Annotated in this window: 45 protein-coding genes and 1 tRNA gene (2 of these 46 running past the window's edge); 37 read left to right on the forward strand and 9 right to left on the reverse strand. The window is 46.5% G+C overall.

What is annotated here, in order from left to right:
- The 11 genes from FO446_RS07200 to FO446_RS07250 form a co-directional block, all read left to right on the forward strand.
- Positions 1-2,245, forward strand: partial view of a DNA polymerase III subunit alpha gene (locus FO446_RS07200; RefSeq protein ID WP_221867557.1) — the 3' portion only. 1,184 nt of this gene lie to the left of the window's left edge; only the last 2,245 of its 3,429 coding nucleotides appear in the window; its start codon lies off the left edge, out of view; it ends in the stop codon at positions 2,243-2,245.
- Between the two features lie 168 nt (positions 2,246-2,413).
- Complete coding sequence (locus FO446_RS07205; RefSeq protein WP_017250746.1) at positions 2,414-3,658, forward strand: NADP-dependent malic enzyme; 1,245 nt, start codon at positions 2,414-2,416, stop codon at positions 3,656-3,658.
- Positions 3,659-3,763: 105 nt separating this feature from the next.
- The gene (locus tag FO446_RS07210) at positions 3,764-4,435 is read left to right on the forward strand and encodes a FadR/GntR family transcriptional regulator (protein ID WP_047070614.1); all 672 of its coding nucleotides are present in this window, start codon (positions 3,764-3,766) and stop codon (positions 4,433-4,435) included.
- A gap of 81 nt (positions 4,436-4,516) precedes the next feature.
- Positions 4,517-4,699 (forward strand): glutamate decarboxylase, encoded by a 183-nt coding sequence (locus tag FO446_RS07215; RefSeq protein ID WP_173608876.1) that lies wholly within the window; start codon positions 4,517-4,519, stop codon positions 4,697-4,699.
- 20 nt (positions 4,700-4,719) lie between these two features.
- Complete coding sequence (gene accD / locus FO446_RS07220; RefSeq protein WP_173608875.1) at positions 4,720-5,664, forward strand: acetyl-CoA carboxylase, carboxyltransferase subunit beta; 945 nt, start codon at positions 4,720-4,722, stop codon at positions 5,662-5,664.
- Positions 5,631-6,587, forward strand: a complete 957-nt coding sequence (gene accA, locus FO446_RS07225; protein WP_173608874.1) for an acetyl-CoA carboxylase carboxyl transferase subunit alpha — start codon at positions 5,631-5,633, stop codon at positions 6,585-6,587. Before accD ends, accA begins: the two co-directional genes overlap by 34 nt.
- Before the next feature lie 221 nt (positions 6,588-6,808).
- The gene (pfkA, locus tag FO446_RS07230; protein ID WP_173608873.1) at positions 6,809-7,768 is read left to right on the forward strand and encodes a 6-phosphofructokinase; all 960 of its coding nucleotides are present in this window, start codon (positions 6,809-6,811) and stop codon (positions 7,766-7,768) included.
- Between the two features lie 39 nt (positions 7,769-7,807).
- The gene (gene pyk / locus FO446_RS07235; protein WP_173608872.1) at positions 7,808-9,562 is read left to right on the forward strand and encodes a pyruvate kinase; all 1,755 of its coding nucleotides are present in this window, start codon (positions 7,808-7,810) and stop codon (positions 9,560-9,562) included.
- Between the two features lie 441 nt (positions 9,563-10,003).
- Positions 10,004-12,265 (forward strand): ribonucleoside-triphosphate reductase, adenosylcobalamin-dependent, encoded by a 2,262-nt coding sequence (nrdJ, locus tag FO446_RS07240; RefSeq protein ID WP_173608871.1) that lies wholly within the window; start codon positions 10,004-10,006, stop codon positions 12,263-12,265.
- 610 nt (positions 12,266-12,875) lie between these two features.
- Complete coding sequence (locus tag FO446_RS07245) at positions 12,876-13,307, forward strand: acyl-CoA thioesterase (protein WP_221867560.1); 432 nt, start codon at positions 12,876-12,878, stop codon at positions 13,305-13,307.
- Between the two features lie 2 nt (positions 13,308-13,309).
- Positions 13,310-13,705, forward strand: coding sequence for an FxsA family protein (locus tag FO446_RS07250; RefSeq protein WP_173608869.1), 396 nt, complete (start codon positions 13,310-13,312; stop codon positions 13,703-13,705).
- Between the two features lie 76 nt (positions 13,706-13,781).
- On the opposite strand, the gene ytvI is transcribed toward FO446_RS07250, so the two are convergent.
- Positions 13,782-14,912 carry a sporulation integral membrane protein YtvI gene (gene ytvI / locus FO446_RS07255; RefSeq protein ID WP_221867561.1) on the reverse strand — a complete coding sequence of 377 codons (1,131 nt, stop codon included), beginning with the start codon at positions 14,910-14,912 and terminating at the stop codon, positions 13,782-13,784.
- Positions 14,913-15,337: 425 nt separating this feature from the next.
- Between ytvI and citZ the strand changes: the two genes are divergently transcribed.
- The 12 genes from citZ (at position 15,338) to FO446_RS07315 (ending at position 29,768) form a co-directional block, all read left to right on the forward strand.
- Positions 15,338-16,450, forward strand: a complete 1,113-nt coding sequence (gene citZ / locus FO446_RS07260) for a citrate synthase (RefSeq protein WP_048031704.1) — start codon at positions 15,338-15,340, stop codon at positions 16,448-16,450.
- Positions 16,451-16,603: 153 nt separating this feature from the next.
- Entirely contained in the window at positions 16,604-17,887 is a 1,284-nt protein-coding gene (gene icd, locus FO446_RS07265; protein WP_173608867.1) for an NADP-dependent isocitrate dehydrogenase, read from the forward strand.
- Positions 17,888-17,939: 52 nt separating this feature from the next.
- Positions 17,940-18,878 carry a malate dehydrogenase gene (gene mdh, locus FO446_RS07270; RefSeq protein ID WP_173608866.1) on the forward strand — a complete coding sequence of 313 codons (939 nt, stop codon included), beginning with the start codon at positions 17,940-17,942 and terminating at the stop codon, positions 18,876-18,878.
- Positions 18,879-19,562: 684 nt separating this feature from the next.
- A complete protein-coding gene (locus FO446_RS07275; protein ID WP_173608865.1) occupies positions 19,563-20,258 on the forward strand; it encodes a response regulator transcription factor in 696 nt (231 codons plus the stop codon).
- 13 nt (positions 20,259-20,271) lie between these two features.
- On the forward strand, positions 20,272-22,035 hold the full coding sequence (gene pnpS / locus FO446_RS07280) for a two-component system histidine kinase PnpS (RefSeq protein WP_173608864.1): 1,764 nt from the start codon (positions 20,272-20,274) through the stop codon (positions 22,033-22,035).
- 109 nt (positions 22,036-22,144) lie between these two features.
- On the forward strand, positions 22,145-22,801 hold the full coding sequence (gene phoU, locus FO446_RS07285) for a phosphate signaling complex protein PhoU (protein ID WP_016738714.1): 657 nt from the start codon (positions 22,145-22,147) through the stop codon (positions 22,799-22,801).
- 255 nt (positions 22,802-23,056) lie between these two features.
- On the forward strand, positions 23,057-24,145 hold the full coding sequence (locus FO446_RS07290; protein WP_173608863.1) for a PRK06851 family protein: 1,089 nt from the start codon (positions 23,057-23,059) through the stop codon (positions 24,143-24,145).
- 92 nt (positions 24,146-24,237) lie between these two features.
- A complete protein-coding gene (locus FO446_RS07295; RefSeq protein WP_237900239.1) occupies positions 24,238-25,182 on the forward strand; it encodes a VanW family protein in 945 nt (314 codons plus the stop codon).
- A 659-nt stretch (positions 25,183-25,841) separates the two neighbouring features.
- On the forward strand, positions 25,842-26,270 hold the full coding sequence (locus tag FO446_RS07300) for a MarR family winged helix-turn-helix transcriptional regulator (RefSeq protein ID WP_012685124.1): 429 nt from the start codon (positions 25,842-25,844) through the stop codon (positions 26,268-26,270).
- A gap of 9 nt (positions 26,271-26,279) precedes the next feature.
- Entirely contained in the window at positions 26,280-26,939 is a 660-nt protein-coding gene (locus FO446_RS07305) for an HlyD family secretion protein (RefSeq protein WP_173608861.1), read from the forward strand.
- A 6-nt stretch (positions 26,940-26,945) separates the two neighbouring features.
- On the forward strand, positions 26,946-28,175 hold the full coding sequence (locus FO446_RS07310) for an efflux RND transporter periplasmic adaptor subunit (protein WP_173608860.1): 1,230 nt from the start codon (positions 26,946-26,948) through the stop codon (positions 28,173-28,175).
- A 15-nt stretch (positions 28,176-28,190) separates the two neighbouring features.
- Entirely contained in the window at positions 28,191-29,768 is a 1,578-nt protein-coding gene (locus FO446_RS07315) for a DHA2 family efflux MFS transporter permease subunit (protein WP_173608859.1), read from the forward strand.
- A gap of 61 nt (positions 29,769-29,829) precedes the next feature.
- On the opposite strand, the gene FO446_RS07320 is transcribed toward FO446_RS07315, so the two are convergent.
- Together FO446_RS07320 and FO446_RS07325 are read right to left on the reverse strand one after the other, a co-directional pair.
- Entirely contained in the window at positions 29,830-29,970 is a 141-nt protein-coding gene (locus FO446_RS07320; protein WP_157696726.1) for a hypothetical protein, read from the reverse strand.
- On the reverse strand, positions 29,933-30,877 hold the full coding sequence (locus FO446_RS07325) for a DMT family transporter (RefSeq protein ID WP_173608858.1): 945 nt from the start codon (positions 30,875-30,877) through the stop codon (positions 29,933-29,935). Before FO446_RS07325 ends, FO446_RS07320 begins: the two co-directional genes overlap by 38 nt.
- Positions 30,878-31,007: 130 nt before the next feature.
- On the opposite strand from FO446_RS07325, the gene FO446_RS07330 reads away from it, so the two are divergent.
- Complete coding sequence (locus tag FO446_RS07330) at positions 31,008-31,751, forward strand: N-acetylmuramoyl-L-alanine amidase family protein (RefSeq protein ID WP_173608857.1); 744 nt, start codon at positions 31,008-31,010, stop codon at positions 31,749-31,751.
- Here the strand turns inward: FO446_RS07330 and FO446_RS07335 are convergent.
- Positions 31,722-32,504 (reverse strand): divergent polysaccharide deacetylase family protein, encoded by a 783-nt coding sequence (locus FO446_RS07335; protein ID WP_229087980.1) that lies wholly within the window; start codon positions 32,502-32,504, stop codon positions 31,722-31,724. The two genes, FO446_RS07330 and FO446_RS07335, sit on opposite strands and share 30 nt — an antisense overlap.
- Before the next feature lie 141 nt (positions 32,505-32,645).
- Between FO446_RS07335 and polA the strand changes: the two genes are divergently transcribed.
- The 5 genes from polA (at position 32,646) to FO446_RS07360 (ending at position 38,582) form a co-directional block, all read left to right on the forward strand.
- Complete coding sequence (gene polA / locus FO446_RS07340) at positions 32,646-35,294, forward strand: DNA polymerase I (protein WP_173608856.1); 2,649 nt, start codon at positions 32,646-32,648, stop codon at positions 35,292-35,294.
- A gap of 48 nt (positions 35,295-35,342) precedes the next feature.
- Positions 35,343-36,170, forward strand: a complete 828-nt coding sequence (gene mutM / locus FO446_RS07345; protein WP_173608855.1) for a DNA-formamidopyrimidine glycosylase — start codon at positions 35,343-35,345, stop codon at positions 36,168-36,170.
- Between the two features lie 21 nt (positions 36,171-36,191).
- Positions 36,192-36,800 carry a dephospho-CoA kinase gene (coaE, locus tag FO446_RS07350; protein ID WP_012685133.1) on the forward strand — a complete coding sequence of 203 codons (609 nt, stop codon included), beginning with the start codon at positions 36,192-36,194 and terminating at the stop codon, positions 36,798-36,800.
- On the forward strand, positions 36,797-37,360 hold the full coding sequence (locus tag FO446_RS07355) for a lytic transglycosylase domain-containing protein (RefSeq protein ID WP_173608854.1): 564 nt from the start codon (positions 36,797-36,799) through the stop codon (positions 37,358-37,360). The genes coaE and FO446_RS07355 overlap by 4 nt, the downstream gene beginning before the upstream one ends.
- Positions 37,361-37,535: 175 nt before the next feature.
- Positions 37,536-38,582, forward strand: a complete 1,047-nt coding sequence (locus FO446_RS07360; RefSeq protein ID WP_221867567.1) for a glyceraldehyde-3-phosphate dehydrogenase — start codon at positions 37,536-37,538, stop codon at positions 38,580-38,582.
- Between the two features lie 61 nt (positions 38,583-38,643).
- Here FO446_RS07360 and FO446_RS07365 read toward each other — a convergent pair whose 3' ends face one another.
- Positions 38,644-39,777 carry an HD-GYP domain-containing protein gene (locus FO446_RS07365; RefSeq protein WP_173608853.1) on the reverse strand — a complete coding sequence of 378 codons (1,134 nt, stop codon included), beginning with the start codon at positions 39,775-39,777 and terminating at the stop codon, positions 38,644-38,646.
- Positions 39,778-39,914: 137 nt separating this feature from the next.
- Between FO446_RS07365 and nrdR the strand changes: the two genes are divergently transcribed.
- The 3 genes from nrdR to dnaI all read left to right on the forward strand — a co-directional run bounded on the left by nrdR (position 39,915) and on the right by dnaI (position 42,933).
- On the forward strand, positions 39,915-40,394 hold the full coding sequence (gene nrdR / locus FO446_RS07370; RefSeq protein ID WP_012685137.1) for a transcriptional regulator NrdR: 480 nt from the start codon (positions 39,915-39,917) through the stop codon (positions 40,392-40,394).
- A gap of 151 nt (positions 40,395-40,545) precedes the next feature.
- Entirely contained in the window at positions 40,546-41,985 is a 1,440-nt protein-coding gene (locus FO446_RS07375) for a replication initiation and membrane attachment family protein (protein ID WP_237900241.1), read from the forward strand.
- A 15-nt stretch (positions 41,986-42,000) separates the two neighbouring features.
- The gene (dnaI, locus tag FO446_RS07380) at positions 42,001-42,933 is read left to right on the forward strand and encodes a primosomal protein DnaI (protein WP_173608851.1); all 933 of its coding nucleotides are present in this window, start codon (positions 42,001-42,003) and stop codon (positions 42,931-42,933) included.
- On the opposite strand, the gene FO446_RS07385 is transcribed toward dnaI, so the two are convergent.
- Entirely contained in the window at positions 42,910-43,551 is a 642-nt protein-coding gene (locus FO446_RS07385; RefSeq protein ID WP_237900243.1) for a YdcF family protein, read from the reverse strand. The genes dnaI and FO446_RS07385 overlap by 24 nt on opposite strands.
- Before the next feature lie 180 nt (positions 43,552-43,731).
- Here FO446_RS07385 and FO446_RS07390 point away from each other — a divergent pair, with 180 nt between their 5' ends.
- Positions 43,732-46,323, forward strand: a complete 2,592-nt coding sequence (locus tag FO446_RS07390; RefSeq protein WP_237900245.1) for an Ig-like domain-containing protein — start codon at positions 43,732-43,734, stop codon at positions 46,321-46,323.
- 124 nt (positions 46,324-46,447) lie between these two features.
- Here the strand turns inward: FO446_RS07390 and FO446_RS07395 are convergent.
- Positions 46,448-46,523: transfer RNA gene (locus FO446_RS07395), tRNA-Ala, on the reverse strand.
- A 470-nt stretch (positions 46,524-46,993) separates the two neighbouring features.
- Here FO446_RS07395 and FO446_RS07400 point away from each other — a divergent pair.
- The 3 genes from FO446_RS07400 (at position 46,994) to FO446_RS07410 (ending at position 54,458) form a co-directional block, all read left to right on the forward strand.
- On the forward strand, positions 46,994-49,696 hold the full coding sequence (locus FO446_RS07400; RefSeq protein WP_237900248.1) for an ATP-dependent DNA helicase: 2,703 nt from the start codon (positions 46,994-46,996) through the stop codon (positions 49,694-49,696).
- Between the two features lie 1,411 nt (positions 49,697-51,107).
- Entirely contained in the window at positions 51,108-53,207 is a 2,100-nt protein-coding gene (locus FO446_RS07405) for an ATP-binding protein (RefSeq protein ID WP_237900250.1), read from the forward strand.
- Positions 53,208-53,234: 27 nt separating this feature from the next.
- Complete coding sequence (locus tag FO446_RS07410; protein ID WP_237900251.1) at positions 53,235-54,458, forward strand: modification methylase; 1,224 nt, start codon at positions 53,235-53,237, stop codon at positions 54,456-54,458.
- A gap of 343 nt (positions 54,459-54,801) precedes the next feature.
- On the opposite strand, the gene FO446_RS07415 is transcribed toward FO446_RS07410, so the two are convergent.
- Positions 54,802-55,545, reverse strand: a complete 744-nt coding sequence (locus tag FO446_RS07415; RefSeq protein WP_237900253.1) for a LytR/AlgR family response regulator transcription factor — start codon at positions 55,543-55,545, stop codon at positions 54,802-54,804.
- Positions 55,517-57,232 (reverse strand): LytS/YhcK type 5TM receptor domain-containing protein, encoded by a 1,716-nt coding sequence (locus tag FO446_RS07420; RefSeq protein WP_237900255.1) that lies wholly within the window; start codon positions 57,230-57,232, stop codon positions 55,517-55,519. The genes FO446_RS07415 and FO446_RS07420 overlap by 29 nt, the downstream gene beginning before the upstream one ends.
- A gap of 270 nt (positions 57,233-57,502) precedes the next feature.
- Between FO446_RS07420 and FO446_RS07425 the strand changes: the two genes are divergently transcribed.
- On the forward strand, positions 57,503-57,671 hold the start of the coding sequence (locus FO446_RS07425) for an MFS transporter (protein WP_237900258.1). Its footprint extends 1,145 nt past the window's final position; only the first 169 of its 1,314 coding nucleotides appear in the window; the start codon lies at positions 57,503-57,505; the stop codon falls past the right edge of the window.

Below are 57,671 nucleotides of genomic sequence, written 5' to 3' on the forward strand. Positions count from 1 at the left end.
CGATATTGATATCGATTTTTCCGTAGAGCGTCGTGACGAAGTCATTCACTATGTAGCGAGCAAATACGGTCATGATCGCGTCGCCCAGATCATTACCTTTGGTACGATGGCGGCTCGTGCAGCTGTGCGCGATGTTGGACGGGCGCTAGGCTTGTCTTTGGGCATCGTGGATCGTGTTGCCAAAATGATTCCGCAATCGCCAGGCATGACGATTGAACGGGCGATGCAGATCAACCCGGATATCGGCAAGCTGTGCGCAGAAAACAAACAGGCAGCACAACTGATCGAAACGGCAAGGGGCGTAGAAGGTTTACCGCGTCACGCCTCTACGCATGCGGCGGGTGTCGTCATTTCGCGTGAACCGCTGAAGAATTACGTTCCATTACAGACGGGCAACGAAGGCTTGGCCCTTACTCAGTATCCGATGGAGATTCTCGAAGAAGTCGGTTTGTTGAAGATGGACTTCCTCGGCTTGCGCAATTTGACAATCATACAGGAGACGTTGCGTCATTTGCAGGAGCAGGGAATATCGCTTGATCTGGATAAGCTGCCGACAGACGACGAGAAAACGTTTCGCATGCTCTCCCGTGGGGAGACAACCGGCATTTTCCAATTGGAATCTTCGGGGATGCGCAATGTGCTGCGAGATTTGAAGCCGAGCAGCCTTGATGACATCATTGCGGTTCTGGCATTGTATCGCCCGGGGCCGATGGAGATTATCCCGCAGTATATCGCCGCCAAACACGGGCAGAGCAAAGTGCAGTACGCTCATCCGGTACTCGAGCCGATTTTGCGGGAGACGCACGGTTTTATGATTTATCAGGAGCAAATCATGCAGATTTCCTCAACACTGGCAGGCTTCAGCCTTGGTGAGGCAGATATTTTGCGCCGAGCGGTCGGGAAAAAGAAACGGGAGCTATTGGCGGAGCAGCGGGAGAAGTTCGTGGCCGGTTGTGTCCGGCAAGGGTACGGAGAAGAGCTGGGCAATCAAGTCTACGATTTGATTGTGCGCTTTGCCGATTATGGCTTCAACAAAGCCCACTCGGTTGCTTATGCGGTTATCGCCTACCAGATGGCTTATTTGAAAGCAACGTATCCCCTTGCGTTCATGGCAGCGCTATTATCCTTGTCCATTGGAAGTCAAACGAGGATTGCCGAATACACGGAGGAAGCGCGGCGACTGCAGCTTACCGTACTCGGGCCTGACGTAAATAAGAGCTTGGCCTACTTTACAGTGGAGCAGGATGCGATTCGCTTTGGTTTGGCCGCAGTGAAAAACGTCGGCTACGGTGCCATTGAATCGATCGTGAAAGAGCGCAAAGGCAGACCGTATCGCGATGTCTTTGATTTTTGTGCGCGCGTGGATGCGCGGTTAGTCAATCGCAGAGTAGTAGAGTCGCTCACTTTATGCGGCGCGTTGGACTCGTTGCCAGGCCATCGCAGTCAGCTTTTGCTATTGCTGGATGAAGCGGTAGGGAAGGCAAACAGCAAGAGAATTGAGCGAGACGCCAACCAACTCAATCTATTTGCGGGAGAAGAAGATACGACACCTTTGCGCGAGCCAGCAGAATATCCCGAGGTACCGCCGCTCTCACATACACAGCAATTAAAAGAGGAGCGGGATTTGATCGGGGTATACATCTCCGGTCATCCACTTGATCAGTTTGCTCATGTCGCGAACCGCCCGGAAGTATCGGTTATCTCTTCGTTGGGGGATGTGCCACGCGACAAGACGGTAAAAGTCTTTGGAATGATTACGGAAGCCAGACGCATCCAAACGAAAAAAGGGGACCCGATGGCATTTATTACGCTAGAGGACAAAACCGCACCAGTAGAGCTGGTCGTTTTCCCGCAGGTGTATGCGAAGTACGGGCCACTGCTCGAGCGCGAACAAATCGTCGTGGCAGAAGCCCGAGTCGATCACCAGGAAGACATGGTCAAGCTCTTGGCTTCCCGCTTCTGGGATGCACAAACGCTGCCGCAGCCGAAGTCTGAGACTGTATTATTTGTCAAAATATCTGCAGAGCAAGAGCACGATTCGACGCTGCAAAAACTTTCACGCTTGTTTGTCGAAAAAAAAGGAACGATTCCTGTTATCCTCTTCTACGAGGGAAAAAGACAGACAATTCGCCTGCCAGAAGCAAATTGGGTAGACGTAGATGAGTCATTTTTGGAGCAAGCGCGAGAAATTGTGGGGCCTGACAGCGTAATTCGGAAAGAAATGCCTATAAATTGGGGAGGATGAGGAATGTCCTCCCTTTTTCGCCGTTTTCGGCAGGTTTACAGGAGAACAGTTTTTTATTATATTGAGAGCATAACTCAATGAGTGGTCAGACCACTTGGAATACCCCAGGCGTTTTTACTGCCTACAAGCAATCATAGAAACTATTATCGTGAAATGGAGTGGGATCTCATGTCCAACCTGAGAGAGGAAGCACTGGAGCTTCACAGAAAACATCAAGGAAAATTGGAGGCAGTGACCAAGGTACCCGTTCGCAATGCTTACGATCTGAGTCTAGCCTATTCTCCTGGGGTTGCTGAACCTTGCAAAGATATTTTCGATGACAAGTCCAAAGTGTACGATTACACGATGAAAGGCAATCTGGTTGCAGTAGTCAGCGACGGTACTGCCGTACTGGGTCTCGGAAACATCGGACCAGAAGCAGCAATGCCGGTTATGGAAGGGAAAGCGGTTTTGTTCAAATCCTTCGCAGGCGTAGATGCATTCCCGATCTGCTTGAATACGACAGATGTAGATAAAATTGTAGAGACAGTAAAACTGCTCGAGCCTACTTTTGGTGGCGTGAACTTGGAAGATATCGCAGCTCCTGCATGCTTCGAAATCGAAGAGCGTCTGAAGCGCGAAACAAACATCCCGATTTTCCACGATGACCAACACGGTACAGCAATCGTTACAGCGGCAGGTCTGATCAATGCGCTGCGCGTGGTGGACAAAAAGCTGGAAGATATCCGCGTAGTAGCGAACGGTGCAGGTGCAGCTGGTATCGCAATCATGAAGCTTTTGATTTCCATGGGCGTGAAAGAAGTCATCATGGTTGATACAAAAGGAATCGTGTACGAAGGCCGTCCATTCGGTATGAACCCGGTGAAGGAACAAATGGCGAAAATTACGAACCGCAGCATGCTGCAAGGTGACCTGGCTGATGCAATGAAGGGCGCTGACGTATTCGTCGGTGTATCCGTAGCTGGCGCTGTTACACAAGACATGGTTCGTTCGATGAACCGCGATCCGATCATTTTCGCTATGGCAAACCCAGTACCAGAAATCATGCCGCAAGAAGCAAAAGAAGCAGGTGCGGCAGTAATCGGTACAGGCCGTTCCGACTTCCCGAACCAAGTAAACAACGTACTGGCATTCCCGGGAATCTTCCGTGGCGCGTTGGATGTACGTGCAACGGAGATCAACGAAGAAATGAAGCTGGCTGCTGTATATGCAATCGCAGACCTGATCACGCCAGAAGAGCTTACTGCGGATAAAGTAATCCCTTCCGCATTCGATCCACGTGTTGCGCCAAACGTAGCTGCGGCAGTAGCAAAAGCAGCGATGGAAACAGGTGTTGCTCGCATCACAGTTGATCCGGAAGAAGTAAAACAAAAGACAACGAAATTGACAGCTATCTCTTACCAAGAAGCGTAAAATACTCTTTATCGAGGCACCGACGACACCCTCCGCGAAAAAACGTAGGCTTCTTACAAACGTGGAGGGTGCTCCTCGTTGAAGGTACGAGTAAGGGGGATAATCGTGCTCGACTCTTCTCAAGATCGAAAGGTTTACGAAGGAATTCTCCTGCAACTTCATGAAATCATTCAGGAGCAAAACTTGCGGCCCGGGGACAAGCTGCCGTCTGAGCGAGAGCTGTCCGAACAACTGGGAGCAGGGCGTTCCTCTGTACGCGAGGCTCTTCGGGCTCTCGAGCTGCTCGGACTCATTGAGACACGTCGCGGAGAAGGCACCTTCCTCAAGCATTACCGGCACAATCGACTGATCGATATTCTTGGCTTTTTTATCCTACGGGATACCAAAACCAAGAAGGACTTGATCGAAATGCGGCGAATGCTAGAGCTGGATGCTGTCCGCCTAGCCTGTAGACGGGCGACGGACAAGCATTTTGATGAAATGGAACGCATCCTGGCCATTGCAGAGGAAAGAGTAGCAAGGGGCGAGGTACCTGCGGAGGAAGATTATCAGTTTCATCGTGTCATATGTCGCTCCAGCCGTAACTCGATTTTGCATCGCATCTGGACGCCTTTGGTTGAGTACAGCAACAGTATTCGCATTGAATCACTGTCGCGCGAAGGCAGAGCAAGTGCAGCACTCGTAGAGCATCGACAGATTATGGAAGCCATTCGCGAAGGCGATGTGAACGTCGCATTAGAGAGAATGAAACAGCATTTGGAGAACAGCAAGCTTTAGTTTTCCCTCAATTTGCGAGGGGCGCTGGCGCTGTGATATGATGATGCAGACCTGTATTGGACGATTGAGGAGGAAGCCAGCATGTGGACGGTCATCTACATCGCTCCTAGCGCTAGAATTGCAGAACGGATACAGCAACGTTTGACAGATGAAGGGTTTTTGGTAAAGGTTCGCGAAGGCAGGGTCTCCAAGCAATACGAGATTCTCGTGCCCGAGAGCGAACTAAACGAAGTCCGGGATGTTCTCGGCACGATCCTTCACTGAAGAGAAAGGTGGGTGTACCTGTGCTTAAAGATCTGTTTGGGAAAAAGCGCAAATTCGCTACAGTTCCTTCAGAGACACTAGCACGTGTCCCTGCTTCCACCGACATGAGCAAGGAAGCGGGTACGAAAGAAAAGGAAGTCCCTGAGGGATTGATGAATAAATGCCCACATTGTGGGACGATTCACTACTCGAAGGATTTGGAGAAGAACTTGCGCGTCTGCAAAGGCTGCCAGTTCCACTACTCCATGTCCGCTCCAGAGCGTCTGCAAGCGCTTCTGGATGATGGGGTTCTGACAGAAGAATTTGATGCCAATTTGATAACAGCCAATCCACTCGGTTTTCCTGGCTATTTGGAAAAACTGGAGCAAGATATGGCCAACACCAATTTGAACGAGGCGATCATTACAGGTGAAGGTCTCCTGAGTGGGAACCGCATCGTGATTGGGGTCATGGATTCTCGTTTCCGTATGGCGAGTATGGGATCGGTCGTCGGGGAAAAAATCACGCGCGCAATTGAGCAAGCGATCGAACGGCGTTTGCCTTTCATTTTGTTCAGTGCATCTGGTGGAGCACGCATGCAAGAAGGTGTGTTGAGCCTGATGCAAATGGCGAAAACCAGCGCAGCGTTGTCTCGATTGGATCGCGAACGCTTGCTGTTTGTCTCGGTCATGACAAATCCTACATATGGTGGGGTATCAGCGAGCTTTTCTTCGTTGGGAGATTACAATATCGCAGAACCAGGAGCTATGATCGGTTTTGCTGGGCGTCGAGTCATTGAGCAAACGATCCGTCAGGAGTTGCCAAAAGACTTCCAAACAGCGGAATTCTTGTTAAAAAACGGGCAACTCGATATGGTGGTACACCGTAAGGATATGCGAAATACGCTGTCCAAACTGGTAGAGATGCACACGTCTCGGGAAGGAGTAGAAACATGGCAGGCGAGCTCTCCTTTGAAAAGCCATTAGTAGAATTACAGGATAAGATTAAGGAATTGCGCCGTTTTACTGAGGAAAAGGGAATTGACTTCTCTGACGAAGTACAGCGTCTCGAACAAAAATCAAAAGAGCTTGCTGTGCAAATTTACGGCAATTTGACTCCATGGCAACGCGTACAGCTGGCTCGTCATCCGGAACGGCCAACGACTTTGGACTATATACAACTACTTTTTACTGATTTTATCGAGGTTCATGGAGACCGTTTGTTCGGAGACGACCATTCGATTGTGGGTGGAATTGCCAAGCTGGATGGACGTCCGGTTACGGTTATCGGTCACCAAAAAGGGAAAGACACGAAAGACAACATCAAGCGTAATTTCGGGATGGCTCATCCAGAAGGCTACCGGAAGGCATTGCGCATTATGCAGCAGGCGGATAAATTCGGTCGCCCGATCATCTGCTTTATCAATACATCAGGGGCATATCCTGGAAAAGCGGCAGAAGAGCGCGGTCAGAGCGAAGCGATTGCTCGCAATCTGCGTGAAATGGCGACATTTGGCGTGCCGATTATTTGTATCGTCATCGGGGAAGGCGGAAGCGGCGGAGCCTTGGCGATTAGCGTAGGTAACCGCATCTATATGTTGGAGAATTCCTATTACTCCGTGATTGCACCGGAGAGTGCCGCCGCGATTCTCTGGAGAGATTCCAGCTTGGGTATGCGGGCAGCGGAGACGATGAAAATTACGGCACCTGATTTGTTGGAATTAGGAGTCATTGATGGAATTATTGATGAACCATTCGGAGGAGCCCATCGTGATTTGATCGCGCAGGCAGGCATGGTCAAGGCGGTCATCACGGAACAACTAGAACAGCTAGGGCGTTTAACTCCAGATGAATTGATACAGGACCGTTACGAGAAGTTTAAGCAGATCGGAGAATTCGCCTCCCTGTAAGAAACAGGGGGCGTTTTTTTCTTTTTTCTCCGAGGAAAATCTGCTACAATCGAAGTCGGATGAAAGAGTTATCAGAGCTTTCAAAAAGTATGGCACATATCTTTTGATTGTATAACAGATATGAGGATTTGAGTGATACAGCATGTTTCATACAAAGTATGGTACATACTGTTTCCGTTAAATGACATGCTAAAGACGATACGATTGGAGAGGTGGATTCCATGCGGAAACTTGCAGTTCTCACTAGCGGTGGAGATTCTCCTGGAATGAATGCCGCAGTCCGGGCGGCTGTACGTCGTGCTCATTTTCACGAGGTACAAATGTTTGGGGTTTACCACGGATACGAAGGGCTGATGAGGGGAGATATCACGGAGATGTCTCTAGGCTCTGTTGGGGATATTATCCAACGGGGAGGAACCATTCTCTACTCCGCTCGCAGTGAAGCGTTCAAGACGGAAGCCGGACAGCAAAGAGCGGTGGAGCAATTACGTACTCATGGAATTGAGGGTCTGATTGTCATTGGGGGAGATGGGTCGTTTCGCGGTGCGCAGAAGCTAACCGAAAAAGGCTTCCCGACTATTGGCGTACCGGGTACGATTGATAATGATATTCCATGCACCGATTTCACGATCGGGTTTGATACGGCATTGAATACCGTTGTGGAAGCAATCGATAAAATCCGCGATACGGCCACTTCGCATGAACGCACGTACATTATTGAAGTAATGGGGCGAGATGCTGGCGACCTGGCATTGTGGGCAGGGCTTGCGGCTGGTGCCGAGTCCATTATGATCCCGGAAGCGTCGCAGGAGATGGACGACATTATTGAGCGACTGCATGCTGGACAACGCCGTGGCAAAAAGCATTCCATCATCATTGTGGCGGAAGGGGTAGGAAGTGCCGCTTCGTACGCCGAAGCGATCACGAAAGAGACAGGCTGGGAGACTCGTGTGACGGTACTCGGTCATATTCAGCGTGGTGGTTCCCCTACTGCGATGGACCGAATGCTGGCAAGCCGAATGGGTGCCGCAGCTGTCGATTTGTTGCTGGAAGGCAAGCAGGACCGAATGGTTGGGATTCAGAACAACCAGATCGTGGATGTTGATTTTCAAGAAGCATTGGCGAAAAAGCATCAATTGGATTTATCTATTTATCAATTGGCGCGCACGCTATCTATATAATACTGACAGTTTTCGGAGTGTCGAGGAGGCTTACATCCTATGTTAAGGAAAGCAAAAATTGTGTGTACCATCGGACCAGCGAGTGAATCGGTTGAAACGCTGAAAAAACTCATCGAAGCAGGAATGAACGTAGCGCGTTTGAATTTCTCGCACGGTTCCCATGAGGAGCATGCGGCCCGAATTGTAAACATTCGCCAGGCATCAAAAGAAACCGGGAAACCCGTTGCAATCCTTTTGGATACAAAAGGTCCTGAAATTCGCACGGGTACGCTTGCAGTAGATGCAGTCGAGCTCGTAGAAGGAAATACGCTGATCCTCACCACTGAGGAAGTAGCGGGTACCGCAGAGCGCGTCTCCATTACGTATCCGGAATTGCCTGGTGATGTAAAAATCGGCGATACGATCTTGATCGACGACGGCTTGATCGGGTTGACTGTACAAGAAGTGAGTGACACCGAAATCATCTGCTTGATCAAAAACGGCGGAACACTGAAGAGCAAAAAAGGCGTCAATGTTCCTGGTGTCAAAATCAACTTGCCAGGTATCACAGAAAAGGATGCGCAGGATATCGAATTCGGTATTGAACAAGGAGTCGATTTCATTGCGGCTTCCTTCGTCCGAAAAGCTTCGGATATCTTGGAGATTCGCCAAATCCTGGAGCGCCATAACGTGCGTATCGATATTATCGCGAAAATCGAAAACCAGGAAGGCGTCGATAATGTAGACGAAATTTTGGTAGTAACAGATGGAATCATGGTTGCGCGTGGTGATTTGGGCGTAGAGATTCCGGCAGAAGAAGTACCACTTGTTCAGAAGAAGCTGATCAAAAAATGTAACGAACTCGCGAAGCCAGTTATTACGGCGACACAAATGCTTGATTCCATGCAGCGCAACCCACGTCCAACACGTGCGGAAGCGAGTGACGTTGCGAATGCCATTTTCGATGGGACAGACGCAATCATGCTCTCTGGAGAGACGGCTGCCGGTAAATACCCGGTTGAGTCTGTCGAAACCATGGTGCGCATTGCTGTACGTGCAGAGCAAGAGCTGAATTATCGTGAGATCTTGTACGCACAAGCACAGCTCAAACAAGTGACGATTACCGATGCCATCAGCCAAGCTGTATCCAATGCAGCACTGGATCTGGACGCAGCGGCAATCATTACTGCGACTGAAAGCGGACACACAGCTCGCATGGTATCCAAGTTCCGTCCAAAAGCACCAATCGTGGCTGTAACGCCGCACGAAGCGATTATTCGCCGTCTTGCACTCGTAAATGGCGTGTATCCGGTGAAGGGCGAAATGGCGAATAGCACCGATGAAATGCTGGAGATGTCTGTTCAAGAGGCGCTTGATACAGGCTTCGTTCGTCATGGCGATCTCGTTGTGATCACAGCAGGCGTGCCTGTGCGTGAGGTTGGGACAACGAATCTGATGAAAATCCACGTCATTGGGGATGTGGTAGCAAAAGGACAAGGAATCGGCCGAAAAGTTGTCACCAACAAGGTAGTGATTGCCAGATCCGCTGAAGAGGCGCTGGCAAAGGTAGAAGAAGGTGCAATCCTGGTTACCATCGGTACCGACTCCGATATGATTGAAGCGTTTGGCAAGGCTGGAGCGGTGATTTGCGAAGAGGGAGGACTTACTTCTCACGCAGCCATTGTAGGCCTGAATCTCGGCATTCCAGTCATCGTAGGTGTGCAATTTGCTACGGATGTATTGAAGGACGGGCAAATCGTAACGGTGGATTCTGAACGTGGGCATATTTATTCAGGACATGCCCGGATTCTGTAGGTAATACTATTCAACTTTAATGAAGAATGCCTCTGAAGGGTGACCAAGTGTCACCCTTTTTGGCTTGGTGGAAAAAGGATTAGCCGACGAACTGCTTGATAAGTTTTACCAGATAACGGCGATTATTAGGTGATGCAAAGCGAGTGGGAATCTGTTAAAATCGGTCGGTGGCTTTGTGCCAGAACGGATGAAATCCATACGTTCGGGGTTTCCAAATCATGACAGAATGGGTGTTGTAGGGCTCGTTCTCAGGAAAAGGCTGAACGTAAAATGGTCCTTTTGTACGTCCAATGTTCGGGATTTTGTGTCAAGTGTTTTTTTAGGGTGAACACAACATCTAGTATTGTCGAAAATTATTTTGCACAATATATAGGTGAAACTATTGAGTTTTACAGATAAAGATAGTTAAACTAGAGAGGAAAGATTCGAAGGAGGAACGATATGCTGGCGACCGAAACCGTATCCCGAACTCAATTTTTGCGGGATGAATTCTTAAATCAATATCCTGATTTTCCGAACCATATGAGTCCTCTTGGACAATTTGTTTACTACCGTACTTATTCTCGCTTTGTACCGGAAAAAGGAAGACGGGAAACGTGGAAAGAAACTTGCCGCCGCTCGGTGGATTACAATATTAAGCTGGCTTATCAGCATTTGAACAAAATCGGAATGTATGCCGATTCCCGCGCAATGGAAAAAGAGGCAGAAGGATTGTTTGACAACATGTTCAACCTTCGCCAGTTTTTGTCCGGCCGTACCTTGTGGGTTGGCGGTGCAGACAACGGCGTAGCGGATTTGTATCCGTTGGCGAACTTCAACTGCTCCTTCCTGAACATCAAGTCTTGGGATGACTTGGGCGATTTGTTCTACCTTCTCTTGGTAGGAACTGGCGTAGGCTTCAAATGCACGAAGGAAATGGCTGCTGGACTGGGCCCGATTCGCACGAATGTCTCGCTGCTTTCTTCTGAATACAGACCGCTGCCAAAGCATCAACGCCTGGAGCGCTCTGAGCTGAATGTACTGGATAACGGCTTTGCCAAAATTTATGTGGGAGACAGTAAAGAAGGCTGGGTAGAATCCCTCCGTCTCTACCTGCAAATTTTGACAGATTCCACTTACGAGCACATTCACACCGTGAAAATCTCTTATAACAGCGTGCGTCCGAAAGGCGAGCGACTGAAGCGTTTTGGCGGTACAGCTAGTGGTCATGAGCCGCTTCGCGAAATGTTTGAAGGAATCGATAAAGTGTTGAAAAACCAAATCGACCAGCATTTGGCACCAATCGAGAGTGATGAAATAGGATACGGTAAAATCCGTCCGATACATATTCTCGACATTGGAAACCTCATCGGAGCAAACGTTGTGGTAGGTGGCGTACGCCGTACAGCGGAAATTTTCCTGTTTGATCACGATGACTATGAGTGCATGCTGGCGAAATACGGCATCAATGGTTTCTGGACGGAGGATCAGCTGAACCATCACCGTCGTGTAGGCGAGCTGTTGGGAGAGCACAAGCCTGTATGGTTTGACAGCATCCAAAACGTAGGAGACGGACGCTTTGGTCTGGATCACCGCCGTATGTCGAACAACTCCATCGCCTTTACCAAACAACCAACTAAGCCATTCTTGAACCTCGTGTTCACTTTGATGCAATTGGAAGGCGAACCAGGCTTCATCAACCTGGAAGAAGCAAACCGTCGCCGCCCAAATGCAGAGGGCTTGAACCCTTGTGCAGAAATCCTGCTCGATTCTTATGGCGTCTGCAACCTGACGACAGTCAATCTGGTTGAATTCGTGAAGGATCGCGGGGATGGCTCCAAGTATCTGGATCTCGATGGCTTGCTGGAAGCACAGCGCAAATCTGCTCGTGCCGGTCTGCGCATGACGCTGGTTACGTTGGAGCTGCCGCATTGGGATACCGTTCAACAGCGTGACCGCTTGCTCGGAACTTCTCTTACTGGAGTGAAGGATGCGTTGGCATCCCTTGGCTATACAGAAGAGCAAGAGCTCGAACTGCTGCGCCAGCTGGGCGATGCTGCTCGTGACGAGGCGAACCGTTATGCGTATGAGCTGCGTGTGAACTCTCCACTCTTGGTAACGACTGTGAAGCCGGAAGGTACGCTGTCTCAGGTAGCTGGTGGTGTCTCCAGCGGTCTGCACTGGTCCCATTCGCCGTACTACATCCGCCGCATTCGCATCAATGCTGAGGATCCATTGGCAAAAGCTGTACAAACTCTCGGCTGGACAGTCAACCCAGAGGTAGGAACACCAGGCGAAACGTATGAAGAGCGCATGGCAAATGCACGTACACTCGTCATCGATTTCCCTGTAGCATCAGGGGCAGAAGAAACGAAGAACGAAGTAAGTGCAAAACGCCAATTCGATACGTACTTCCGTTTCCAGAAGGAATATACGGAGCACAACTCTTCGAACACCATTACTGTACGTAAGGAAGAATGGGCAGAAGTAGAAGACATCGTATACGATAACTGGGATAATTTCGTAGGTGTATCCTTCTTGCAATTGGATGGCGGAAACTACCAATTGGCTCCTTACGAAGAGTGCACCAAAGAACAGTACGAGGCATTAAAGCAGTCCATGAAGCCGTTTGATCCTGCGATTTTGCAGCAGTATGAAACTGGCGGCGAGGCTGATCTGTCCACGGCTGAATCTTGCGAAGGCGGAGCTTGCCCGATTCGTTAAGCGATCCGAATAATAAGAGCAGGGGGAGACTGGTAGAAACAGTCTGCCCCTGTTTTTTTATGTGGCTGCGGTGGAGAGAAGAATATTTCCAGTCTAGGCTCCAGGCTCCGTCCCGCTGGGGGCTGGGGCTGTCCGCTCCGAAGGGATTCGCGGGGAAACGCAAAAGTGGTAGCCGCTACGTAGCGTGAGCACGGTTGCGTTTCTTTTTCCCGCGAATCCCTTCTCCGCTCGGCTGGACTCCACAAGTCGCTACGTCTGGAAATATTCTTCTCTAGCGTTACAGATAAGATTCTTCAATCTTTTAATGCCTTTAAGACTCGTTTAAGGACGAAAAGCTCGTAGAGGAAACAGGAGAAAAAAGCGAAGATCTTAGGGACACCGACCGAGACGGAATGCAAAAAGCGAAACATGATTTTAAGCGTCCACCTCTGAGACAGCAACTTGAATGGACCACTTTGGACGCGGTTTCGCTTTTTGCATGGAGTCGGGCAGTTAATCCCACAGCGGGTGGCCCTAGAATCTGAGCGTTTTCTCCTGTTTCCTCCCCACCACTACAGCCACATAGGGGTACTATGGTACAATCATCCTATAGAGAAAGGAGCGATCTAAAATGACTCCCATTATTCATTCCCATCGATTGCGTGTCCGCTATGGAGAAACCGATCAGATGGGTGTGGTCTACCATACGAATTACTTGAACTGGTTTGAAGTAGGAAGAACAGAACTGATTCGCCATGCGGGGATTACCTATCGTGAACTCGAGGAAAAAGGCGTACTTCTGCCTGTCACAGATGCGAACATCTCTTACAAACAGCCTGCTCGTTATGACGATGAGGTAGAAATACGGACACGTGTAAAAGAGATCAGTCCTGTCCGTCTCACTTTTGCTTACGTGATTGTTAGATTGCCTGACCAACAGCTGTTGGTGTCAGGAGAGACAATGCATGTATTTACCAATACAGTTTTGAGGCCGATTCGCTTGTCCCGAGCGGTGCCTGACATCTATGATTGGTTGGACTCCCAGCATAAAGGAGGGGAATAGGCATGTTCCGCTTTTTTGCCATTCTATTTGTCGTCGCGTTTGGTTTAGAGCTTTGGGGGCTTATTACTATTGGTTCGTGGATTGGCGGCTGGAATACAGTCATGCTGGTCATTCTCACAGGGATCTTGGGAGCTTGGCTTGCGAAGCAGCAGGGGATGCAAGTATTCCGCATGGTCCAACACCAGTTGTCGCGAGGGCAAATGCCTACCGATTCGCTCATTGACGGTGTCTTGATCTTGATCGGTGGTATTTTGCTCTTGTTGCCTGGATTCGTCACAGATGTAATTGGACTGGTCTTTCTTATTCCGTACACACGGATGATCATTCGTCATCTGTTGAAGCGCTGGCTGTGGAACCTCATCTCGTCTGGTCGTGTTCAATTGTTTTTCCGCCGCTAATACTAAAATTCCCTATAAAAAAGAACCGCTCCGAGCTGTGTACAAGCTGCTCGCAAGCGGTTCTTTTTACATGAGGTCAGGTTTTCTTCCCTCGGATGTAGCCCCATACATCGACGAAGACGTTGGCTTTTACCAGAGCATTGATCATGACAAGTGAAACAGGTCCAATGATCAAGCCCAGGAATCCGAACAGCTGGAGGCCAACAAACAGCGCGACCAATGTGAGGAGAGGGTCGAGACCGACGTTTTCCGCAACGACTTTTGGTTCGATAATTTGACGGAAAATCAAGACGACCCCGTACAAAATGGACAAGCCGATGACCATCGTGTAATTGCCTTTGAAAAACATGTAGATGATCCAAGGAACAAAGACGGTCCCTGTCCCAAGATAAGGCAAGAGATCGACCAAGCCCGTGATCAAGCCAATCGTAATCGCGTACTCGACACGCATGACCAACAGGCCAATGATGACGATGGCAGCGGTTAAGGAGATGAGGGTCAACTGCGCCTTGACGAACCCGAACAAGGCATTGCGCAAATCGATGAAAATTTGATCGAGACGGCTGTTTACTCCTGTTGGCAAAAGACGGCGACCCCGCGCTTCCCAAAGGGCAAAATCTTTGGAGATAAAGAAGGCACCCATGATGGAAATAACGGAAACTGTTGCCATATTCGGGAGTGAGACAAGCAGGTTTTTCAATCCATCCAGGAATTTGACGATCAAGTCCTGCCCAACATTTGTGATGGTCGAGATCGCACTACCTACCGTACTGGTAAGTTTATCCTTATAACTTGGGTCGAGTTGCTCGTAAAACCACTGAAGCTGATTGTAAATGCCCATCAAGAAGTCCTGAGAAATCGTATTTTGCAAATAATGGGCCAGCTCCTGTGCAACGACTGGCAAACGCTTGGCCAGCTCCCCGATTTCCACGACTGTTTCCGTGATGATCAGTGTGAGCACTCCGCCAGCGAGCAGCATCAAAACCAAGAGCGCGATAATGACGGAAAGCCAGCGGGGAATCCTGAACTTTCTGGTCATAAACGTAACGGGCTTGTTGATGATGAGCGCAATGACTAAAGCGATTATAAATGGGTACAGTAAAGGTGTTGCATGTTGGAATACCCAAATCCCTACATAGACAAGCAGGCAAACCCATAACAATCGAATGATTTGAAAGAGGCGCTCTACCCAGTTTTCCTGATTCAAACGGTTTCTCCTTTCCGCCGCGAAGGTGCGAACAAAATACTGATGTTTCTATTATGCAGCATGCCTGATAGGTGGAGCAAGAATCGCGAAAAAACAAAACTCCGTTTCACCCTTCGAAACATTTTTTCGCCAACCTTATTCACAAAATCGCAATAATCTTTTATAATTGGGTCGTCTTAGTGGATTCTTTTCTCTCGCCTCTCCCCTTGCACGAGCGACATTTGCATGTACGACCTTGTGAGGATTTGCGTGGATACATTCCCTGTCAAGAGTGGTGGATGAAAGAAACCGCTGCTTACAATTTCATAGATAGGATGTTCAAAAAGTCGTCTATTTTGAACTTGATCAGGCCGTTTATCAGTCATGGCGGACAAGCGAAGACTAGATAAGCACTACTACTTGAGTGGAAAAGGAGAGGGAGTTCTATGACAACTACTCGTGGACTTGAAGGCGTTGTTGCCGCTCAATCATCCATCTGTTCGATCGTCGATGGGGTTCTTTGCTATGGCGGGATCAACATCGATGAGCTGGCAGAACATGCAACTTTTGAAGAGGTTGTATATTTGCTCTGGCATGGAGCGTTACCGAAGCGTGATCAGCTGGACGCTTTGAAAAAACAATTGGGTGAAAATGCAGCAGTGGCCCAAGAAGTGCTGGAAAGCATTCGCCACTATCCAAAAGGCGTACACCCAATGGCGGCGTTGCGCACAGCTGTCTCTTCGTTAGCGCTCTACGACACAGAAGCGCAAGATATGTCTCCTGAAGCCAACTATCGGAAATCTATCCGCCTGATGGCACAAACTCCTACCTTGATCGCTGCTTACGAGCGTATGCGTAAAGGTTTGGAGCCAGTAGCTCCACGTGCAGATTTCACGATTGCACAAAACTTCCTCTACATGCTGACAGGCCAGGAGCCAACAGAAACAGCAGTAAAAGCGTTTGACGTTGCTCTGATCCTGCATGCTGACCATGAGTTCAATGCATCTACATTCTCTGCTCGCGTAACTGTTGCGACTCTGACTGACATTTATTCCGGTATCGTGTCTGCAATTGGTACACTCAAAGGCCCTCTGCATGGTGGCGCTAATGAAGCAGTAGCGAAGATGCTGAACGAAATCGGCGGCATGGCTAACGTAGAATCCTACATCCGCACCAAGCTGGATAACAAGGAAAAAATCATGGGCTTCGGACACCGTGTATACAAAGATGGTGACCCACGTGCGAAATGGCTGAAAGAAATGTCCAAAGCACTGACCGCGCAAATCGGTCGCCCTGAGCTGTTTGAGATGTCTGTGAAGATCGATGAAATGATTTCCGGTGAAAAAGGACTGAAGCCAAACGTTGACTTCTACTCCGCATCTGTGTACATTTCTCTCGGCCTCGAAACGGACCTGTTCACACCGATTTTTGCTATCAGCCGTATGTCCGGTTGGACAGCACACATCATGGAACAGTATGAAAATAATCGCCTGATCCGTCCTCGCGCGGATTACACCGGTCCGGTCAACCAACACTACGTTCCAATTGACCGCCGCTAAGAACTCGCTATTTTCGAGCGTGGAGGGTAGGGGGTCAGCCAAGCTGATCGCTCCTGAGCGCAAGCTTGAGAACTACCACAAGTGAGTGGTAGTTCTCCTACGTCTGGAAATATTCATAATCACCAAATATATATAACACTGGAGGGATTTTTTGTGTTTAAAAACCTGACGCAACCAACTGCAGGCGAAAAAATTACTGTGGATAACGGTAAATTGGTAGTTCCAAACAATCCGATCATTCCTTTCATCGAGGGTGACGGTACTGGCCCTGACATTTGGAAAGCTTCCGTTCGTGTTCTGGATGCTGCTGTAGAAAAAGCATACAAAGGCGAGAAGAAAATCGCTTGGTTCGAAGTATTCGCGGGCGAAAAATCCTTCAACCAATACAGCGAGTGGCTGCCAGAAGATACGCTGACTGCTGTTCGTGAATACCTGATTGCAATCAAAGGTCCTCTGACTACACCAGTAGGCGGCGGTATCCGTTCGATCAACGTAGCACTGCGTCAAGAGCTGGATCTGTATGCTTGCGTACGTCCTGTTCAATACTTCGATGGTGTTCCATCCCCAGTTAAACATCCTGAATTGACAGACATGGTAATCTTCCGCGAGAACACTGAAGACATCTACGCTGGTGTGGAGTGGGCTGAAGGTACTCCAGAAGTGAAAAAAGTAATCGACTTCCTGCAAAACGAAATGGGCGTGAAGAAAATTCGCTTCCCAGAAACTTCTGGTATCGGTATCAAGCCTGTTTCCAAAGATGGTACAGAGCGTCTGGTTCGTGCAGCAATTGACTATGCAATTGACAACAAGCGCAAATCCGTTACCCTCGTACACAAAGGTAACATCATGAAGTTCACGGAAGGTGCGTTCAAAAGCTGGGGTTATGCACTGGCTGAAGCAGAATACGGCGACAAAGTGTTCACTTGGGCACAATACGATCGTATCAAAGCTGAAGGCGGCGACGCTGACAAAGCACAAAAAGAAGCAGAAGCAGCTGGCAAAATCATCGTTAAAGATGTTATCGCTGACGCGTTCCTGCAACAAATCCTGACTCGTCCAGCTGAGTACGATGTAGTAGCAACACTCAACCTGAACGGTGACTATGTATCCGACGCTTTGGCTGCACAAGTAGGCGGTATCGGTATCGCTCCAGGTGCAAACATCAACTACCTGACTGGTCATGCGATCTTCGAAGCAACTCATGGTACAGCTCCGAAATACGCTGGTCTGGACAAAGTAAACCCATCCTCCGTGATCCTGTCCGGAGAAATGATGCTGCGCCACCTGGGCTGGAACGAAGCAGCTGATCTGATCATCAACTCCATGGAAAAAACCATCTCCGCGAAAACAGTAACATACGATTTCGCTCGTCTGATGGAAGGCGCACAAGAACTGAAATGCTCCGAGTTTGCTGACGCTCTGATTCAAAACATGTAAGATAGATTGGGGCACAAATTTTTACACTTACATTTTTGGAGGGGAATAGTTCATGGCATTCAACCGTAAAAAAATCGCTGTTATCGGTAGTGGCTTCACTGGTGCAACAACTGCATTCATTTTGGGGCAAAAAGAACTGGGCGACATCGTATTGGTTGACATTCCGCAACTGGAGAACCCAACAAAAGGTAAAGCTCTCGACATGATGGAATCCTCGCCAGTATTAGGCTTTGATGCAAACATCACAGGTACTGCGAACTATGAAGACATCAAAGATGCTGATCTCGTCATTATCACAGCTGGTATTGCCCGCAAGCCTGGCATGTCCCGCGATGATCTGGTTAACACCAATGCTGGCATTATGAAATCTGTTGCAGAGCAAGTAAAAACATATGCACCAAACTCTATCGTGCTCGTACTGTCCAACCCAGTTGACGCGATGACGTACACCTTCTTCAAAACGTCCGGCTTTCCAAAAGAGCGCGTAATCGGTCAATCCGGCGTTCTGGATACTGCTCGCTTCCGTACCTTCGTGGCGATGGAGCTGAACGTATCTGTAGAAGACGTAACGGGCTTCGTTCTGGGTGGTCACGGAGATGACATGGTTCCATTGGTTCGCTACTCGTATGCTGGTGGTATCCCATTGGAAAAATTAATCCCGCAAGACCGTCTGGATGCGATCGTAGAGCGTACCCGCAAGGGCGGGGGCGAGATTGTAAACCTTCTGGGGAACGGTTCCGCTTACTATGCACCTGCGGCTTCCTTGGTACAAATGGCTGAAGCCATCATCAAGGACAAAAAACGCATTCTGCCATCCATCGCTCTTCTGCAAGGAGAGTACGGCTACAACGATCTCTACCTGGGTGTACCGACTCTGCTCGGCGCAAACGGGATCGAAAAAGTGATCGAATTGGATCTGACTGCCGAAGAGAAAGCAGCTCTTGATAAATCTGCTGACTCTGTACGCAGTGTAATGGCTGTTTTGAAATAAGATTAGTACATGTAAGACGCCTTTCTTTGGGAAGGCGTCTTTTGCTATTAAAGTTGCTGTGGTGGTGGAAGAAACGAATTTCCAGTCTACGCTTCGGCCTACGCCCCGCTGTGGGTATGACTGTTCGCTCCAGAATAAATGGCGGGAGCGCTTCAAACGTAGAAGTTTCGAGGAGGTAGTCCATAAGTGAAGCTGAAATTCCCCGCCATTTATTCCTACGCTGGGCTGGGCTCCAGAGGCGCTTGGACTGGAAATTCGCTTCTTCCACGTAGCTTTTAGTTTTTTTTAAAAGGCTCAAGGAAAACTTCTTTGAGCCCACTTGTAAAACGTTGTAAAAGCAAGACATACATCCACAGCTGTACCGAAGCACTGTCACATGTTTGGAAGGAGACCGCCCGAACGTAGAGAGGATACAGGCAACTGGAAAGCATGTGGCAGGGCTTCTCCCGACCTCTACCGCTGGAAGACAGCTAGGATTTTTTAAGGAGATACCTTTACCTAAAAGAGGAATACTACTGTCAAGCAACTAAGTTCTATGTGTTCAACAGCATGTCTTTACAAAAAAATTACTTGTTTTCCGCAATGAGCATTGGCAGACTGAGTATTGTAGAGAGAAGTATTTTTCAGGGGACGTAGGTTAGAAAATCGAGCGCAAGCATTGCAACGCTAGGGGGAAACAGACAGATGATCAAAGTATTGGTAGTGGATGACGAAGCTTCTATTGTAAAGCTATTGCAATTTAATCTTGAAAAATCAGGATTTCAGGTCGTAACTGCTTTTGACGGTAAACAGGCCTTGGAAGTGGTTAAGAGCGAGCAGCCTGATTTTATCATTCTTGATTTGATGCTTCCCAAGATGGATGGAATGGACGTATGCAAAACCTTGCGCCAGGAACGCAATAATACGCCGATCTTGATGCTTACAGCGAAAGATGATGAGCTCGACAAGATTTTGGGGCTTGAGCTTGGTGCCGATGATTATTTGACAAAGCCTTTTAGCCCGAGAGAAGTAATTGCCCGCGTGAAAGCCATTCTGCGGCGTTTTCAGAACACGCCGGAAGCGACTACAGCGCCTCAAGAGGTGTTGCTCCAATTTGGGGATATTCGTATCTACCCGGAGAAGTACGAGGTGTTCTGTAAAGACGTGAAGGTTGAGCTGACACCAAAGGAATTCGAGCTGCTCAACTATTTAGCGAGCCACCAAGGACGTGTATTGACGCGCGATCAATTGTTGAATGCTGTTTGGAACTACGATTTTATCGGGGACTCTCGAATCGTGGACGTGCATGTCAGCCATTTGCGCGAAAAGCTTGAGGATGATACGAAGAACCCGAAATACATCAAAACCGTTCGCGGATTAGGATACAAACTGGAAGGATAACGGAGGATTTACCTTGACTCGCTTTCGAATCAAACTCACTTTGACTATTTTGGGTTTAATCTCTCTCGTACTATTGGTGATGGGGATGTATTTTGCCAAAGTCCTTGAGAATTCCTACCTCCAATCACTGAATGAGCTATTGTCCCGCGAGTCGAAGCTCATCTCTCAGGCGGTCCGTTTCCCGAATGTCTTTGCCGATAAGGCGACGTTAGCAGACCGGGTCAAACAAGTAGCGCCAACGGATGAAGTACGGATCACCATTATCAACAAGGATGGTCAGGTGATGTACGACAACTCCTCCCACCCGGAAGAGATGGAAAACCACCATGACCGACCAGAGATGAAGGCAGCGTTGAAAGGAGAAACAGGGATTTCCCGTCGTTTTAGTGAGACGCTCGGCTATGACATGATGTACGTTGCAGTACCTGTTGAATTGAACAACGAAATATTCGGTGTTGTTCGTTCAGCGATGTCGATGAAAGATATTACCGATACGATCCACAAAATGTGGTACAGCTTACTCACAGGTTTATTGGTTACTTTGGTAGTCGGATCGATTGTTGTTTCTCGCATTTCCTTTTCCATTATTCGTCCGATCGAGGAGATCACCCGGGTAGCCCGCAACATTACACAGCGCCAATATGAGAGCCGTGTCAGAATCAAAGCAAAGGATGAGATCGGTCAGCTTGCAGGCGCGATCAACTTCATGGCATCGAGCCTGGAGCAGCAGATGTACGAAATCTCGGAGAATCAGCAGCGCCTGGCAGGGGTGCTGACCAATATGACGAGTGGCGTGATTTTCATTTCTGAACAACGCCGGATCATGCTGGTCAATCCAGCCGTTGAAAAGCTGCTGGGGACTGCTGGACATGAGATAGTAGGGAAGCTGCATATCGAGGCCGGCAAAAGCTTTGGGCTCAGCCAATACATCGACAGGTGCCTCGACAGAAGCGAGAAGTTCCGCCAAGAGGTACACATTTATTACCCGCAGGAACGCATTCTTGACGTGAATTTTGCTCCCTATATTAACTTCAAGGGGGAGTCGAGGGGTGTGGTCGTAGTACTGCATGACATCACCGACATTCGCCGCCTGGAGAAGATGCGAAGTGACTTCGTAGCAAACGTATCGCATGAGCTACGCACGCCGATTACCTCGATCAAGGGCTTCACGGAGACTTTGCTTGAAGGGGCTATGCAGGACGAGGAAACATGCCGCAATTTCTTGCAAATCATCTCGGATGAGAGCGAGCGGCTCTACCGGATGATCCGCGACATTTTGGACCTTTCCAAAATCGAGCAGAAGCGAATCCCGTTGCATCTGAGTCAGGTTCACTTGCAGGATCTAATCAGTTCGGCGGTTGCCATCATGCATGACCAGGCACAACGCAAGGAATTGACGATCACCCTCCCTTCACCAAAGCCAGATATTTGGCTGATGACGGATAAGGATTGCTTGCAGCAGATCATCTTGAATCTGTTGACGAATGCGATCGCCTATACGCCAGAAGGTGGAAAAATCAACGTCAAGACAGAGGCAGACAGCGAAAACATCACCATTCAAGTCATGGATACCGGGATCGGCATTCCGGAAAGGGACCTCACGCGTATCTTTGAGCGGTTTTATCGCGTAGACAAGGCGAGAAGCCGCGATTCAGGTGGAACAGGTTTGGGCCTCGCAATCGTGAAGCATCTCGTGGAAAATTTGCACGGACATATTAGTGTGGAGAGCAAGGAAGGAAGAGGGACAACCTTCACAGTTACACTTCCCCTTACCTAAAACAACAACTGCAAAAAACATTTACACAAACAAAATAGTAGCTTTACTTCTACAATACAATCGCCTTGTACCATTTGACATGTCAGACACTAGAAGGGGGAAGAGGGAAATGTCACGGCACGCTTTTGAAGAACAGCAGGATGTACTGCACCGCAAGCTCATGACGATGGGCACATTGGTGGAAGAAGCCATTCATAAATCCATTAAGAGTCTGGTTGAGCGGGATGCCCAACTGGCGGAACAGGTTATCGCAAGCGATCCTGTGATCAATGAGCTGGAGCAAGAAATACAGAGCGATTGCTTCCGTCTCATTGCGTTGCAGCAGCCAGTCGGAGGTGACTTGCGACGCTTGGGAACAATGTTGAAGCTGGTGACGGATTTGGAGCGAATGGGTGATCATGCCGTTTCCATTGCCAAGACGACCCGACGCTTGATGGCGGACCCGTACGTGAAACCCCTCATCGATATTCCGATGATGGCTGATCACGTCAAGGCTATGGTGCGTGATTGTTTAAATGCATATATTGCACGCAACAAAGAAGCGGCAGAAGAGATTGCCTCACGCGACGACATTGTGGATAAACTGTATTCCACGATTTTCCATGATCTGATTGAATTGATGACGAAAAACAGTCAGGCCATTTCGCAAGGAACGCATTTGCTCTTGGTCGCGCAATATTTGGAACGGATTGCCGATCATGTTACGAACATCTGTGAATGGATTATTTATATGTCTACTGGTAAAATGACGGATCTGAATAAATAATACCCGAATGACAAAAAGCCGCTGTGAGCTATGAAAAATAGCTAGCAGCGGCTTTTTCATAATATCGTAAAGGATAAACTTCTTCGGGTTTCTTCTCGATATTACGGAAAACATTCCGCTAAAACGCGGTCGCTCATCCTTGAGTAAACCACGATAGAGGTTTTCTTATGGTTGTAGACAGACGCCTATTCTCCCTTTTGTGCATACAATACATCGATTCAATGGCAGTTAGAAGAAGTACAGGAGGGAAAGGCAATGACCACAAAAGTGCGCCATATATATGCCGCAGGGAATACTGCGCGAGGATACAAGACGTTTTATGACTCCGTATTGGAAGGCTTGGAGCGTGTTTATATTTTGACAGGGACAGTGGAAGGAATTACGTCGCCACTGATCGAGTCGATTGGTAATCAAATGGCACGAAAAACAGACGAAGTGGAGTGGATTCATTCTCCTTTTGTGAATGGACAGTTTGATGGTGTTATTTTTCCCAAATATAAAGTGGCGATTATGGATGGTAGCTATCCCCGGATTTGGAGACCCGCTTCTCCGGGTGTAAAGGAAATTCAGGTCAATTTGCAGTCCATGGTCAACATTGATCAGCTAGTGGATTACAAAGACCAGATTGCCGGCTGGTACGAAGAGATTTTTAGGAAGAGTGAAGAGGCATATCAAGCTTTTGGCGAGGCCTTGCGGATCCACGATGAGTGGGAGGCTCCCTACATTGAGCACCTCAACAGAGAAGAAGCCAATTGCGTTACGGAAGAAGTAAAAGCTTTGTTCTTCGGAGAGGAGCAACTGGAAAAGAAAGCAAAGGTACGGCGCATGTATTTGGGGGCAGCGACGCCGCAGGGGCCTGTAGATCATATCATGAAGCTGACCGACCATTTGGAGAAGCGCTACTTTATCAAGGGCAGGCCAGGCTCTGGCAAGTCCACTATGTTGAAAAAGTTGGTGGAGGAAGCCAAAACACGCGGCTTTGACGTGGAAGTATACCACTGTGGACTAGACCCGCACAGCCTTGATATGGTCATTGTTCCTGAGAAGGGCCTCGCTATTTTTGACAGCACCGCACCTCATGAGTATTTTCCAAGTAAAGATACAGATGAGGTTATCGATATGTATGAAAGGGCAATTGAGCCTGGCACAGATGAGGTATATGAAGAGGAATTAATGGATGTCAAGGTAAGGTATAAGCAAAAAGTGAAAGAAGCAACAGCGAATCTTCTGGCTGCCAAGGAACTGCGCGACCAGTTGAATAATACTTATCAGGAAGCGGTGGACCAGCAGCGTCTCAAGGCAGTTACGCAAGCAATTGTCAGCAGGCTGACAAAGATGGGCTAATGTCATTCCGATCGTAGAATGAAACCCGTTCGACTGCTCATACTACAATAACGGAAGATGATCGTTGTTGGAGAATGGAGGTGAGCAGCCGGATGGGTTTTGCTATGACGTTGGCTCTGTTACTGTTAATTAATCCCCTCGACCCGACGAATTTTTTGCAGATAGAGATGGAGGGCAAGGCGGTAGCTATGCTCAACCGGGCTGATTATTCTCTTCCCTTTGATGGCGTTCCTTTGGTCGATGACAGCAAGCTTGCGCGAATGGTAGAAGAGCTGGCGAAAAAAGCGTACATTGCGCCGATCAATGCAACGATTAATAACGCCGGGGCCATCGTTCCGGAAGCCAAGGGAAGAAAGCTGGATGACCTGGCATTTCGCGGACGTTTTTACGATTATTTTTATGGTACGGGAGCCGCAAGCATGAATGTCAGCTACAAAGAGGTATTCCCGAAGGTAGACAAGGCTCTCATGAGTCAGGTGCGGAAAAAAAGGATCGGGCAATATGCGACCTATTTCAATGCAGGTAACCGGAATCGTGTACACAACATCAAGCTCGCCTCGCAGGCGATTAACAATTACGTGGTATTGCCAGGAGAAATTTTTTCTTTTAATAAGGTAGTGGGCCAGCGTACGAAAGAAAAAGGGTATTTGCAGGCGCCTATCATTGTCAGGGGAGAGTTGTCGGAAGGCATTGGGGGAGGAATCTGCCAAGTATCGTCTACGCTGTTCAATGCGGTAGACCAGGCAGGCTTGCACATTATGCAGCGTTATTCTCACAGTCGAAACGTAGCGTACGTACCTCCAGGGCGAGATGCAACCGTGAGCTGGTACGGCCCCGATTTTGTGTTTCAAAACAAATACGCCTATCCGGTTTTGATTCGTGCGATTGCGAACAACGGAAGCATGTACGTGACGGTTCACTCTTTTCCAGAAATGGAGCATGAGCCACGACATGTTCCAAGCGTACGCCGCTCGACGCCTGAAGAAGCTCCGGATTCTCCATCTATTTTAAATGAAAATGGACCGACAATTCCTTAGAGATGTGTCGGTTTTTTTGTGTCTTGGGTACGAGGCTGCGGTGGGGAGAAGAATATTTCCAGACTAGGCTCCAGGCTCCGTCCCGCTGAGGGTAGAGGCTGTCCGCTCCGAAGGGATTCGCGGGGAAACGCAAAAGTGGTAGCCGCTACGACGTATGGGCACGGTTGCGTTTCTGTTGCCCGCGAATCCCTTCTCTCGCTGGGGAGGACTCCACAAGTCGCTACGTCTGGAAATATTCTTCTCTGTCGTAACTGATTACATTCTTCCATCTTGTAAAAAATCGGATCAAATGGAAAGCTTTTAGAGGAAACAGGAGAAATAAGCGAAGATCTTAGGGACACCGCCCGAGGCGCAATGAAAAAAAGAGAAACAAGCTCTTAGCGTCCACCTCTGAGACACCCCCTGAATGGACCACTTTGGACGCGGGTTTCACTTTTTTTCATGGAGCCGGACAGTCAATCCCTCAGCAGGTGGACCTAGAATCTGAGCGTTTTCTCCTGTTTCCTCCCCACCACTACAGCCCGACCAACGCATGCTTTTAAAAGGTTGCCTAGTTAAAGTTTAACCTAAAGAAATAGTTGCCACGGATAAAAAAACATCGTATAGTTTTCATGTGATAAATTTCGTACACGAAATATTACTTAAGAAAGGAGTGCACTATGAATAAATCACTGCATATTCGGGACTTGTTAAAACGGTTGAACAAGACATTTGGCACGATGGCCACAAAAGAACTGTCCCAATATGGTGTGACTGTCCCGCAGCTAATGGTCATTCGAGAAATACATCCTGATCCCAAAACGATCGGTCAGATAAGCAAAGCCGTAGACTTATCCTACAGTACCGTTTCTGGCATCATAGATCGTTTGGAACGAGAACAACTCGTAGAACGTGTACGTGATGAGAATGACCGGCGTGTTGTCTGGATTCGTAAAACACCGAAGATTTCCGAGTTGTTCGCAAAGGTTGATTTTTTCTCAGAGAACTTTTACAAACGTATTTTCCATGGATTTTCCGATGAGGATTTAGACATCATTATTCAGTCGATGGAAACATTGATTGCGAAACTAGAAGAACGAGAAAGTTGAGGAGAAACCATGAAGCGAAAACTGGTTTTGTATGTCATTTTGCTCCTGTTCGTGGCAGGTGGTGGAGGAATCGGTTACTACTATTGGTATCAGAGTGCACATTATGTGACCACACAAGATGCCCGGATCGCGGGAGACATTTATCGCGTCATGCCGAAAATGACAGGCAAACTGACCGGACTCGCTGTCAAAGAAGGCGACACCGTTATAGCGGATCAAATCGTAGGGCAGCAAGATACAACCAATGTAGCAACGACAATGCTGGAAAACAGCGTGTTGCGTTCCCCCATTACAGGTACCGTGATTAAAACGCAAGCAAAAGAGGGAGAGATTGTTTCGACAGGGCAATCGGTAGCTCTCGTAATTGACGAAAGCAAATTGTACATCTCCGCCAATTTGGAAGAGACAGAGATCGAACGCTTGAAACTCGGCCAAAAAGTTGATTTTACGGTTGACGCTTACCCAGGTAAGAAATTAGGCGGTCATTTGATGGAGATCGGAAAGGCGACGAACTCTACATTTTCCTTGATGCCAGCGGCCAACACGAGTGGGAACTTCACCAAGGTAACCCAGCGTATCCCGATCAAAATCGCTATAGATGACACAGCAGGTCTGGACCTCGTTGCCGGATTGAACGCCGAGATCAAAGTGCACGTGAAGGAGATGTAATCAAGAATGAAAAAGACAGCACAATGGAAAACAATCGCTGCAGTCATGGCGGCCGTTTCGCTTATTGCGTCGGGCTGTAGTGAGACATCTTCTGCATCGCAAACGAGCGAGAACGTCCCTGTCGTAAAGACGTGGAAGGTGACCTCTGCTTCTACGGGCGTCATCGCCAGTGGTAAGGTGGCAGCATCTGAGGAGATCCAAGTCGTTTCTAAAGTATCTGGAAAAGCAGCGAGCGTGAATGTAAAAGAAGGTGCAGTCGTCAAGCAGGGCGATGTTCTGGTCACGCTGGAGGCAGCCGATTATCAGCAGCAAATCAATCAGGCACAGGCAGCCATTGCAGGCGCTCAAGCAAAGCTGAGAGATACGAAAGCAGGTGCACGCAATGAGCAGCTGACGCAGCTCGGAAGTATTGTCACGCAGGCAGAAGCCAGCCTGAAGGTGGTTGAGAGCAACTACAATCGGATGAAAGCCCTGTTTGATGCAGGCGCATTGTCCCAGGCTGAACTGGAGAAATCTTCGCTGGAATTGGAAAAGGCGCGCACAGGTCTTGAACAGGCGCAAGCCCAATACGATCTGGCAAAAGCAGGCCCAACTGCCGACACGGTAGCGGGTTTGCAAGCAGAAGTAAGCCGTTTGGGCTCCAGTCTCGAGCTGGCGAAAAGCAACTATGACAATACCATTATTCGTGCGCCAATCACAGGTATCGTTGCCAAGCGCTCGGTTGACCCGGGAGAAATGGCAGCAGCGGGGACACCTCTCATGGTGCTGGTGAATATGGCAGATGTCAAAGTAGAAGCAAGCGTACCGGAAAACCAAATTAACCAAGTGAAGGTCGGCTCTACCGTTGATGTGAAGGTAGGCAGTCTGGGTGGGAAAGTGCTGAAAGGTACTGTTGAGTTTGTCTCTCCGATTTCGGATACCAACAGCAGTTCGTTCCCAGTCAAAGTGAAGGTAAATAATCAGGACGGCTTGCTGCGCGCAGGTATGGTAGCAGAGGTCATGCTCCAAGGCCAGGCAACGCCAGGAACAAAATTACCGACGTCGGCCGTGCTGGAAAAAGACAGCAAGCATTACGTCTATACCGTAGACAACAACGTTGTACACCAGGTCGAAGTTGCAGTGGAGAACGCTAGCGGCGACTGGACAACTGTCACGAATGGCGTCAAAGACAATGATCAAATTGTGCTGAACCCGACAGACAAACTGTCCGAGGGCAGCAAGGTGATCGCAAACTAACGGGGGTGTTGACACATGGCGGAAGCGGTGGCGCACCGAGAGGAGAAAAGCGGGAACGGCGGCATGTGGCTGTCTCTTCTCGCAATCCTCTCAGGAACCTTCGTTGCGATTCTGAACAATAGCTTGATTAACGTTGCCCTGCCTGCCATGGTCAATATTTTTGGTTCATCTACCGAGACCATGCAGTGGGTATTGACCGGATATATGCTGGCAAACGCCGTCATGATTCCCATGAGCGGCTCGTTGTCCGCTAAATTCGGAGCGAAAAAAATATTTGTACTTTCCTTATCTGCATTTACTTTTTCATCCATCCTTTGTGCCTTGGCGTGGAGTGACTCTTCGCTAATTGCTTTTCGCGTCGTGCAAGGTGTCAGCGGGGGGATGATCATGCCAATCGGGATGTCGATGATTTACATGATCGTTCCGCGTGAAAAGATCGGGATGGCTTTGGGGATATTCGGGATTGCTTCCATGACAGCCCCTGCGCTAGGCCCGACATTGGGTGGGTACCTCATCGAATTTTTAAGCTGGCAATTTCTTTTTCTGGTCGGTGTACCCTTTGGTATTTTTGCGGTAATCATGAGTATCGTTCTGCTCAAGGAAACGCCGAAAAAGCCAGAGTTGAAGTTCGATTTTTTGGGCGCATTTCTTGCCATTGTCGGTTTCGGGACACTGTTGCTCGCTTTAAGTAAAGGGCAAGCAGAGGGCTGGACCTCCTTTTTCATCGTCGGTTTGTTTTTCATTGCGGTAATGAGCTTGATCCTGTTCGTCTGGGTCGAGCTGGGGAAGGAAAGTCCGCTGCTCGATTTGCGGCTTTTGAAGATCCCTACCTTCACCATCAGCATTTTGACTTCCGGCTTCGTCATGATGGGGATGATGGGCGGTATCTTCCTGATGCCGATTTTCCTCCAAAACATTCAGGGTTTGACGGCTATGGAGTCAGGAATCCTGCTGATGCCGCAATCGATTGCTATGGCGATCATGATGCCAATCAGCGGAAAGCTGATGGATAAATACGGGATCGGACCGATTGGATTGGTCGGCTTGACTATCATGAGCGTCACGACGTATGAACTGCACAATCTATCTGCTGACAGCATGCATTCGTGGATTGATATGATCTTGACCATTCGCGGGATCGGAATCGGATTGTGCATGATGACGCTGTCCACCGTAGGGATGAACGCCGTTCCTCGTACAAGTGTGGGGGATGCCTCTCCGCTGTCTAACGTATTGCGTCAGGTCATGAGTTCGTTTGCCATTGCGATTTTGACAGTGATCATGCAGGCGCGTCAAAATTTCCACATGGCTTCCATCTCTGACAACTTGAATACGGATATGGCGACGCAGTTTATCAGTGGCATTTCAGGAATGTATGCACAAGTAGGGGTAGATACGGCGAGTGCGACAGGGGGAGCCAGCACGATTTTGTACGGAATGATGGCAAAAGAATCGTTGGTCCAAGGAATCGGGGATACTTTCCTCGTCTCCGTTATCCCGATTGTCCTCTCGATTCCACTTCTGTACTTCCTGCATAAAAAGCCGAAAAAAACACAGCAACAGGTGCCAGCAACCGAGAAGGCAACAGCCTAATAGCAAGGGGCAATTCCGCAAGTCTTATCGAAGACTTCATAGGAATTGCCCCTTTTGCCTGTTAGGACATCATTTTAAATAACCAGTACAAAATCCGTCCGACGATGTAGCCCAGCAGAATTGTCCAGCCAATCTTCGCCCAAATACTCAGTCCCTTGACGAATTCACGCAAGCTTTTTCGGTTCTCCGGTTGCTTGTTCATTGGAGGACACTCCTTTAGCAGGTTGGTTAAAACGAATGAACACATAAATGCCGGCGATAATGATCAAGCCGCCGATCCATTGCGGAGGCGTTACCACTTCACCCAAGATGAAGTAAGCGAGTATGGCAGTCCCGATTGGTTCTCCCAAAATCCCCATGGAGATCGTCGTCGTATTGAGCCATTTAATAATCCAGTTAAAAATAGAATGCCCAAGCAGGGTAGGGAACAGGGCGAGACAGAAGAACCAGCCCCAATCCGCCGCAGGGTAACCGATGAGCGAATACCCGAGAGCCAGATCATAGGCGACCAGAATCACGCTGGTGGCCGTGTAGACAACGAGTGTGTAGGCAAAGGAGGACATATGCTGGCGAACGTACTGCCCGACCAGCCAGTAACCCGTCACAGTGACAGCTCCCATCAATGCGAGGAAATCACCCCACAGAGCCATACCACCTACTTGAAAATCCCCCCAGCCAATCACAAAGCTTCCTGCAATCGCCAGCAAGCCGCCGGATAGAGCTAGAAATCGAACCTTTTCACCAAAAAAGAGATAACCGCCGATGAAGGCAAATAATGGCTGCAACGTAACGAGCACTGTAGAACTGGCTACAGATGTGTAATTCAGCGATTCAAACCACAACAGAAAGTGGCTTGCCAAAAAGGCGCCAGATAAAATACAGAGTAGCCACGCTTTTTTGGACATTTTTCCAATCTCTGCGATGGCACCACGATTCCAGAATAAAAAAGGAAGCGTTAAGAGAACGGAAAAAACCAGGCGATACGTAGCGATAATCGGAGCAGGTGCATCCGACAGCTTTACAAAGATCGCAGAAGAGGAAATGGCGATCACCCCGATTAAGAGAGCCAAATACGGGGGGAATAACGGTTTTTCCAAAGATTGATTCATCAGTACACCTTCTTATGCGGGTAAGGTCATGGTTCATTATTGTAATTGTACAGTTGGATTAAAAAATTCACAATGTTATGTGTACCTTGCCGCTTGAAAGGTTTCTTTTCAATCCGGTTATCCTACTGGCATGAGAAACTTACAGGCTATTTTCCGTATAACTGCTTTCATGCTTATCCTCATCTGTATCCCGACGCGAAGCGAGGCATTGCCGCTCACCCCCTTTCATATTTTGATTGATGTTGGACATGGAGGTGTAGATTCGGGAACTTCTTTTGGGGATTTGTACGAAAAGGACATCAATCTGCAAATTGCCAAACGACTCTACCAACAACTCACAGCTGCGGGTTACACCGTGGCTTTGAACCGCCACAAGGATGTTGCCCTGAGTGATGACAATCGTTGGTTGGACAACCGATCCCGCCATATTCGTGACCTGGCTCAGCGCAAGAACTTGGCAAAAGAAATTGGTCCGCAGATGATGCTCAGCTTGCATGTAAACTGGTCACCCAGTCCCAAGCGCAGGGGAGCGATTATTTTGCATCAAAACACAGAAGAAAGCTACCTGTTGGCAGGACTACTGCAAAACTCGCTGAACAAGCTCACAGGGTCCAACGAAAAGCCAGTCAAGGGCAAGACGTACTACATGCTCCGTCATAACTACTGTCCGTCTGTCATTGTGGAGATGGGGTTTATCAGCAACGCGCAGGATCGCGAAATGTTAACGAATCCCAAAGCACAAGAAAAAATCGCTCAGGCCATTACAGAGGCCGTGAGCGAATATGTAAAGCTGTCGGGAAATCTGAAAACGGAGGCTAGTGTGCAGGAGAGCTGGTGGAGAAAATTAATGAGCAGTTTGCTGGATAAGCTTTGAAATGGTTACAAATTCGGCCTCCTTCTGAATTCGCGGGATGTACTGGCGCAGAAGGGAGGCTGTTTTCTTGCCAGGAGGTCCAACATGACCAATTGCGATACATATGGGATGGTTGTGGATTTTTTTGCAGACGAGCTCCATTTGCTTTGTAATATGCGGGACAGAGTATACATCATCCAGAAAAATTTGATTCACTGCATGGGGGACGCCCATTTCAGCTGCGACTTTCCCCGCCACGCTTTTATCGGTAGTCTTGCTATCCAGGTAGATAAGACCGCGTTCTTTGACGACCTTCATGATGATGCGCATGATTCGCTCGTCAGCCGTTATTTTTGAGCCCATATGGTTGTTCATGCCAATCGCATGTGGCACATTGTCAATCGCTTTCTCCACACGACTGCGAATCTCATCGTCGGACAGATCAGCCGTAATGGCTCCAGGACCGAGCCAGGAGCGCTTTCCTTTCATGGGCTCCATCGGCATGTGAACGAGTACATCGTGTCCTTTTTGATGGGCGAGCTCGGCATCCTGTTTCGTGCTGGGCAGAAACGGCATGACGGCAACAGTAAGAGGGACTGGCATCGATAATATTTCCTCCGTCCCTTGCATGTTGTTCCCGAAATCATCGATCACAAATGCCATCAGCTTTTTGACAGCGGGTGCGGGGGCTGGATTGGGGGTAGCTGTCACTGGAATCGCCCCAAGGGAAAGAAAAAGCGTGAGCAAGATCGGAATCAATTTCCTCCCATACATAAGATCACCTTCCTTGTTCATTTTTTTCATAGTCTGTTCAATCATCTTGTGCTTTACCCGCCATATCTGCGGCTTGGCTTTGATGTTTGCCCTATGTTACGATTAAAGATAGTAGTTTTGTAACGAGAGGGGTCGAATTCCTTGAGTCATTTTGTGTTGATTGATGGAAACAGTGTTGCGAACCGGGCGTTTTATGCGCTCCCTTTATTGTCCACATCGGCAGGACTGCATACGAACGCAGTGCTGGGCTTTACGACTATGCTGTTAAAAGTGTTGGAGGAAATGAAGCCGACGCATATCATGGTTGCTTTTGACGCGGGAAAAGTCGTGTTTCGCCATAGCGAGTATGCAGAGTACAAAGGGGGACGCAGCAAAACTCCGCCGGAGCTGTCTGAACAGTTTCCACTGATTCGGGAGCTGTTGGATGCCTTCTCAATCAAACGCTTCGAGCTGGAAGGCTACGAGGCGGATGACATTATCGGTACGTTGACGAAGCAGGCAGATGAGCAAGCCTGGAAAACGACTGTCATCACCGGAGACAAAGATATGCTGCAACTCGTGTCCGAGCATGTATCCGTCGCTTTGACGCGCAAGGGAGTCAGCGAAATCGAGCTGTACACTCCGCAAGAAATTCATGAAAAGTACGGCCTTAAGCCGCTGCAAATAATTGATTTGAAAGGCTTGATGGGCGATTCGTCCGACAACATTCCAGGTGTCCCTGGTGTCGGGGAAAAAACAGCTCTGAAGCTGCTGCACGAATACGGCTCTGTCGAGCAAGTTCTGGAAAACATCGATAAAGTCTCTGGCAAAAAGCTGCAAGAGAACCTGCGTGAGAATGTAGATAAGGCGAACATGAGTAAAGCTTTGGCAACCATTTTGCGGGAAGCGCCTGTGGAGCTGGATGTGCAAGAGACTGGCTTTGAAGGCTATGATGGGGTACCTGTCAGCGAGTTCTTTAAAAAGATGGAGTTCAAATCGCTCTTGTCCAAGATCAAAGTAGCACAACCAGCCGACGGAAGCGGACATCCAGACGCCAAGCCATTTTCGTTTGAAGTGATTTCAGAGGAAAACAAAGCGGCGTACGAGTCCAAACTGACTTCGCCAATGGCTCTTTACATTGAAATGGACGGGGAAAACTATCATCATGCGCCTTTCCTCGGGATTGGACTGGCTGCGGAAGATACGGTGATGTTCGTTCCTTGGGACGTAGCCAAGGAATGGAAGGTGCTCTGTGAGTGGTTGGCTGATCTGGCGAAGGAGAAGTGGGTATTTGACGGCAAGCGGGACACGGTTGGACTCGCTTGGCATGATTTCGCGATAAAAGGCATCAGCTTTGACGTGTACCTCGCCTCTTACCTGCTGAATGCGGCTGAAAGCAACCCGACGTTGGATAGCATTGCGGCTCAATACGCACAGACACGGGTATTGTCAGATGAAGAGGTGTACGGCAAGGGGGCCAAGCGTCTTGTTCCTGAAATGGACGTGCTGAGCGAGCATGTGGCGCATAAAGCGGCAGCCATCTGGCAGAGCGTGCCTGTATTGCGCGAGCAACTGGCGGAAAACGAAATGGAAAAGCTGCTCGGCGAATTGGAAGCTCCGCTGAGTATGGTATTGGCTCTCATGGAAAAGCAAGGCGTGAAGGTAAACAGTGAGCGCCTCGTGCAAATGGGGGAAGACTTGGATAAAAAGCTCGCGGGTCTGACAGATCAGATTTACGAGTTGGCGGGTGGGGCATTCAACATCAACTCGCCGAAGCAATTGGGCGAAATTTTGTTTGACCGCTTGTCTCTGCCTGTATTGAAAAAGACCAAAACAGGCCCTTCTACCAGTGCGGATGTATTGGAGAAGCTCGCCCCTTATCACCCGATCATCGATGCGATCCTGACCTTCCGTCAGCTCGGCAAGCTCCGTTCGACGTATATTGAGGGCTTGACCAAGGAAATCCATACGAAGACGAGCAAGGTGCATACGCTTTACAACCAAGCGACCACGGCGACAGGGCGCCTGTCCAGTACGGACCCGAATCTGCAAAATATCCCGATCCGTATGGAGGAAGGACGCAAGATTCGCGAGGCGTTTATCCCGTCAGAGGACGGCTGGTACATGCTGGCGGCCGACTATTCCCAGATTGAGCTGCGGATTTTGGCCCATATTTCGCAAGACGAAAACTTGATTGACGCCTTCCAAAAAGGAATGGATATTCATACCCGCACCGCCATGGACGTATTTGGTGTGAGTGAGGAAGAAGTAACCTCGCTGATGCGCCGTCAGGCCAAAGCGGTCAACTTCGGGATCGTATACGGCATCAGCGACTACGGTCTGTCGCAAAATCTCAATATTACCCGTAAAGAAGCCGGGGACTTCATTGAGCGCTACTTTGATGTCTTCTCCGGCGTGAAGCGCTGGATGGACGAGATTGTTCAACAGGCGAAAGCGGATGGCTATGTGACGACCTTGTTGAATCGCCGCCGCTACCTGCCTGATATTCGCAGCAGCAACTTTAACCTGCGTTCGTTTGCCGAGCGTACTGCGATGAACACACCGATCCAGGGTACTGCTGCCGATGTGATCAAGCTGGCGATGATTCGCATGCAGGAGGCAATCGAAGAGAAAGGTCTCGCGAGCCGCATGCTTTTGCAGGTGCACGATGAGCTTGTATTTGAAGTGCCGGAAAATGAGCTGGAGGTCATGCGCAAGCTGGTGCCAGAAGTGATGGAGAGTGCGTTGTCCCTCAACGTCCCGCTCAAGGTGGACGTCAGTGATGGACGTACCTGGTACGATGCGAAGTAGGCATGCCTAGAACATAAAGATAGATAGACAGCGAGAGGAGGAGGGCATATGCCAGAATTGCCGGAGGTAGAAACCGTCGTACGGACTCTGCGTGGCTTGGTTATGGGAAAAACGATTGAGAGAGTAAGTGTTCATTTGGCGCGTATTGTGCGTCAGCCAGATGACGTGGAAGCTTTCAAATCTCTCTTGGTGGGACAAACCATCCAGGATATCCAACGGCGGGCAAAATTCATTCAGTTTTTCTTAAATGAGGACGTGCTCGTGTCCCATTTGCGAATGGAAGGGCGCTATGGCGTGTATCAGGCAGATGATCCCGTTGAGAAGCATACCCATGTCGTCTTCCATTTTACGGACGGAACGGAGCTGCGTTATCGGGATGTTCGCCAGTTCGGGACGATGGATCTTTTCCCTAAGGGGAAGGAAACAACCGTCGGACCTTTGGCAAAACTGGGGGTAGAACCGCTAGATAAAAGTTTTACTCCTGAAGTTTTGGGGAAATTGTTAAAAGGACGGTCAACAAAAATTAAGCCGCTTCTCCTAAACCAGGAATGTATTGTAGGGCTGGGGAATATTTATGTGGACGAGTCACTCTTTAAAGCAGGCATTCATCCGGAGAAACCAGCAGGAAAGCTGACAGATAAAGATGTTAACCGACTGCACGAAAGCATCGTCTCCACTTTGCAAGAAGCGGTAGAACAAGGTGGTAGCTCCATCAAGTCATATGTGAACGGACAGGGCGAGATGGGAATGTTCCAGCAATCTCTATTAGTTTATGGACGAAAAGATGAGGCTTGTACAAGGTGCGGGGCCGAAATCATTCGGTTTGTAGTCGGCGGCAGAGGGACGCATATTTGCCCTGATTGTCAAAAGCTATAACAGTTCGACCAAGGGAGGAGGATGGGCATGATACTAGGGTTAACAGGCGGAATTGCCACTGGGAAAAGCACGGTGACAGGTATGCTTCGTGAGCGTGGGATTCCTGTCATTGACGCTGACCAAATCGCCAGAGAGGTCGTAGAACCAGGTAAATTAGCCTATGAAGCGATCGTGCGCCATTTTGGACGAGAAATCCTATTGGAAGATGGTCAAATTGATCGGAAAAAACTAGGTGAGATCGTGTTTTCGGACGAGTCCGAGCGTCAAAAGCTGAACGCCATTGTCCATCCCGAAGTACGCCGGGTCATGCGGGAAGAGGCCGAATCAGCGGAAGCGAATGGAGCCGAGATCGTCTTTATGGACATTCCTCTACTGTATGAGAGCAAGCTTACACATATGGTAGAAAAAATCGTGGTCGTCTATGCGCCCTACGAGATGCAATTGGCGAGAATGCTGGAGCGCGACGAATTGGAAGAAGAACAAGCACGAAAAAGACTGCGGGCGCAGTTTCCCATTGATCAGAAGAAGCAGGGCGCAGACTTTTTGATCGATAATTCTGGTTCGCGTGAAGAAACCGAGCGTCAAGTGGAGGCGGTATTGGCCGCGATTCGATCGGAGCGTCAATCATGAGTTTTGGCAAACGTGCAGCATTGATCGTGCTCGTTTTGGCGAGTGTATTTTTGCTGCTAAACACGCCATTGGTGTGGAAATGGATGTACCCGATCAAATATGAGCAACAGATTGTGACGGCTGCACTGAAATATAAGGTGGACCCTCATTTGGTACTGGCCGTCATTCGTTCCGAGAGTGGGTTTGCGACAGATCGCGTTTCGAAAAAAGGTGCGATCGGGCTCATGCAAATCATGCCGGAAACAGCGCAATGGATCGTCAGGGAGGCAGACTTCCGTCCAAAGGACAATCAATACTTGTACGACCCTGTCATGAACATCGAGATTGGGACATGGTATCTCGAATTTTTGCTGTCCCGCTATGATGGCGATATCGTCAAAGTCATTGCCGCCTACAACGCCGGTCCGGGAAAAGTAAACGGATGGCTCGCGAGTGAGCAATGGAACGGAACTCGAGAGACGATTGAGGACATTCCATATGGGGAGACTCGTCAATATGTTCAACGAGTGCTCTATTACCATGATCGATACAAAAATATATACGACTTTCAATTACGTTAAAAATCAATGAAAAGCCGCTTCTCGTACGGATTAGAGAGCGGCTTTTCCTCTTTTTTTGGGTAGGGTAAATCGTCCAAATATTTATTTTTCAGTAAAACACATTGATAATTGTGTCATACTTATTATAATAAAAGTATCAGATAAGCGTAACTCAATTCGAAAGGGGTTTCTATATATGACAATTAAAATCGGTATTAATGGTTTCGGACGTATTGGCCGCATGGTATTCCGCCGCGCTATCCAGGACCCCAACATTGAAATCGTTGCAATCAACGCTAGCTATCCAGCGGAGACGCTTGCACATTTGTTGAAATATGATACGATCCACGGACGCCTGCAAAATAAAGTGGAAGTCCAAGACAACAAGATTATCGTAGATGGAAAAGCAACAGTTGTACTGTCTGACCGTGATCCGCTGAAGCTGCCTTGGGGTGACCTCGGAGTAGAGATCGTTGTTGAAGCTACAGGCAAGTTCAACAATCGTGAAGGCGCTGGCAAGCACCTGCAAAGCGGTGCGAAAAAAGTTGTGATTACAGCACCAGCGAAAGAAGAAGACGTGACGATCGTGATGGGTGTAAACGAAGGCACCTACGACCATGCCAATCACCACATTATCTCCAATGCTTCCTGCACAACCAACTGTCTCGCACCTGTGGCAAAAGTGCTCAACGATGCATTCGGTATCGAACAAGGTCTCATGACTACCATTCACTCGTTTACAAACGATCAGGTGAATCTCGACAATCCGCATAAAGACCTGCGTCGTGCACGTGCAGCTAGCGAGTCCATCATTCCAACGACGACAGGAGCTGCTCGTGCAGTAGGAATCGTTCTACCAGAATTGAATGGCAAGCTGAACGGTTTTTCCTTGCGCGTACCGACTCCAAACGTTTCTGTAGTAGACTTGGTGGTCAATACGAAGAAGCCAGTTACATTGGACGAAGTAAACCGCGTCCTGCGTGAAGCAAGCGAAAGCAGCATGAAAGGCTACCTCGAGTTCTGCGACGAGCCGCTCGTATCCAGCGATTTCAATGGCAACGATCACTCCTCGATCATAGACGGTCTGTCTACGATGGTAATGGGAGACAATCAGGTGAAAGTGATTGCTTGGTACGATAACGAGTGGGGCTACTCCTGCCGTGTCGTAGACCTGGTTCGCCACGTATCCGAGCAGCACAATCAAGCTGCAACAAAAGAAGCTGCTGCTGTTGGTGTAAAATAAATAGCATAAACAAAACCCCTTTGCCGATTTTCGAGCAAAGGGGTTTTTCGTTGCTTCGTATTTACGATGAGGTAGGAGAATCTTCTAATGAGTTCACGTTAAATAGATCATCATCTTCAAAGCCGACAATAAACAGTCGGATGTTCGCCTTGAGATCAAGGTCATAAGGGCTAGGGACGTCGTTTCCTCGACCGTCTTTTATCACACGTACAGTAGGGCGATGTGAATAATCCGGATCAACCCGACTCACTACCCCGATTTCTCCGGTATTCAAAACGACGCTGCTACCAATCGGGAAGATAGCAATATGCTTGATAAAGGCATTTACGAGATGGTGCTCGAACAGCGTACCACCAGATCCAAACAGGTATTCCACAGCATCCTGTGGCATGTACCGTTTGCGCCATGGACGTGGGGAAGTCAAAGAGTCATAAATATCACAGAGACCAACGATTTGCGCGAATTCGTGAATTTGCTTGCCGGATAATCCCTGTGGATAGCCACTTCCATTTAGCCGTTCATGGTGCTGCAAGCAGACGTGGGCTGACAAAAGCGAGATGTCATGCTGCTTTCGCAACAAATTAAAGCCCAGCATCGTGTGTTGTTTGGCGATTTCCTTCTCTTCGTCTGTCCAACGCTCTGTTTTTTGCAACAGCTCTTCAGGCAGGCTTACTTTGCCGATATCGTGCAGCATGGCTCCTATCCCCAGGTTTATGAGCTGTGTTCGATTGTAGCCCAGAGACATGCCTACAGCAGTCGCCAGCACGGCCACATTCACGGAGTGATGGTATAAGGATGGTGAATGAGAAGAGATCGTCGTCAAATGTCCAACCATCTGCTTGTTTTGCATCAGGTCGTCCAAAATTGAGCTAAAGGCACGCTGAAAATGAAGGCCCATTTCTTTTAAGGAAATTTTCCGGGCCAGCTTGTTTGAGTTTGTAATTTGCTTGATCGTCTTCTCGATGGCTTCCACAGCTATTTGTCTGGTTTGTGGGCGAATGACTTCTTCCACAACGATGTCATTGGTACGGGGATCATCGATATACACCGAATCAACACCAGCTCGCTCTAATCCGGAAATGAGTCGTTCCGTTAATTGCATACCGGTTCCAAGCAGCACCTTTCCATCTTCAGTGAAGACTGTACGTCCCAGTTTCATTCCAGGCTGTAGGTGTTTTAAAGATACTAAACGCATGACTATCCCTCCAACAGTACCATAATTGTACTCCATTCGACTTATGCTTTAAATAGGTACAAGGATTGACTTGACTTCTGACAGGAATATGAGGGACACTGTAGACAAGTATTGTCAGTATTGGAGTTGATTCTGATATGCGTTGTCCATTTTGCGAATATAATGGGACTAGAGTCCTGGATTCACGTCCTTTCAATCATAATAAATCCATTCGTCGTCGCCGCGAGTGCGAAGCCTGCGAACGCCGGTTTACTACCTTTGAAATGGTAGAAGAAACACCTTTGTTAATTGTGAAAAAGGACGGAACACGCGAGGAATTCAGTCGAGACAAGATATTGCGCGGGTTGGTGCGCGCTTGCGAAAAGCGTCCGGTACCGTTGGAAGTGCTTGAAAATGTAGTGAACGATATTGAAAAAGAATTGCGCAGCTGTGGACAGGCAGAGATCCCGAGCAATGACGTTGGGGAGAAGGTCATGGAGCGTTTATACCATGTCGATGAGGTTGCCTATGTGCGTTTCGCCTCCGTATACCGCCAATTCAAAGATATCAATGTATTTATGAAAGAGCTGGAGGAGCTATTGGCTCAAGCGCGAAACAGCTCGTTTCCAAAAGAATAGATAAGCTTTTTCTGCCAGACTGGCAACTTCTCTCTCGCTCTTGCGGCCGATCCGCCAGGGCTTCTTTGGTTTTCCAACTCATTTTTCCGTGAATGAATGGGTAGTCATGCTATAATAAAAGAATCGAATTTTGTCAGGAAGGAAAGATCTGATGCGTCGTTTAGTTTGGAACGAGTTGTTGCCGAAGGATCGTTATCTGGTGCGGATGGCAAGACCGATTGGCTTTGCCGAAATGGGCTTTGTTACGCAGCTATACTTGCCGATCATCGGTGTCGAATCGTACGCTCTCTATCAACTGCTCGTCCATGGCGTGCAGGAGGTGAGCGGAGCCTCCTCGGAGGGGACCCATCGCAGTTTGATGCTGACGACTTCGCTTTCTCTGGATCGGCTATTGGATGCGCGTGAACGTCTGGAGGCAATCGGGCTAGTCGAGGTACGCCGCAGGGAAAATCAGCAGCGTGACTATTATTACGAGTATTTGATCAAACCGCCGCTTAGTCCGGCTGAGTTTTTTGCAGATTATGTCCTGTCGCTGATGTTGTTAAATAAAATCGAAAACGTTCGCTATTCGCAACTGCGCCAGCATTATGCAGATACGCTTGGCAGTCAGTTGGATCAAGAATACTCTATTGTGGAAAACGTCACGAAAGACTTCCATGATGTGTTCCAGTCATTGAAACCATCGGAGCTGGAAGTGAAAAAAGGTTCGGAGCGGGATCAGTTTTTAACCGAGATGGACACCAACTTCCCGCAAGCGCCGATGAAATCTGGCTACGAGGCACAAGTCAACCATTCGCTGAGTGTGTCGTCCTTGCGCCTGTACTTGCCGGATAATGCCGACTCGGTCAAAGTATTGGAAGGCAAAAGCATGGAGCTGTTGTTCTCGCTGTGCCACTTCTATCAGCTAGACAGCTGGGGGATGGGGCAGGAGCTGCGTGATTGGACGCTGTACAAATCGGATCGGAGTTTGGACGGAGAAGTTTTGCGCAAGCGTTTGGTTCAACGCTACACAGAAGACAAGCTATACCGGACAGCGCCTGCAACTGACACGGCAGAGGATGGATGGGGACCTGGTCGCTTGCCTGAGCCTGGGAGCGAAGCCTTTATCCGTGCTTGCCGCCAGTTATCTCCGGTGACCCTGTTGGAAAAGGTCGTCGGTGGCAGAATCAGCAAGGTATTTTTGGAACGGGCTGAGACGCTTGTATTTGCGGATGGGATGCAGCCGGAAGTCGTCAATGCGCTGCTGCTTCATACGCTAGCCAGCATGCAAATGGAGCTGCCAAAAGCATACATGGAAACGATCCGCGACAGCTGGAAAGCCAAACGGATCGCAACAGTTGACGAGGCAGTCAAGCAAATCCTCGAACGTGCGGATCAACGGGCACAAACAACCGAGAAGGCAAAAGCGGGCAAGAAGGAAACGGCTCCTGTCAGACGCAACGGTAGAGCTATCTTGCAGGACAAGTTGCCGGCATCTGTCGAGTGGCAGCTATCTCAGGAGAAAACCGCATCGGACGCAGAAAAGAAACAGTCCATTCAGGATTTTCCAGACTTGCAGAAAAGACTGGAAACCTTGCGAAAACGGAAATAAGGAGTGTGAGGGAACGTGGAATCTATCAGTGAGTTTATGCAAGAGCTCGCCAAACGAACACCGCGTCAGCTGCTGACACCGGATCAGCAGTTAGATAAAATGTTCCGTTCGTCAGCGTATTTAAAAGCATTTCAACAAGAGCATCCCGCATTGACCAGAGACGATTACCTTCGCTCGCTCTCCAACATCTATACGGCAGTCAAGGAGCAGTATTGGTGTGAACGTTGTCCGGGTCTTGGCGAATGCCCGAATCTGGTCAAGGGGCATAGCACTCATTTGGAGCTGGCTCATCAGCATATTATCAGCTCGATGACGCCCTGCTCCAAGCAACTGTCGTATGAGGAAGAGATTCGCCGCCGTCGACTGATGCGCAGCTACTACGTTTCCGAAGAGACCTTGAACGCGAGCTTTGAGGGCTTGGTCATTGACTCCGGGAATTTGGCAACCGTAGATGCCGCGATTCAATTCTGTGAAAAAGTCGGAACAGGCGAGCGGGTAAAAGGACTTTATTTGCACGGTCCGTTTGGTGTTGGGAAAAGCTACATCATGGGAGCAATCGGTCGCGAGCTCTCAGAGCGCAATGTCGCTTCCTTGCTGGTGTATGTGCCTGACTTTATCCGGGAGATGAAGGACTCTATCTCGGATCAATCCTATGCGGGCAAGCTGGAGCTGTTAAAAGAAGTACCGGTCCTAATCCTCGATGATATCGGCGCGGAGAACCTGACGCCATGGGTTCGGGACGAGATTTTGGGGGTTATACTGAATCAGCGGGCAAACAACCATTTACCTACGCTGTTTACTTCCAACTACTCGCTTACTGAACTGCAAGAGCATTTGTCTATCTCCAACGGAAATCGGATCGAACAAACAAAAGCGGCTCGCATCATGGAGCGAATCCGCCATTTTGTCGATGTGTATGAAATTTTACGCGAGAACCACCGTTCCTAGCACGTGTGTCCAGATGCGAGAGAGCTCCCAATGCGTGAGGGCGAGTACTTCTCGCGCCTTATGATACGGTCCAAACAGGACGTGTGACGTCGTCCCCACAGGCGAGGCGACAATTCCCAGTGAATCAGCCATGATCATGGCACGGGCCAAGTGGTAGTCGTGGCTGATGATCAGGGCGTCTTGAATATGATGTTCCTCCAAGACCTGCTGGCCGTACAGCAGGTTTTCGTATGTGCTGGTAGACTTGCTTTCCAGCAAAATGTCTTCTTCGGGAATTCCCTTGGCCACCAAGTAATTTTTGCTTACCGCAGCTTCCGTGATCGTTTTGCCTTCACCAAGGCCGCCTGTGACCAGCAGCTTCGATACAAAACCCTCTTCATATAGGGTCGCCGCCTGCTCCAGACGTTCGCGCAGACCAGGACTAGGTCCCTCACCCCAGACGGCTGCACCAAGGACAATGCCGACGGTTGCGTGTCTGGCGTTGGCTTTCTTAATCATTTGTTCGATACGGTACCAGTTGTAGCCCGACCATAGTAGACCGAGCAGCGTGACAATCCCCAACACGATCCATATCCTGCGCCAGCAAGGACGCTGTGCGTTTATCGTTCGATTTTTCATTTTTCGATATCTCCCTCGTAGTCTCTCTTTATTTAGACGTTTGAAATGAGGTCTAGTTACAAAGTTTGACATATGCCTGACACGAAAAACTAGTAAATTGTTTCTTGCTCTTTGCCGATATAGTAATGGTGGAATGGTTTCGAAGAACAGCAAATTTCATACTTGCGAGGGAGGCTAGCAATGTTCTGGAAAAAAACGATGCTCTTGTTTCTGGCCGTCTTTCTATTAGTGGGGACTGGAAACGCAGGGGTAGGATTGGCTGCCGATGAAATCAGCCGACTCGTTCTGTCCAAGAACGAGGTAACACTGGAAAATGGAGATTCTACTAACCTGACGGCTACCGCTATTTATGTGAGCGGAAAAACGGAAGACGTCACCGTCAAGACAGAATGGACGACACAGGACGCGAATATCGCTACTGTTTATGCCGGACAGATTACAGCCAAATCGGTAGGGAAATCTACCATTACAGCTACTTACATGGGTAAGCCTGTCGTAGTGGGTGTGACTGTAACCAAAAAGGTAAAGGCACTGACAACAGAAGATCAAACGTTGAACGTGAGAATTGGCAGCACGGAAAATGTAAAGCTGACAGCAGTATACAGCGATGGGACAACAGAAGACGTAACGACTAAAGCAGACTGGTCCATCGATAATCCTGCGATTGCGACTGTAGTAAATGGAGCAATCAAAGGTCTGAATTCAGGATCTGGTACAGTGACAGCAAAATTCGGCAGCCAGACGACGACTATCTCTGTCAATGTAGAGATTGCACACAGACTGGAGCCTAGCAAAAACCAGGTTTCACTCTTGCTGAACGGCGAAGAAAAAATCAAGCTCAAAGCCATTTTCCCGGATGGAAGTGTAACGGAAGACGTCTCCGACAAGGCTGAATGGTCTTCAGACAATACCGCAGTAGCCGATGCGCTAAAAGGTACGATCAAGGCTTATGGCGCAGGCACAGCAACCATTACGGCGAAGTATGGAACAAAAACAGCGACGATCAAAGTCGATGTGGATACAACGCAAAAGCTGGAACTCAACAAGCAAAACATTTTCATGAATGTAGGCAAGGAAGAAGACATCGAGCTGAAAGCAACCTATGCCAATAATGGCGGTTCCACAGTAGTGAACGATAAAGCCGAATGGTCCTCAGATCGCGAGGATGTTGCTTACTACAGCAACGGAAAAATCCATGCGGTAAAGTCCGGTGAAGCGGTGATTACTGCGAAATACGGAAACAAATCCGTTCAGGTACGCGTAGATGTAGAAGTACCCCGTTCCTTGTATATCAATCCTGCTTTCTTGACGATGAAAAGCGGGACAACGAAAGATGTGGTTGTAAACGCGTCCTTCGCGAATGGTACAAGTGAAGATGTCACTTCAAAAGTAGAGTGGTCTTCGGATAATGCAGATGTCGTATTTGCAAATGGCAAGACCGTATCCGCCTACAAGGCTGGAACAGCAAATGTAACGGCAAAATACGGCGGAAAAACAGCGACACTCGTTGTCGATGTAGATGTACCGCAAAACTTGACCGCAGATATCACGACAGTAGCAATCCCAGTGGGTGGCGCGAAGCAAGTGACGGTAAAGGCTTCGTATCCAGATGGAAGCTCTGCCGAAGATGTCACACAAAAAGTCGTATGGTCATCGAGTGCACCTAATGTAGCAAGCGTGCGTCAAGGCTTGATCACAGGTGTGTCCACAGGTGCAGCGACCGTAACAGCAACATACGGAACACGCACAGTGAACATTTCCGTATCGGTTGGCGTCATGCAGACATTGACGGTAGACAAGAAAAAGATCGTGCTTGGCAATGGCAAGTCCGAAACCGTCAAGCTGACAGCAGCGTACGCAGATGGAACGACTAAGGATGTAACAGATACAGCGACATGGAGCACTGCTTCTGCTGCTGTTGCAGAAGTAATGAACGGAAAGATCACGGCGACAGGAGCAGGGAAAACGACCGTCACAGGTACCTTTGATGGCAAGTCGGTTTCCATTGCAGTAGAAGTAGACCAAGCGACGAATCTCTCTGTTGATCCTCGCATGCTGATCTTGAACGTCAATGAATCAAAAGACATCAAGCTGAGCGCAACAAACTCCGCTGGCAATTCGGACAATGTGACCAACGATGCAGAATGGTCCTCGTCCTCGCTGAAAGTAGCTGATGTGGTAAACGGCCGTGTAACAGGTCTCTCAAACGGACGTGCGACGATTACCGCGAAATACGGCGGTAAATCGATCAGCATCCCGGTAGAAGTCGGAATCGTGAGCAAGCTCGAAGCAGACAAGCGCTTTGTATCTACGAAGTCAAACAGCAACGTACAAGTAACCTTGACAGCTACCTTCTCCGATGGCCGCACCATGGATGTGACCAATCTGGCTGACTGGAAGACGAGCAACTACAAGGTAGCTGACGTAACCAAAGGCCTCGTATCAGGACGTGCCTTCGGAAAAGCTACGGTTACAGCTAGGTACAACGACAAGAGCGTGTCCATCCCAGTCGATGTTGATACGTTGAAATACTTGAAGACAGATGTCGTTCAGCTCGTGATGAGCAAAGGTGAAACAAAGCAAGTGAAAGCCATCGCGACGTACATGGATGGCTCTGACCAAGATGTATCCAAGCCAGCTCTCTGGACCACTTCTCGCCTGTTGGTAGCCGATGTAAAAGATGGCATCATCAAGGCGACAGGGTCGGGTAAAGCGACGATTTATGTGCAGTATGGTGGGAAGAAGACACCGATTGTGGTGACAGTGAGATAGTGGGTTGATAGGGGAAAGAGGAAAGCCAACCGGGTGGATCGGTTGGCTTTTTTTCTTTGATTTTTATCGAGTTTGTAAAACAAAAAAAGTCACTTTATACAAGTGACTTGTGCGTCCTATATTATGGTGGAGCCAAGGGGGATCGAACCCCTGACCTCTTGACTGCCAGTCAAGCACTCTCCCAGCTGAGCTATGGCCCCATTAATGTTTAAATACTAACATAAGTTGGGTAGATAGTCAATAATAAAATATTTACTAATGGGAATATGGAGTATACTGACCAGTACAAACTCTTTTCGTATAATTGGTAGTATATAATCGCATGTCGGGATAGTGATGCATATGGCAGTCCATAAGAGAGTTGCTTGTGTAGTCAGAATTGACGACGAACGCCGTGTTATATATACCATATTTTTGTTCCCTTTGATACAAAGGAGATAATTAACAAAATGTTCACGGACAAATCTTATATTCCCATGGTAAGGTTATTTCAAATTCGAAAGCATCGGTCATAAGAAGGTCCTTAGGGAGAGATCCCGAGGACCTTCTTTGTCTGTACTTGGAATTTATTCTAAATAACTCAAATGGAGGTGAAGGATTTTTCCAATAATTGTCGAAAATTGTATTTTCCTAAGCTTTTACCATGGAAATATTGAAGGAGAATACATTTATGAAAATTGATTCGGATATATTAGTTATAAGTCGGAGTATATGTAATAATATCGCTAGGTTTGCTGCCACTGAAAGAGGACTATTGTCTCAAAATATTTTATCACAGCTCAGAAACTTCGTTGAATCAATTGCGGTAAAAATATATGGATCCGGAAACGATATTGATCTCACTTATAACTCTATTACGAAAGCTTTAGAACATATAAAAACAAAAGGAAGCTATCGATTTTTAAGTAAATTTCACGAATTACTACAAATTTCGGCCTCACACTATACTCTTGATGAGGGAAAGTCAGAAAGACTCATGTTAAAGTACTACGAGTACTTGCTAAAAATAAAGGTATTTTTAAAAAATACATATAATTTAGATGTACTAGATAATATCGATGCTTTCCCTCTTGACACTGACTCTAATCTATCGGAATACTATGAAAAAATTGCTGCTAGAATAAATCAATCTCAATCAAGTAAAACCAGAAGTTCTTATAACGATAGGTACTATATACAAAAGGTTAAACCGATTTTTGTTAATCATTATATATACTATGAGGTAACTTTCACTGTTGCTAATGATAAGGCTAGCAAATTTGATAGAGTAATAGCGTTTACTAAGCTGGAAATTTCACATAATTATGCTGTCAAACTTTCGGTAAGAAATGAAACCATTGACATAATGGGAAAGATAATGCCTATTCAGATTATTGATGGATGGGAAGTGTCGATACGTCCATGCGAACTTAATAGGTTTGCTCAAATAGTTGGGGAGCGTCGTATTAATGGTGGATCGACAGAATATCGTGAATTAATGCGATTCTTGACGGAAACGGGTATGAGTTTAGTTGACTTGATAGATTCTTCTGATGACTACTTCTTATATGTAAAAAATCAAATATTTAGAAGTGTAACGGATTTTCGTTTTTTTGATGCTTTAGAGAAAAGTCGTGAACTGACATTAGGTAATCGTCCTGGCAGTAATGTAATTAGATATTTGCTTCATAAATTAAATAATAAAGTTTTAAAGCAGCAGCATTGGAACCAGCCTTGTAAGAATTTATCATATTTGCATTTGAGCTATGGTTGTATTCCGTTTGATGAAATGCCGTTCAATACATCGCTGAGAAATCACAATCCAAAAATCTTAGATTTGTTTGAGTGTATAAAACCTTCAGGTCGAGAACATGAACTCCTTGCAAGGTTAATTAAAAACAACACTGAAAGGAATGGAGTATTGTTCACTCCTAAAAAAGATATTGAAGGATTTGATAATATTGACGCTCTTTTGCAGAAGTATAATAACGCTCTATATTACAAACATGCTCATCGAAGATTGGAAAACTATAAAGACCACATTTATATCAATGGTTACGCTGAAGATAGCGTTGAAATTATTAGAAAGCTTAGGGAAATATCATCATCTGGTATTAATAACTACTTAAATTCAGTTGAATTCTGGTTACAGTCATCTGCTTATAATATAGATTGTGATGAGAAGAAGTCCGCATTGAAGCAAATGTTTGTAAACTCCCGTGTAGCTTTGATTTATGGTTCTGCGGGAACAGGTAAATCTACATTGATTAACCATGTATCGAATTTCTTCAATGACAGGAAAAAAATATATTTGGCTAACACAAATCCAGCAGTAGATAATCTTAGACGTAAAGTAACTGCTGCAAATTGCTCGTTTAAGACTATTCGAAAGTTTCTATCAACAAAACATACTGATGCTACATGTGATTTGTTGATCATTGATGAATGTAGTACAGTCAGCAATACAGACATGAAGGAAATTCTTGAAAAAGCATCATACAAATTATTGATTTTAGTCGGAGACATTCACCAAATTGAATCAATTGTATTTGGAAATTGGTTTAGTATTGCAAAATCATTCATATCTGCAAAATCTGTCTTTGAATTAACAAAGCCATACCGTACTACAAATCTAGGTCTGCTAAATGTTTGGAACAGAGTACGGAATATAGATATGGCAATTTTAGAGCCATTAGTAAAAAATAATTATTCTGTGGCTTTGGATGAGTCAATATTTGACAATTCTGAAGAGGATCAAATTATTCTCTGTTTAAATTACGATGGTCTATACGGTATAAATAATATAAATAGATTTCTACAGGGTAATAACACAAGTCCTTCTATACAGTGGGGGATCAATACTTATAAAGTTAATGACCCTATTCTATTTAATGAATCAGAACGATTTGCACCCCTGATTTATAATAATTTGAAAGGGAAAATTACTGCCATAGATGTCTATGAGGATAAAATTCAATTTGAAATTGAGATCGACAAGGTAATTAACGAATTAGATGCTGAAAACTACGATTTTCAGTTTATCGGCACTTCCCAAAGTGGAAATTCTATCATTAGATTTTTCGTTAATAAATTTAGGAGCACTGATGAGGAAGATGATGATCTGACATCAGAAGCAGTCATTCCATTTCAAGTTGCATATGCTGTTTCTATTCATAAGGCACAGGGCTTGGAGTATAACTCTGTAAAAATTGTTATTACAAATGAGATCGAAGAACTCATTACTCATAACATTTTCTACACATCAATCACGCGCGCAAAAGAGAATCTGAAGATTTATTGGACACCTGAAACAGAGCATATTGTATTAAGTAGCTTAGAATTAAAAAATGGGAAAAAAGATGTTGCGCTATTAACATCAAAATTTAGTTTGTAGGTGTTATAGTGTTAATTATTTTGACTGCAGTGAACGAAGGACGGTCAAACTGTAGCGGGCTTCCAGATTGAAATCCACCCGGTCTATATACGGGATATGAAGGAGATCTTCTAACTGTCCTTGTCTTAGGGGCGATAAAAATATTATGAAAAAACCGTCCTCTACTGGTCACTTAATTTCCAGTATTGACGGCTAATAGCATTTTACAGCGAAGAAGCAAAAAATGCATATAAAGAATAGTCATCAAACGCCTTAATACAATTAGATTGGCGAATTTCAGCCGTCAAAGGTAATGACATCCCCCGCGTATGTAAGGATGAAAACATTGCCGTACAACTGCCGCAAAAATTCGTGAGAAGGTCTAGTAAAGAAAAATAATACTAAGATAACTGACTGTAAGATGATTGATACTATGCGATATTAAGCGACTATAACAGATGCCGCGGGAATGAGGTTGCTTCCCGCATACAAAGCATATTTTGGTCACACTTTCCGTTTTTGAGCGTCTTGGAAACCTCGAGCGAAAATAAAACTAACCGCTTGAAATCCTTGTCTTACAAGGTTTTTACAGTTTTTTTCTTATCTCTCACCCCCTATCCTCCACCATATTGATTAGATAAAATCAGCAGAAATACCGTTTTTTTCTACTATTCTAATAAGGGTTGATACACTGTGGCGCGTTGAGGACGAGATTCATGCCAACGATCCCCCCGTGGAGAAAAGTAAATACCAGAAGCTCCACAATGGAATTTAAATCATATGATATTGACAAAAGCCTGCCGATTGGTAGGCTTTTGTCAATATCAGTGCGCCAGGATGGGCTCCCAATACGAGGGTGAGGCGAAATCTGGATACTCTTACTCGATTCAAAGTATACAAACTCTATTTGAGGCTAGGTTATCTTGTCGATGTCTTAAAGTCCCGGAGACCAGTCTTTTTAATCTTCTTTGTGGTAATCGTTCAAAACATACCTCTCATTAGTTGATAAAAAAAGAAATGCTGAACGCTTGTGATCGGCACTTTCATGATAGATTTCTCATGAGAATTACCTATTATGAATAGGTTTCAGGAAAATAATATGGAAACATTATACTTGTGAGTCCTATTCTCTTTTGGTTATAAGGTCCTGTGTTGAAATGAAGCTAAACGTCATTTTACTTTTCTAATGCAATAAAATTAGGTCTAAAGAATGTGAAATGGCGAATTTTGGAGTTTTTTGTCTCCCTAATTGTGGTATAATTGGCAAATGTAATTATTGGATAGTTGACTATTTTGTTTATAGATTGATTAATTTTCTCTTTATGTATTTACAAAACGGTCATGATCGTTTTACTGAATGTAAGCGGTCATATCCTGTTTTATGGAAAGCGTCGAGACGTTTTTCACAGAAAAAACGTAGGGGGTTACTTTTATGGAGTACAAGTTAAGGGTAGCAGGCACTGCAATTGGAGAACTTTCAGAGAAAATTCCTTCAAATATTATTGCTTTAAATGAACTTATCAAAAATGCCTATGATGCGGGAGCTCGAAATGTACATATAACATTAGATACTCAAAAACAACTAATGACCATAATAGACGATGGTTCTGGTATGGATGAAAAAGAAATATCTACTTTGCTTCAAGTTTCTAAGAGCAATAAAAAATATGGTTCCATGGCAAATAACCGTTATGTACAGGGATCGAAAGGACTAGGTTTTTTATCCGTTTTTAAATTTGGAGATATCGTTACATGGAGAACAACTAAAGATAAAGAGAGGTATTTTGAAATTGATTACAATGAAATGCTTAAAATGGAAGATGTATCTGATTATAAGGTTTTTATAAATGAATCAACGACTAAAGATTTAAAAAGTGGAACTTCAATAGAAATACAACTAAGAAGAAGTTATGGAGTAGACCAATTAAGAGAATTTCTTCTTAATCAAGTGAATCGCGATAAGATACTAAATTCGTTCATCGATAGTTCATTTAATATCATCCTAGAAATCGAAGGGAAAGTCTATCAAACACAGACAGAACTATCCCTATCAAAATATTATGAGGATAAACAATTATTTTATGTTACTTATGAATCTAATTCTCATCAAATAGTAGTTCAGTATTTAAATCATCCCAAATATGGTTTTCAGGATATTTCCCCTGTTACGATTCCAGTAACTAAAATTGATAAGCCTAAAAAGTTTTATCTTGAGGTAGAATTAATGCTTTATGATTTTACTGGAGGAAAAAAGAAAAATCACATAGATAAACTATTTATAGACCCTACGAATAGTCTAACTGAGAAGCTTATTCCGTTAATTTATGTTAATAAAAATTTATTTAATAACTATACGTTGTTTGATCCTGAAATATCAAGATATAAGAAATCTAATGAGAGCCTTACCCAAATGATTGGCCGTATTCAAATTATTAGTGATGATGAGGAGTTAGAATTTAATTCAGATAGAACACAACTTCAAGAAAACGAATTAACCAATACCATAAAGGATACTCTTGCTAATATAAATTTATTTATTCAACGCAAAAGCTCCGAAATTAAAAATGAATTCAAAAGAAAAAACGAAAGATATCAACCATATCGTCCTAAAGTGAACGGAGGAGCTATATTTTTTGATGAAGTATCAAAAGTGGCTGAAAGTGAGAAAGAAGTAGAGCCTGAAACTCCTGTTTCAATTCAGGAGGCGATCCTAAAGCTGAAAAAAATTGAAACTTCTTTGTTCATCCCTACGGATCCCATTGATTTGAAGGGGTATTTAGAAAAAGTTGAAGATACTCAAGGGAACTCTGTAGACCAAAGTTTGATTTCTTATGAAATAAATGGTTCACCAATTGTAAATGGGATGCTTACTTCATTAAAACCAGGAGAAAATATAATTACTTATTCCTTTGAAGATCCTGTAAACGGAAAAGTAGCAAGAAATTTAACGTTGCATGCAATTGAAAAAGTCACTCCGTTAGTAACTCAAAAACCCGATAGAATACTGATTCCAAATGAAGCTAAGCAGGGATATAAAATTAAGTATAAGCTGACTCAAATTACAGAATTAGTTGACCAACTTAATAAATTATATAAAGTTACCAGGGTGTCATATATTGAAGTGATTGCTTGTTCTCTTCGCTCAATCTTTGAATTATCAATATATGAATTGGAGATGTCAGGTAGGATAGAGTTTAAATTTGTTAATAAATCTAGTGACCGTTTGCTTGATAAAGTGCAAACATTAATTAGAAGCATCAGCGGGAACAACATGTTATTAAGTGAGGTATATAGTGGACTAGGTCTTCCTAGCTATAAGGATTTTAAAAACAGTTTGGATGCAAGGGATTATGGAAGTACAATAAAAAAATGTCATCTGGGGGCACATAAATCAACAAAATCATTATCTGAGAGGAATTTGGAAGAGATAGGGAGAGACGCAGCATTGTTTCTTGTGATTATTAATGAAATCCTCAATAATCCTAAGATTGATTGGGCTAAATTGGGAAATCCTTGGGTGCTTGAAATATAATTACTCCCTAAATTGAGGTGTGATGGAATGCGTAATATTGCCTTTAAAGAATATAGAAAAAAAAGTGATATACATGGAACTGTTTTATACCCTGCTGTGATGGTGGCTCCAGTACAGAAAAATATTTTATCAGATTTAATTAATAAGCAGATAACCATGAAAATCTTTGATCCCTTTCATGGATCGGGAACCTCGTTATACGAAGCGATGGAAATTTCGAATAATGTGCATTTAGTAGGATGCGACATTAACCCTCTTGCGAATTTAATTACTCTAGTTAAACTACAAGGTGTTTCCAAAGATATATTAAGCGATATTGAAGAAGTGAAAAGACTACTGGTTAATTCATCATGTACCGTGAATCATAGCTTTCATAACATAGAAAAGTGGTTTAGAAAGGACATCATACACTCTCTTTCACATGTGAGAGCTTGTATTATTCAAATTAATAATAAACAAAATCGTTTGTATTTTTGGTGCATGCTCTGTGATATCGTTCGAAAATACAGTAACTCTAGAAGCTCAACATATAAGCTCCACACAAAAAAAGTAGATGATATCAATAAGATGGAAAATAATGTTGTTGGTGACTTTGTTAAGTCAATTGAATCAAATTGGGTGAAGTTCCAAAAAAATTTCAATAATTTCACTTTATATAAGGAAAACACACTTTCAATAGTCAAAGAATTTCCTGCAAATGAATTTGACATTTGTATTACCTCACCGCCATATGGTGAAAATAGTACAACAGTACCCTATGGGCAGTTCTCAACACTTCCATTATTTTGGATAAATAATAATGATTTAGAGATGGAGGGCTGGGAATTAGATAACTTTTCTATAATTGATTCTAAAAGCATGGGTGGCGGGTTTTCACAAGGGAAAGAAGGAAAAGTTAGTAACGATTTACTTACACCTTACTTAAATTCAATTTCAATACTTAAGCAAAAGAAGGTATTGCGATTCTTTAGTGACTACTTTTTCTTTTTGGATGAGATGTGTAGGGTAACAAAAACGTATATAATTATGACTCTTGGGAATAGAACAGTAGATGGTGTGAAAATTGATTTGACTGATATTACAGTTCGATATTTAGTTAAGAAGGGATTTTTACAAAAAGAGGTAATGGAAAGAGAAATTGTTTCAAAACGCATTCCTAGAAAAGTATCGAGGGTACATAGCAAGCCAGTATCATCAATGAACAAAGAATATGTCATTGTCATGCAGAAAGGTGACTCCTCTAACCATTAATATTAAGAGTTTGTAGAATTATTGGTCACTCTTGTTCTTTTTGGGAATTACTGTTTATTTGATCTTAAATATAGAACTCAAAAAGCCTTGTCCAGCAAGGCTTTCCTTCGCGGCTGTTTCCTTAATACTTGAGCTTTTCACTGGCATTGTAGTAGTCTCGGGGTTCGGTCCAGCAATGCTCCACCATATAATAACAACAGAAACGGCAGAGATGCCGTTTTTTCTTTTTGTATAAGAAATCCCCCAGTTTGACGGAGGTTTCGGTTATCTTATGGCATTGGGTATCCATCTCTGGAACTCTAATATATCCCGCTTCGTTCCTCAATATTCTTTTCCCAAAAACTCACAAATTCATCAACCCCCGAAACGCTTTCATCCTCCCCCTACTAACAGGAATATCCATCTCACTATCATCATTCATCTTAATCAAATACGTATTATTAAACCACGGAATAATCTCTTTAATATACTTCACATTCAAAATATAATTCCGATGACTTCGAAAGAAAGAACGGGACCGATTCAAAATCTCCTCCAGCTCATTTAAGGACAAATCACACTTGTCGATACTCTCTTTTGTCGCCACATATAAATCTTTCTCCCGCACAAACGCAAAGTAAATCTGCCCTACAGGGATCGGGATGATCTTGTTGCTCTTCCGGATGCAGACATGCTCTTCCATCAGGGGAACTGTCGCGGTGCGGTCATTCATAGCCGCTCGCTTCCTCAGTGTCCTCACTTTTAGGATCACATCGTCCAATTTCGATTCCATGATCGGTTTGGTCAAATAGCCCACTGCCAGCGTGGAAAAAGCCTCCAGAGCATGTTCATGATAGGCAGTCGAAAAAACGATCAAGGGGGGATTGGACATCTGATTCAATGTTTTGGCAAATTCAAGACCATTCATTCCGGGCATCTGAATATCGAGCATGAGCAAATCAGGCTCGGAATTGATGATATGAGGCAATGCTTCCAAGGGATTGGTATAAATTGCGTCCACCTGGATATCGATATATTTTTTCAGCAAATATTCCAATTCGGAACAAATGGCTGGCTCGTCATCGATGATGATCGTTTTCAGGAGCATCTGGATGCACTTCCTTTTCAAATGCGGTTAACGGAGCGACAAAGGATACGATTGTTCCCAAACCAGGCTTGCTTTGAATCGTGAGGCCATATTTTTTGCCATAAATGGATTGCAGCCGTGAATGGACATTGACAAGGCCGATGCCTTTCGATTGGCTGTTCCAGATTTCGGCCAAACGCTCTTCACTGATTCCAACTCCATTGTCTTCAATGCTGATTTTCACTTCTTGGCCAAACGGTTCCACTCGAATCGTGAGCAGACAATCGCTAACTTTTGGGGAAAGTCCATGGTGAATGGCATTTTCCACGATTGGCTGCAAAGTCAGGACAGGCAATTTGCACTCCAGCAGGGTTTCGTCGATCTCCATGTTTACCTTTAAACGGTTGCTAAATCTGACCTTCTCGATTTCCAAATACGACTTGATTCCGTCCAGCTCTTCCTGCAAGCTGTGATGATTTCCCTTGCTTTTCAAATTGCGCCTGAAGATGTCACTTAAATGACCGATCAAGTTTCTCGCCTGATCAGGGTCTGTACGACAATAAGACATAATTGTCCCCAAGGTGTTGAACAGAAAATGCGGGTTGATTTGTGCTTGCAGGGCGCTTACTTCAGCCTGCTTCCGCATTTTCGCTTGATGCTCAATCTCCGCGAGCTCAATTTGGACCGACAGCAGCTTGGCCAGGCCGTCCACCAACTTCTCGTTAGTCTGGGACGTCTTGGAGGAAGAGGTTTTATAGTAGAATTGCAACGTCCCGATTTTCTGGTTTTGATGATACAACGACGCGGCGCTGATCGATTTTAGGCGAGGCGGACGCGGAAGAGCAAAATCTTTGTCGCACCATTCCCCTGTAGGGTGGGTCAAAACAGCTTCCGCTACCTGTGCGCACAGCGTCTCTTTTTGCACATGATTCTCCAGTTCATGGCCTTTTGCACTGAGCAGCTTTTCACAGTCGGTAATGGCGACTGCATCCACTCTGGCCATTTCACGGATCAGCTCAGCGGTTTTTTTCGCAGAATATTCATTAAGCCCCGTCCGCAGATGAGGCAACGTCTGACTTGCAATCGACAAGGCAAGGTTTGCCCCAAGTGCGCCGGACTGGTCTTGCATCATTTTGAGATTTTGGAAAACGCGCGTGAAAAGCAACAGTCCTGCAATGGTCATAATCGTGGTCGGGATCGCGATTTTTACTTCCAGTTCGAGTGCCGCTGAAAAAGGCTTGGCCATGAGAAGCACCATAACTTTTTGAATGAGCTCGGCTGTAACGCCAATCAGTACGATATGCTGCCATTTCAGACGCAGCATATTCATTTTCGTGCTGACGATCCCGGCCAAATAGCCGTTCATTACGGTCGAGATGGCACAGGCGAATGCGGTAAATCCACCGATCGAATAGCGATGAATACCTCCGATAAGGCCGGCCAAAAAACCGACGACTGGCCCTCCGATCAACCCGCCCGCGACGGCACCCACAATGCGCGTATTGGCGAGTGCGTCATTGACCCGTAGCCCATTCTCCGTTCCGATTACCGACAGGAACCCGAACAGGGTGGAGAGGATCATGATCCGCATCCAGTTGTTTTTTCCGTACATGATGTTCCGAAAGTAATCGAGTTGGCCGATGATAAGGGCGATGACTGCAATTACAGAGATGTTTTCAAGCAGTCCCAGAAGCATAGTGATTGTCATAACAGCCGCCTCCCTATGGAAAAGGGTAGCCCGAACTGGTCGAAAAATCAATGTAACTCAACTGGGTTTTTCGGCAGCTCGGATGCCGTTTTTGCACATCTGGAAGTATTCAATAGATTCTAGCAAAACAAACAACTTAAAATAAAAACAGTTCTTCGAGAATCCATCCGGATGAATATGTAAACCCTTTCAAAGCATGGTTTCATTTGTAAGCGGTTAAACGATGCCAATTTCGAATGGATTCGGGTCAAACATAAGGAGGGGGCAGCAATGAAGCCAACGAGTGATCGTGAAAATACTCGGCGAATCACAAGCAACATCTTTAAAGGTTCACTGGGGAACCTGATTGAATGGTACGACTGGTATGTCTATGCAGCTTTTGCGGTGTACTTCTCGTCTCAGTTTTTTCCAAAAGGCGACGCTACTAGCCAGTTATTGA

The sequence above is a fragment of the Brevibacillus brevis genome, assembly GCF_022026395.1.
Lineage (GTDB): Bacteria > Bacillota > Bacilli > Brevibacillales > Brevibacillaceae > Brevibacillus.

What these genes read in the sequence shown, in the direction of transcription:
- FO446_RS07205 (WP_017250746.1), top strand. Translation starts at nt 2,414, where the DNA reads ATGTCCAACCTGAGAGAGGAAGCACTGGAGCTTCACAGAAAACATCAA.
- FO446_RS07215 (WP_173608876.1), top strand. Translation starts at nt 4,517, where the DNA reads ATGTGGACGGTCATCTACATCGCTCCTAGCGCTAGAATTGCAGAACGG.
- accA (WP_173608874.1), top strand. Translation starts at nt 5,631, where the DNA reads ATGGCAGGCGAGCTCTCCTTTGAAAAGCCATTAGTAGAATTACAGGAT.
- pfkA (WP_173608873.1), top strand. Translation starts at nt 6,809, where the DNA reads ATGCGGAAACTTGCAGTTCTCACTAGCGGTGGAGATTCTCCTGGAATG.
- pyk (WP_173608872.1), top strand. Translation starts at nt 7,808, where the DNA reads ATGTTAAGGAAAGCAAAAATTGTGTGTACCATCGGACCAGCGAGTGAA.
- nrdJ (WP_173608871.1), top strand. Translation starts at nt 10,004, where the DNA reads ATGCTGGCGACCGAAACCGTATCCCGAACTCAATTTTTGCGGGATGAA.
- FO446_RS07245 (WP_221867560.1), top strand. Translation starts at nt 12,876, where the DNA reads ATGACTCCCATTATTCATTCCCATCGATTGCGTGTCCGCTATGGAGAA.
- FO446_RS07250 (WP_173608869.1), top strand. Translation starts at nt 13,310, where the DNA reads ATGTTCCGCTTTTTTGCCATTCTATTTGTCGTCGCGTTTGGTTTAGAG.
- citZ (WP_048031704.1), top strand. Translation starts at nt 15,338, where the DNA reads ATGACAACTACTCGTGGACTTGAAGGCGTTGTTGCCGCTCAATCATCC.
- mdh (WP_173608866.1), top strand. Translation starts at nt 17,940, where the DNA reads ATGGCATTCAACCGTAAAAAAATCGCTGTTATCGGTAGTGGCTTCACT.
- FO446_RS07275 (WP_173608865.1), top strand. Translation starts at nt 19,563, where the DNA reads ATGATCAAAGTATTGGTAGTGGATGACGAAGCTTCTATTGTAAAGCTA.
- phoU (WP_016738714.1), top strand. Translation starts at nt 22,145, where the DNA reads ATGTCACGGCACGCTTTTGAAGAACAGCAGGATGTACTGCACCGCAAG.
- FO446_RS07290 (WP_173608863.1), top strand. Translation starts at nt 23,057, where the DNA reads ATGACCACAAAAGTGCGCCATATATATGCCGCAGGGAATACTGCGCGA.
- FO446_RS07295 (WP_237900239.1), top strand. Translation starts at nt 24,238, where the DNA reads ATGGGTTTTGCTATGACGTTGGCTCTGTTACTGTTAATTAATCCCCTC.
- FO446_RS07300 (WP_012685124.1), top strand. Translation starts at nt 25,842, where the DNA reads ATGAATAAATCACTGCATATTCGGGACTTGTTAAAACGGTTGAACAAG.
- FO446_RS07305 (WP_173608861.1), top strand. Translation starts at nt 26,280, where the DNA reads ATGAAGCGAAAACTGGTTTTGTATGTCATTTTGCTCCTGTTCGTGGCA.
- FO446_RS07310 (WP_173608860.1), top strand. Translation starts at nt 26,946, where the DNA reads ATGAAAAAGACAGCACAATGGAAAACAATCGCTGCAGTCATGGCGGCC.
- FO446_RS07315 (WP_173608859.1), top strand. Translation starts at nt 28,191, where the DNA reads ATGGCGGAAGCGGTGGCGCACCGAGAGGAGAAAAGCGGGAACGGCGGC.
- FO446_RS07320 (WP_157696726.1), bottom strand. Translation starts at nt 29,970, where the DNA reads ATGAACAAGCAACCGGAGAACCGAAAAAGCTTGCGTGAATTCGTCAAG.
- FO446_RS07325 (WP_173608858.1), bottom strand. Translation starts at nt 30,877, where the DNA reads ATGAATCAATCTTTGGAAAAACCGTTATTCCCCCCGTATTTGGCTCTC.
- FO446_RS07330 (WP_173608857.1), top strand. Translation starts at nt 31,008, where the DNA reads ATGAGAAACTTACAGGCTATTTTCCGTATAACTGCTTTCATGCTTATC.
- FO446_RS07335 (WP_229087980.1), bottom strand. Translation starts at nt 32,504, where the DNA reads ATGTATGGGAGGAAATTGATTCCGATCTTGCTCACGCTTTTTCTTTCC.
- mutM (WP_173608855.1), top strand. Translation starts at nt 35,343, where the DNA reads ATGCCAGAATTGCCGGAGGTAGAAACCGTCGTACGGACTCTGCGTGGC.
- coaE (WP_012685133.1), top strand. Translation starts at nt 36,192, where the DNA reads ATGGGCATGATACTAGGGTTAACAGGCGGAATTGCCACTGGGAAAAGC.
- FO446_RS07355 (WP_173608854.1), top strand. Translation starts at nt 36,797, where the DNA reads ATGAGTTTTGGCAAACGTGCAGCATTGATCGTGCTCGTTTTGGCGAGT.
- FO446_RS07360 (WP_221867567.1), top strand. Translation starts at nt 37,536, where the DNA reads ATGACAATTAAAATCGGTATTAATGGTTTCGGACGTATTGGCCGCATG.
- FO446_RS07365 (WP_173608853.1), bottom strand. Translation starts at nt 39,777, where the DNA reads ATGCGTTTAGTATCTTTAAAACACCTACAGCCTGGAATGAAACTGGGA.
- nrdR (WP_012685137.1), top strand. Translation starts at nt 39,915, where the DNA reads ATGCGTTGTCCATTTTGCGAATATAATGGGACTAGAGTCCTGGATTCA.
- FO446_RS07375 (WP_237900241.1), top strand. Translation starts at nt 40,546, where the DNA reads ATGCGTCGTTTAGTTTGGAACGAGTTGTTGCCGAAGGATCGTTATCTG.
- FO446_RS07385 (WP_237900243.1), bottom strand. Translation starts at nt 43,551, where the DNA reads ATGAAAAATCGAACGATAAACGCACAGCGTCCTTGCTGGCGCAGGATA.
- FO446_RS07390 (WP_237900245.1), top strand. Translation starts at nt 43,732, where the DNA reads ATGTTCTGGAAAAAAACGATGCTCTTGTTTCTGGCCGTCTTTCTATTA.
- FO446_RS07400 (WP_237900248.1), top strand. Translation starts at nt 46,994, where the DNA reads ATGAAAATTGATTCGGATATATTAGTTATAAGTCGGAGTATATGTAAT.
- FO446_RS07405 (WP_237900250.1), top strand. Translation starts at nt 51,108, where the DNA reads ATGGAGTACAAGTTAAGGGTAGCAGGCACTGCAATTGGAGAACTTTCA.
- FO446_RS07410 (WP_237900251.1), top strand. Translation starts at nt 53,235, where the DNA reads ATGCGTAATATTGCCTTTAAAGAATATAGAAAAAAAAGTGATATACAT.
- FO446_RS07415 (WP_237900253.1), bottom strand. Translation starts at nt 55,545, where the DNA reads ATGCTCCTGAAAACGATCATCATCGATGACGAGCCAGCCATTTGTTCC.
- FO446_RS07420 (WP_237900255.1), bottom strand. Translation starts at nt 57,232, where the DNA reads ATGACAATCACTATGCTTCTGGGACTGCTTGAAAACATCTCTGTAATT.